The sequence below is a fragment of the uncultured Salinibacterium sp. genome (genome assembly GCF_963974405.1).
Lineage (GTDB): Bacteria > Actinomycetota > Actinomycetes > Actinomycetales > Microbacteriaceae > Rhodoglobus.
Genome location: NZ_CAXBBH010000001.1, coordinates 1 through 57,671 on the forward strand (window position 1 = coordinate 1; position 57,671 = coordinate 57,671).

The following is a 57,671-nucleotide window of genomic DNA, read 5'->3' on the forward strand; positions in this document are numbered from 1 at the left end:
TGACATTGTGCACGCTGTTGAGTTCTCAAGGATCGGACGCTCCTGACCTCCACCGAAAACGGCTTCACCCCAGGGCTTACAAAACCTGTGTTGGCAACCTTCACATAACTGCGAAAGGCAACCTGTCTAACTTACCAGCTTCAGCCTGCTTGTCAAACCAGCAATCCCGGACTGAAACAGCCCGAAACAACCAACCGACACACGCATGAAGCGGATACTCATCCTAAGATCTGAAGTCGGATCCTAATGAAAGGAATTCCGCTGTTTGACTCGACCACAACTCGAAAGTTGTGGAGGATGGTGGCCCCCACTTGAGGCCGGAAACCTAGCAGCAGAACTGCCCGGGACTTCCGCACCTTTGGGGTGACAAGAGGAAACACTACGTGCATTCCTGCCCCCTCACCAACACCAACCACATCCCGGGCGTGTCGCGCTAAGGAACACCAAGAAGAGCCTCCCGCGGGCAGAGGAAAGGGAGCGAAACTCGCGTAGACGGGTCCGCTCCGCTCCACTAGATCGGTCGCTATGGGCGGGGCGCTCCGCCGCCCATTCCGCCAGGGCCGCTCATGCTGCCCACGGCTTCGACTCCGGCCGTTGCGGTTCCCGTTGTTTGACCACCCACGGTGACCGTGTAGGTGGAGCCCTCTGTGACATCCGCCGAGGAAAGAACCACCGACTGGAAGGTTTTGACCGAAGTGAACTCGGCGATGACCGCTCCGCTCTCGTCGAGCAGCTGCACGCTCTCGCCCACACCGTAGGACTGATCGAGAGCTGCGCTCAACCACCCCTGCACGGAGTCCGCGTCAGGCGACGTGGCCATTCCGGTCATGCCGACGGCAAGCACGGTTCCGCCGTTGACGACAACGGAACCATTAGCGTCGAGCGCTCCCTCGCGGTCTTCAGGTGAACCGAACACCGTGCTGATTCCGCCAGTGATCATGATCGAACCGTTGGAGTCCATCCCGTCCCCCTCGGAGTTGACAGTGATTTCGCCACCGGTAACCGCAATCATCGCGCCATCGTCTGCTTCTTCGATGCCACCGACGTCTGTCGTCGTGCTCGTACCAGTCGTGGCGTTGATGCCGTCATCGCTTGCGGCAACGTTGAGCGTGCCGCCCTCAACGGTGATGTAGTACGCCTCGATGCCCTCATACGAATTGCTGACCGTCGTTGTCCCTTCAGCAACCACAATGTGAACTTCGGCCTTGAGCCCATCGTCGGTTGCACTGAGCGTCGTCTCGCCACCCGTCATGACAATGTCGGTCTGTGCCTGCACACCGTCGTCACCGGCAACGAGATCGATCGTGCCGCCGGCAATGTGAACGTAGCCACTGGTTTCGTCTTCGTCTTCGTCCGACTTCACGGCATCGCCACCGGCATCAACCGACACCGTGCCGTCCTTGATCGTGAGAGAGTCTTTGCCGCGAAGGCCATCGTCAGCCGCAATCACAGTGATATCACCCGACAGGATCGTCAGGTCATCGTGGCTCGTGATCCCATCGTTTTGGGTGCTCGTCACAGTGAGGGATCCATCCCCAGAAATCGTGAAATCCGCATCACTGAAGAGAGCTGCATTCGCCTCTTCATCGGCACCCGTCGACGAGACACTATTGCTGCCGCTGAGCGACACCACAACATCCTCGGCGTTGAGTACAGCGATCGCAGCGCTCGACGAGTTGGAAATGTTGGCGCCGTCAAGGACGAGAGCAACGACATCCTCATCAGCGGTATCGACAACTACCTGGCCGTCGAGCTCACCGGAGAGCACATAGGTGCCCCCCGCCGTGATCGTCACAGTGTTTCCGGTGACCGAGACGCCCTCACCAGCTGCCGAAGCGGAGGACCCGGTGAGCGTGACGGCGACGGCGCCATCCAAACTCCACTCGTCATCGTTTACCGTGGTCGCGTTTGCGTTAGCCGCGAGAACCTCAGCGGCTACAACGCCAGTGGTGAGTTCGATGCTCGAGGTGGTGCTGCTTTCACTTTCAACGCTCGGGGTCGAGACAGTCGTCGAGCATCCGGCAAGAAGAAGCCCCCCAATGACAATCGTGCTTGCAAGGGCGGTGAGGGTGAATTTTCTGCTCTTCATGGTCAAACTCCTTGGGGATGTCGGCGCAACGTTCGCGCCCCTTTCTTTGGTGATATGGACATCCCACCGGTGTTCTCTATGACCTTTCTATGAACGGATCGTGAGCGAACCGTGGATCTGACTCCGGATAGCCAGCGCTCACCCTCCGGCGAGGGCATCTTGGCCCTCGCCGGATTCGCTCACCCCGCGAAAGAACGAGCTAAACAGTCGACCAACCACCATCAGACATCAGTACGGCTCCGTTCACGTTCGCAGAATCTTCACTGAGGAGCCAGCATATGGATGCCGCGAGCTCTTCTGGCTTGGCTGGTGCGGGAACAGTGGTCTGCATGATCGGGCCGAGGCGCTCTCCAGCCCATGCGGACTGGAACGGAGCTTCAATGTTGGTCATCACAGCGCCCGGTGCGACGGCATTGCAACGGACACCCTTCGGACCATAGAAAAGGGCCGTGCTCTTGGTGAGCCCGATTACGCCGTGCTTACTGACGGAGTACGTCGTTCCTGACGCTCCCGACTTAATGCCCGCTTCGCTCGCAAGGTTGACGATGCGCCCGAATTCGGCGTCGATCATTGTGGGCAGCACGGCGCGGATCAATCGCATCTGTGCGGTGAGATTGATGCCCATAACCCGGTCCCACATTTCGTCAGTGATCTCGGCCGTCGGAAGAAAGGCATCCATTATTCCGGCGTTGTTGACGAGACCGTCTACCCGATCTCCTGCCGCCGCAACAATTTTGTCGACATCTGCCTGCGCGCTGACGTCGCCGGAGACAGTAACGAGCCGGTCGGTCGCGGACTCGGTTGCTAGCTCGTCGAGTCGCGGCTGGGAGATGTCACTCGCGATCACGCGAGCATCCTCCCTCAGCAGTCGGACCGCTGTTGCCTTACCGATTCCGCTTCCGGCGCCGGTGACGATTATCGTGCGTCCATCAAAACGTCCTGCATCAACTGAATTGGTCATGCCCAGCACTCCTTTGTGTGAAATATCCGCAGTCGCGGCCTAAAAGAATATTACACTAAGTGCCATAAATAAGCCTGTGGGTTATCCTGAGCGAATGACCGCCGTCGAAAGTGAGCATCCGCGTCGCGGGAGACCGCCCCGCGCAGACCCCACCGAAATTGGGTTGGTTGCTCTGCATCTCTTTACAGACAGGGGCCTCGACAGCGTCACAATGGACGAAGTCGCAGTCGCCGCTGGCATCAGCCGTCGAACACTTTTTCGCGTGTTCCCCACTAAGGCATCGATAGTCTGGGGCGGCATGACCGAATTCACCCGCGAGCTTCAAGCGCGCGTCAAAGCGGCGAGCGGAGACAATGCAGTGGCGATCCTCCACCGCGCGTGGGTCGAGGCTCTTCATATGCTCGACTCAAGTGTCGAGATCACACGACTGCGGATGGTATTGATTGCGTCATCGGAGGATGTGCGCGGCTGGGGCTACGCTCAGCTCGCCGAAGCAAACGAAGTGCTTGAACGGCAGGTCGCCCGCATAGAAGGAATCGAGGAGGGCACCCTCCGTGCTCGGCTTATCTCGACGGCCCTCGTTGCCGCCGGATTTTCCGCCCTCGCTTGGTGGGCGCAGACTAACGACCCGCGCACCCCCGCCGAGGTCATCGATGAGAGCTTTAGCGAACTCGACACCATCTTCGGCACCTCAGACTGAGGTAGGTCAACTGAGGCAGGTCAACTGATCGCTGCGCGAATCCGAGCAGCTTCCCGTCGGCCCTGTTCCCTGCCCGCGACAGCGACAGCAGGAACCACTGAATTGTCGAGACTATTACGCCCCTGCGCCGCCTTCGCTTCAGGAGACATCTCAACGACCTCGACCTTTCGCGGAGCCAACGCCTTCACCTGCTCGGCAATTCGATTGGCTCGACGGAACGCGATCGTGAGAGGAACCAACGCAATCACGGGGCCATCACCTGGCGCCAGATCGAGGTTCGCCGGTGATCGAACTCCGCCGTCGATGTAGACACGGCCATCCAGCTCGACCGCTGGCCACACCATCGGCACAGCACAACTTGCCTCCACGGCATCGACGAGGGCGATTCCGTCAGCTTGCGTGATGATGCGCTCGACCCCGGTCAGGGCATCCACAACCACAATGTGAAGATCGGCATCAGGCCAGGAATGGCTGGGCAGGCGTTTCTCAATGACCGCGTGACGTTTCGCCTCCAGACCGACAGCGGCATGCAGCGCGAATTTGCCCACTCGCCGTGACGATTGGTGTTGATTACCCGGTAGCAGCTGCGCCAGCACAAACTTCACTGTGCTGCCAACGGAAAGCGAATTCGAGATCTCAAATGGCACTCCGGCCAGCTGATTCTCATACAGCCTCTCGATAGGGACGCCGCTTGTGACTTGGGCCGCAACTGCCGCGCCCGCACTCGTTCCGAACGACGCTCGAGCGGCGGTAACGTCGACCCCTTCATCGGCAAGCCCGGCGATTACGCCGGTCTCCCAAGCGATGCCTGCAACCCCGCCGCCGCCAAGCACGAGAGTGAATCGGGCAGTACTTTTAGTCATCGTCGTTCCTTAACCTAGGAAAGAAGCGCGAGTCGCAGCGCCCGGGCTTGTTCTTGCCAAAACTTAACCGAGACATCCTTCTTCGAGTAGAGGGCATCGAACCCATGAAATGCTCCCTCGACGACCTGCAGCTCGCACGGGACGCCCACTTCTCGCAGCCGTCGAGCGTATTCCACATCTTCGTCCTGAAAAAGGTCAAGACTGCCGACACCGATCCAAGTTGGCGGGAGCCCCGCGAGGTCCTCGCGTCTAGCCGGAGCGGCGTAGGGCGATACACCAGAACTGCCAGGCTCCTGCCCTAGGTATGTTGTCCATCCGTAGCGATTGCTCTTCACCGTCCACACCCGCACTTTGCTCGTGTCGTGGTCCGTTCTCACCACGGTACGGTCATCCAACATCGGGTACACCAGCAACTGGAAGGCTGGTTGAACTTCGCCCCGATCATGGGCAAGCAGGGCGAGTCCCGCTGCGATGCCGCCCCCGGCGCTGGCTCCGCCAATAGCGATCTTTGCGGGATTGATCTGGAGTTCTTCTGCGCGAGCCACAAGCCCTTTCAATCCAGCGTAGGCATCCTCGACCGAGGCCGGAGCGGGCTGTTCAGCGCCGAGTCGGTACCTCACTGCCGCAACTACGATGCCTAGTTCTCTGACGAATGCGATGTTCGCTGCGTCATCCTGCTCTGGATTTCCGATGATGTGCCCGCCTCCGTGAATCCAAATCATTGCGGGCACGGCGCTCTCCAGGCGGTCTGGGCTGAAGACTCGCAGCGTCACTTCTGGAGCACCCTCTGGTCCCGGGACCGAAATCTCGCGCACGGTAACCCCCGGCTCGGGAGTAACAGGTTTGGGGCGGGCTCCGCGAAGGATGCGAGACGTTAGAGGGCCAAAAGAAATATTGGGGGTGAAGCGCGCTGCAGAGAGATCAGGGTGGATGCCGGACATATGGTTACTCCTCGTTGAGTCTGCGGGGCCGTCCCACTGGTTTGGTCACCGTTGGTCGCCTTTCGTGCACTCAGTGCCAAAACTAAGATAGGGCATGCTGTGCTGTCTGGCGAGAACCATCTACCTCTCGGCTAGCGATCACCCCAGCGGGGCGGGTGCCGCTAATCACTCTTATGCCCGCGTACCGACCTCTCCACCCTCGGGAAGATCTACGACCACGCGGAACAGGTTGAATGAAGCCCCTCTCGCTGATCATTGCTGAGTAGTCGTTGATACGCCCCCCTTTTAATCCGTCCGGGTCGTGACCATCGACTCAGAACGCGATGCGCTGCGAGATGATGGGTGTATGACAGCCGCTAGCGCTTTCTCCGCCCCGGTCGGCGACCTGAGCGGGTGGGTTCGCGCCCCCTTCACCGCCGCCGGCATGACCTATGACTGCTTCGAAAAGGGTTCGGGGCCAGGGGTGGTGCTCATACCGGAGATCCCCGGGATCACACCGGAGGTGCTTGGCCTGGCTGAGCACCTCGTCGTCGCCGGCTTCACCGTCGTCGTGCCCTCACCATTCGGCCAGCCTGGCAAGGCGAAGTCCGTGGGCTACATGACGCGGATCGTGCTGCGGCTGTGCGTGGCAGCAGAGTTCCGAGCCTTTGCGACGAATTCCTCCCGCCTCATCACTGACTACTTCCGGGCGGTTGCATCCGACCTAGCTGCCCGCACCCCCGGGCGAGGCGTTGGCGTCATCGGGCAGTGCTTTACCGGCGGCTTCGCGTTGGCCGCCGCAATCGACGACTCTGTGGCGGCATCCGTGCTCAGTCAGCCCGCAGTCCCTTTTCCCGTGGGCCGCGCTCGTCAGCTCGACGCCGGAGTCTCGCCCGATGAGTTCGATCGCATCGCTGCCCGAGCGGATGCCGGCGAAGTCTGCGCCCTCGGGCTACGTTTCAGCGAAGACAGCGCCGCCCCGCGCGCCCGCTTCGACACCATCAAAGCCCGTCTCGGCGACGCGTTCGAGATCATCCAGTTGGATTCATCGCCCGGAAACTCTGACGGCTACGCCGCTACAGCGCACTCAGTGCTGACAGGCGAAGTTCGGGAGAATCCGGCCAACTCCGCTGCGGTTGCGCGCGACCGAGTGGTCACGTTCTTGCGGGAGCGAATCGGCTGAGCGGCGTCTGCTGATCTGATCTAGCCGACGCTCGATCCCAGGGCACCAACGATGTACGGCACGAGCCAGATGCCCCACGCGATGATAGAGAACCGGTGAAAGCTGGTCTTCTCGGCTTCACGGTTGCGCACCAGCACGACGATCGCCCAAGCGAGGTGAACGGCCATGAGAACGATCGCGATGACTCCCGTGACGCCCATCAGCTGGTTCAACGCGCTCTGCTCGATGCCGGCTGCACGATTCTCGGTCGCGATCAAGTTCATCAGGAACGCGCCCGTGGCATCCGCCGCCAATCCCAGCCCGAAGAGCACGACGTGCCATGGCTTGAGCACCTTCTGCACTCGCTCGCTCCACACCCCGACGGCGTAAAACACGGGGGCAGAGTGATGAGGATGATCGCAGGCAGCAGGATCCCTCTAGCGTGGCCTGTTCACGGCTCGCGGGCGGAAGTGGTTCGGGTCACTCAGCCAGTCGCCTCGACCCGCTCGACCTCATCGAAGTGTTCGACGACCGGGAACGGTTCGTAAAACTCATGCAGCAGCGCTCGCCACTGCTGGTACTCGGGCGAACCCCTAAAGCCGATTTCGTGGTCGTCAACGGTGTCCCACCGCACGAGCAGCAGATACGTTTCGGGATGCTCGACCCCGCGTGAGAGCGCCAGCCCACGAGAGCCCGGCATCCCTGCAATGATGCTCTTCGCTTGGGCGAAAGCCGCTTCGAACTCGCCCGCACGGCCGGGCTTGACCGGAAGAAGTGCGTGCTCCAAGACGTGACCCTGCTGAGTGGATGCCATGGCGTCACTCTAACGAATTGCCTGCGGTGAACAGCGGCGGCCGTTAACGACGAAAGCCCCACACGAATGTGGGGCTTTCAGCTGGTGCGCCCGGAGGGATTTGAACCCCCGGCCTATTGATCCGTAGTCGAAAACCATTCCCGCAGAACTATGCGGAAGTGCTCGGGATCACTGCAAAACGCTGGTGACTGGGCGCGACTCCGATGCTGTGAGCTGACCACAATGCTCCCTAAGTGTGGGTGAAATGTGGGCACGGTTAATCTGATTGCTGCCCGACACAGTTCGAGGTTCCCAACGTACTAGTGAAATCGAGAAAACGACTTCAGATCTGGTTCCTGAAGTCGGGGCCCACTTTGTCGCTGGATCGGCTGCGCCCACAACAATCTGATCCAAGAATCTAGGCAGCGCAGCGAGCTGATCGTTGAAAGAGGCCGGGGTGACAATTGTCACCCATCCGTGAAGCAGTGCCGATCGCGCTTGAGGGCTTCAGCACTAAAGCCTCAAAGCGCCCCACAGTCTCGACAACGAAGCCAACGGGATGATCGGAATCTTTAACACAAACTGGCTGAAACGGTGTTTCGCTTGTCCTCGTCCGAGCCAGATTGCTTACAGCAGTCACAACTTGAATACTTTACTTTAGATACTATAGGGGGGTATGGTATCTGCATGAATGGATATGCCCAGAATAAAGATGATGTTCTCAAACGGCTCCGTCGCGTCGAGGGACAGGTTCGGGGCATAGAACGGATGGTGGAGTCCGACAAATATTGCATCGACGTGCTGACTCAGGTGTCTGCGGCCACGAAAGCGCTGGAGTCAGTCGCGCTGTCGTTGCTTGCAGACCATTTGAGCCACTGTGTTGCCGCAGCCGTCGGCGAAGGTGGATCTGTCGCCGCCCAGAAAATCCACGAAGCCAACGAAGCGATAGCTCGCCTCGTACGTTCCTGACAACAGATCAATAAGGAGAGAACATGACCTCGATCGACCGCGTAGACCTTGGCCTAACTGACGGATCTGGCTGCAGCTGCTGCGCCACCTCCACAGCTCCAGCGAGTGAACCCGCCTCCGGAGCATACGAAACAGAGGTCCAAGTGCAGGGAATGACCTGCTCGCATTGCGTGGCAAGCGTGACCGAGCAACTTGGTTCGCTCGATGGCGTACTCGCAGTGACGGTCGCTTTAGTCTCGGATGGGGTCTCGACGGCTACTGTTTCCAGCTCTATCGCCCTTGAGCCTGAGCAAGTTCGTTCCGCAGTCGAAGAAGCCGGTTACTCGCTAGCAACCACCCAAGCAGAACCTTCGCCGGCTCTCAAAAGCGAATCGAATTAGCTCGCCGAGTCTGAGTAAAACGACAACAGTTAGGGATTGGCCAATGAGCGCTCACAACCACAATGGCAGCACCGCGAACGCAGCACCCAACGACGCTCATTCGCAGCACAATGAACCGGGTGCTGCAGAAAGCGGGATGCCCGATTCACAGCAACCGCACGATGGGCACCCCCAGCAGGGTGGTGGAGGCCATGGCGATCACGTTGCCAGCTTCCGGCGGATGTTCTGGATCATGTTGGTCGTTGCGGTACCGGTGGTCGCGTTCTCGCCGATGTTCGCGATGCTGCTGGGTTATGAGCTGCCCGCTTCATGGATGGTCTGGATCTCTCCTGTGCTCGGCACCGTCATGTATGTGTGGGGCGGTGCTCCGTTCCTTACGGGCGCGGTGAGCGAGGTGCGCAGCAAGCAACCGGGAATGATGCTCCTGATCGGGTTGGCAATCACGGTGGCCTTTGTGGCGTCGTGGGGTGCCACATTGGGCGTGCTGGATCACGGGCTCGATTTCTGGTGGGAGCTGGCACTGCTGATCGTGATAATGCTGCTGGGCCACTGGATCGAGATGCGGTCGCTAGCGCAGACGACGTCAGCGTTGGATTCCCTCGCTGCGCTCATTCCTGATGAAGCCGAGCGTGTTGACGGCGATCAGACTGTGACGGTTTCGCCGTCAGAGTTGCGTGTGGGTGACGTTGTTGTGGTTCGACCTGGTGGTCGTGTTCCTGCTGACGGAAGGGTTGTTCAGGGCTCGGCAAGTATGGACGAGTCCATGATTACCGGAGAATCCCGGGCGGTCCGTCGCAGCGAAGGCGACTCCGTCGTTGCAGGCACTGTAGCGACCGATTCCGGGATGCGCGTCGAGATCACCGCGGTTGGTGACGACACCACGCTTGCCGGAATTCAGAAACTCGTCACCGAGGCGCAAAGCTCATCTTCGCGTGCGCAGCGTCTCGCCGATCGTGCTGCCGGATGGCTATTTTGGTTCGCACTCGGCGCGGGAGCGATTACTGCTCTGGTCTGGACTCTGCTCGGGATGCCGGATGCGGCGGTCGTTCGCACAATCACAGTGCTCGTCATCGCGTGCCCGCATGCTCTCGGTCTTGCTATCCCGTTGGTGGTGTCGATATCGACCGAACGAGCCGCCAAAGCCGGCGTGCTGATCAAGGATCGTCTGGCGCTGGAAAGCATGCGCACCGTTGATACTGTTCTCTTCGACAAGACCGGAACGCTCACCAAGGGAACCCCCGCTGTTACCGCTATCGAACCAACCGAAGGCTTCGAAGCGGACGAACTGCTCGCATTGGCGGCCGCCGCAGAAGCTGACTCCGAGCATCCTCTCGCCCGCGCAATCGTCGCGGCAGCACGCGAGCGTGAACTGTCAGTGCCGAAATCGAGCGATTTTGAGTCGTCGCCCGCAGTTGGTGTCCGGACTCGCGTCGCTGACCGCACAGTTCAGGTTGGCGGTCCGTACCTTCTCGAACAGGAGGGTGGCGCTGAGCTTCCAGCAACTGCGGAATGGGCAGAACAGGGCGCAATCATTCTCCACATCCTGATCGACGGCAGAGTGGCCGGCGCCTTAAAGCTTGCTGATGAAGTGCGGGCTGAATCCCGGGATGCGATTGCCGCACTCCACGACCGTGGCGTTCAGGTAGTGATGATCACCGGCGATGCGGAGGCTGTTGCCGCATCCGTCGCAGAAGAACTCGGAATTGACCGCTACTTCGCCGGGGTGCGCCCGGAAGATAAAGCCCTCAATGTCAAAGAGCTCCAGGCGGAGGGACGCAAAGTTGCGATGGTCGGAGATGGCGTCAACGATGCTCCCGCCCTTGCGCAGGCGGATGTGGGAATCGCGATCGGTGCGGGCACGGATGTTGCTATCGCTTCGGCGGGGGTAATCCTCGCCAGCGACGATCCGCGCTCGGTGGTGTCGGTCATTGAACTGTCTCGAGCGTCGTACCGAAAGATGAAACAGAATCTCTGGTGGGCCGCCGGCTACAACCTTCTTTCCGTCCCGCTTGCCGCCGGCGTACTGGCGCCGATCGGATTCGTGCTGCCCATGTCGGTCGGGGCTGTTCTCATGTCGATATCAACTATTGTTGTGGCATTGAACGCACAGTTGTTGCGCCGGTTGGACCTCAATCCCGAAAAGTTCACCGGCCGCTAGCGGCCGGCACAACGTCGGTCTAGACGAGGAAGCACTATGACACGGATCACAGCAACGCGATACTCTCGCGCTACTGCGTCTGCGTCTGTGCCTCGATCGTCTAGAGGCACTGCTGAGCCTCACCTTGCCGGCACGGTCTGGAAAGCGGCTGTTCTGGTTGTTCTCGCCGTGGCACTGATTGTCGGAATATTGGCGATGCACTCGTTCGCTTCGACGGCGTCTCACTCCGAGATGGGAATGCCAACCGAGAGCTCGACCGCGGCGGTTGGCTCGCCTCATGACACTGCGGGTGTGTTCGCCGCTTCGAGCCCGGATTGCGTTGGCTGTGGCGAAGATGCATCGATGACCATCATGTGGTGTGTTCTTGCGTTACTTACCGCGACGCTTCTGTTGGTCGCATCCAAACTGGCGAAGGGATGGGTAGGAGTTGCCTGGCGTCATCTCTTAACTGCCAGACCAATCCTGACGGTTGTCGGTTTCGTCCCGCTGCCCCCCTCTCTCACCGTTCTCTGTATTAGTCGCACCTGATTAGGGTTCTGTCGGCTCAGCCTCGACATGCCAGACGCATGCCCATTCCGGCCATGCGCTAATTACTGACCAATCAGGAGAAACACAACAATGAAGATCCGTTTTGCGGCGACAGCCGCTATGACCGTGACAACGCTACTCGCACTCGCCGGTTGCACGACTGCCATGACCGATTCGGCACAAAATCCCGAGTCGTCGGCCACAGAGTCGGTCACTATCGCCGACGCCAACAGCTCCGACGTTATGTTCACCACGATGATGATTCCGCACCATGAACAAGCCGTTGAGATGGCCGACATGGTGCTTATGAAGGAGGGAATCGACCAGCGAGTCCTCACCCTGGCACGGGACGTTAAGGCTGCTCAGGCTCCCGAGATTGCTCTCATGAAAGGTTGGCTTGACGACTGGGGTGTGAAGGTCGATTCCGGTATGGCTGGGATGGATCACGGCGATGGCATGATGTCCGATTCCGATATGTCTGATCTGGAATCTGCCAGCGGTGTCGAAGCATCGCGCCTGTTCCTTGAGCAAATGATCCTTCACCATGAAGGTGCAATCGATATGGCCCTGTTAGAAGTTGACGCTGGCCAAAACACGGCTGCGACAGCTCTGGCACAAGAGGTCATTGATGCGCAAACCGGCGAGATTACCGTCATGCGCGACATCCTCAGCTCCTTGTAATCACTGCGGGGCTCGCCGTTCACCGACGGCGAGCCCCGCCCCCACTTTCTCTCACGAAGGACTTTCTCAATGTTTTCCTATTCCCGTCGGCTGCTTGCTGGCACAATTCTCGGCGTCACCGTTTCCCTTGCTGTTGTAGCCTGCTCACCGGCACCTGGCAGCCCTTCCTCTGCGCCGCCAACCATCCAACACATTCATGACATCGTGTTCAGCAGCAACGGCGACCTATTGATCGGGTCACATGATGGCGTTTACGCCGTTGAGCTCGACACCGGCGACACTTCACTTGTGGGCGACGTCGCTTTTGACTCGATGGGGTTGGCCGCTCAGGGCGAGACCATTTTTGTCTCCGGTCATCCCGGAGCGGACAACCACGATTCTTTCGTCGCGCCCCACATCGGGCTCGTCAAGCACACCGTAGAGGTCGGCTGGGAGCAACTATCACTGGCTGGAACGACCGACTTTCACAACCTCGGTACCACGCCCGCTGACCCTGATTTCATCGTTGGGCTCCCCTCTGATCGACCCGTGCTCTTGCGAAGCAACGATGGCGGACGTACCTTCGCTGACGCATCCGAACTGTCTGCGCGCGACATCAGCATCGATAGCGACGACGCAAATGTACTGACCGCGACCACCGCCGACGGCCTCATGGTTAGCCGCGATGGGGGCGATACTTTCTCACCCCTAGCCGGGCCGACCCTCGTAGTGATTTCGCCGGACCCCACCCGGGAAGGTGGGATAGTTGGCGTCGCACCCGACGGCGAACTCTGGATTGGGTCCACTGCGCCTGACGCCGAGTGGACGTCGGCCGGCATCGTCGAGGGTGGCGCCGCAGCAATTGTGGTGAACGACGATGGGGCAATTGCGGTTGCAGGCGAAAGCAGCGTCGCCATCTCTAGAGACGGAGGGGAGACATGGACTACCGTCATTTGAGCAGAATAGTCGTCACCCTGCAGGTCCGGACCGAGCCGCTAATCGAAAAGACAACGCATGTCTGAGCGCACCAACAAAATCACTTTATTGGGCTCCGTATCGCTGGGCACCGGTGTGATGATCGGCGCAGGGATTTTCGCCCTTGTCGGCCAAGTTGCTGAGTTCGCAGGGGACTTTTTCCCCCTCGCTTTTCTTCTTGGCGCGATCGTGGCCGCCGTGAGTTCCTACTCCTACATTCGTTATTCCAGCGTGAATCCTTCGTCGGGCGGCATCGCAATGCTGCTGAAGGATGCGTACGGGCCGGGTGTTGCTGCCGGTTCGTTCTCCCTCTTCATGTATGTGTCGATGGTCGTAGCTGAAAGCCTGCTCGCGAGAACATTTGGCACCTACCTGTTGCGACCCTTCGGGCTGCAAGACTCGGTAATTCTTGTGCCAATGCTGGGGGTGGCGGCGATCGTCGCTGCCGCGATTGTGAACCTCATCGGCAACACCCTCGTGGAACGTTCGGCAACTGTCACCGCGGTGTTGAAGATTGTCGGAATTGCGGTGCTCGCGATAGCAGGGCTGATTGGGGTGGCGTCTGCCGGTGACGGTTTCTTGTCAAAGTCGTCTGGCGACTCGATCAATATCATGGGGATATTGGCGGGCACAACGCTGTGTGTGCTCGCCTATAAAGGGTTCACAACCATAACCAACCAGGGCGACGACATACGTAATCCCAAACGCAACATTGCGCGTTCAATTCTCATCTCCCTTGCTATCTGTACCGTTCTCTATCTGCTAATTACTGTCACGGTGAGTTCGAGCATCGGTGCGAGCGGCGCAGTAGATGCCCGTAACTATGCTTTGGCTCAAGCCGCCGAACCGTTCTTCGGCACATGGGGCGTTGGAATCACCGTTGTGATCGCGGTCGTCGCCACCCTGTCGGGGCTGCTCGCCAGCCTCTACTCAGTGTCGCGGCTCTATGCGATGCTGCAGAAAATTCGGCAGGCACCCTCGTTGCCGAAGTCAGTTCCGCAGCAACCGATGGTCATCACCGCCGGGCTCGCAATTCTGGTGACAGTGTTTCTTGATCTCAGCCAGATCGCATCAATGGGCGTCTTCCTTTACCTGACAATGGATATGGCAGTGCAGTGGGGCGTCATCCGTCACCTTCGTTCGAAAATCAAAGCCCGCATCTGGCTTCCGGCGCTGACTATCGTGCTCGATCTGGCCATTCTCGTGCCGTTTGCCATCCTCAAGATTCAAAGTGACCTTTTTACGGTGATGGTTGCGGCGGTTGTTGCGGCAGCGATCATTACTGCGCAGGTGATTGCGGTGCGCGCTCGATCGGCCCGGGAAAGCTGACACAGTTCGCCCGCTGACACCGGATCCCGATTATCGACGTGTCCCATCGATCGTTACCTGCGCCAGTGACTTTTCTTGTCGACCCCCTTCCGATGCGGATTCCCTCGCCAGCCATCAACGGACTCGAGTCAACACATTCCAGCCGTGCACTGCGAAACCAACGAGCGGGTTCACAGAGCGGACAACTGACGCGCCACGACTTGGAGAGCAGCTGAAGTCTTTACTCTTCGGCTGAGAGATGAAGGCAACGAGGGCAACTTCTGCAGGCTGCCAAAACTAGTAGAACGCTGGTACACCAGGAGAGATTTAAACTCCAGTTCGACTACCCCTTAGCCGAAAAGCATCCCCACAGAACTCAGCCGAAGTTCCCGATACACTGAGAAAATTGGGGACTGGCCGTGACCCGACCACGATGATCCCAGAGTGCGAGCTAAATTCGGCCGCGGCGGCTATCGAAAAAGCTGGCGGGACGACCTCGGCTGGATTTCCTCCCGGGCCCTCCATTTATCGCACGTACGAGAACACACCCATCATGCCGCGAGCTGCGTGGTAGGCGTTGTGACAGTGGGTGAGCCATTGGCCCGGGTTGTCGGCGTCGAATTCGAACGACACTATTTGCCCCGGACGCACAATCACGGTGTCTTTTCGGGCTCCGTCGTTGTCAAGTTGGAAGGTGTGGCCGTGAAGGTGCATGGGGTGCCACATGAGCGTCGTGTTGTTGATGTTGACGCGAACTCGTTCGTTCAGACGGATGTCAAAGGCACCGTCAAATGGTGCGGTCGCGTCGAATTGTCGACCGTTGATCCCCCAGTCGTACATCATCATCCCGCCAGTCAATTGCATGTCGATAACTCGGTCTACCTCCCTGGCAGGAAGCAGCACTGACTCGTGTGCTCGGAGCTTTCCACCGTCGGTGACTGTACCCTCGAGCTTGGCCGGCAAAGGTGGCGGGCCGCCGAAAGTGCCGTCGGCCGAGATGATCCCCAGAGCACCGCCGCCCTTGCCTTCAGCGAGGGCAAACAGTGCGGTCTGGTCTTGAGTAACAGTGATGAGGGCATCAATCCGTTCTCCCATCCCCACCACGACCGCGTCGACATCGACCTGCTGCACGGCAAATCCATCGGCGTGAGTGAGGGTGATTTGCTGACCTTGCAACCCAATTCGATACGCAGTGTCGCCCGCAGCGTTGATGATTCGCAAACGAATATGGTCGCCCCGCTTCGCCTCGAACTGATCGGGGGCATCAGCGGACTTTCCGTTGAAAAGGTGTACCGGAATTTTCACATCGCCTGCGTCGCCGCCGAGATATTCACTTGACGAGCCCATCAGCATCCCGCTGCCGTCACCCATGTTCATTCCAGACATGCCAGAGATCGAGGAAAGGAGTTCGTCTGGAGTGCCCGGCATTCCGTCGACCCAATCGTCCAGGATGACAACCCATTCTCGGTCATAGCTCAAGGGCTCCTTCGGGTCCTCGACGATCAGCGCTCCGTAAAGTGCGCGTTCACGCTGCATCTCGACATGGGAGTGGTACCAGTAGGTTCCCGGATCAGGAGCCAAGAATGAGTAGCCATAGTTCGCTCCCGCGGCTACAGCCTGCTGGGTGACGTCGGGAACACCGTCTGCGTTATTGCGAAGTGCAAGCCCGTGCCAGTGAATGCTTGTTGCTTCGCTGAGCGAATTTTTGAGCTGAACGGAAAGCAAGTCACCAGCCTGCGCACGAATCGTCGGCCCGGTGAGTGCACTGTTGTATGCCCAGGTTTGCACGGTGGTTCCGGCAATTTTCGTGCTGAACTTCTCCGCCGTGAGCGCCTGCGCAACAGTTCTTCCCGAGGTAGCTCGCTTTGCTTCGTATTGCGCGATTAGTGCATCCGTCGGCATGATCCTAGTGGCGGCGAATGGTCCGGTAGCGCAGCCTGCGAGTGCGGTCGTTGCCGCAACAACGCCTAGTCCGCCGAGGAAGGTGCGTCTGGTGAACGTTGAGGTCATAGTCATTTCTTTTCGAGTACGTAGTGTGTGCGTGAGAGTGGCTCTGATCGGTTGAAAGTCCAGCTGAGCGATAGCTCGCTTGCTGGCCGAACGCCGTTCACGATTGGATTGTTTAGTTGGAGGCATCGCATACTGCCCAATCGCAGCGCGCGACCGAGCTTTACATTCGAGTAGGCCAACTCCTTCCGGCTCTAACCAAGGCGGATACCTCGGTCGGCCATGAACTGCACCGGATCAGTAGTGTTCCAACCGCCGGGGCGAACCTCGAAATGAAGGTGGCATCCTGTTGAGCTTCCGGTAGTGCCGACGCGCGCAATCATAGATCCGGCCGCCACGTTCTGACCGGTCGAAACCAAGATTCCGCCAGCCTCGATGTGACCGTAAGCGGTTCGCAGACCATTAGCGTGCTCAATGATGATGTAGTTGCCGTAGCCGCCGTTCCATCCGTACGCCGCATAAACAACTGTTCCGCTCGCTGCGGCATACATGTTAGTTCCGCAGTTTGCACCGAGGTCGACTCCTTTGTGGAACCTCGCCCCATACTGTGAGCTGAAACCATAGACAGAAGTGATGTAGCCGCCTGAAGGTCTCGCCCAGCCGCTCGAGCTGATCGCACCGGCATTGAGGTTCGAGGCCGCAGCTGCTGCAGCTGCGGCGGCACGTTCTGCTTCACGTTGACGAACACCGGCTAAATAGCTCTCTTCAGTTATCTTGCGCTCTTCAGTAAGCGAGGCGAGCTGTGAGTCAAGTTCGACTTTCCGCTCTTCCTGTTCTTCGAGCGCTGCGGTCGAGGCCGCCGAGGCCGCCAGAGCCTCATCGAATGCCTTCTCTGCAGTGACCTTGAGCTGCTCGAGTTCAGTGCGAGCAACCTCGGCTGCATCGCTCAACGACTGAGCAGTGTTTCGCACCTGCACGGCACGATCAAAGAGTGCAGAAGTCTGCTGCGAGATCTTCGATGACATACCCAAGTTGTAGAGCAAAGAATCTGCAATCTGGGAGTTGATGAGTAGGTTCACAGTCATATCCCGCCCGCCAGCGCGAACAAGCCGCGCAGCAAGCTCAGCGATGCGTGTCTCAGCCTGATCGGCTTCGCTGCTGGCCGCATCCGCTTGCTCTTGAAGCGCTGCAGTTTGGGCGGCTTTGGCCTGGTATTCGTTATCTGCCTCTTGCCAGATGTTGCCCTTATCCTCAGCATCTTTTTGGGCTGCGGCAGCCTCCGCTGCCAATCGAACGAGGGCGCTTTCGAGGCGAGACACCAGCTTTTGGGTCGCGGCCTCACTACTGCGAGCCTCAGCGACATCACTCCACGTCGGATAGTCCTCAACGGCAGAAGCCTCGCCGATATCGTTGCGCAGCGCAGCCCCCAGCACGAACGTTAATACTGTGGCGAAGGCGACGACTCGAAAGGCTAGATAGCGCAGCGCGAGTTGTGAAGCGGTGCGTCCATCCGCATGCATAGCTTTCATGCTTGCCTACGACCAGCGAGCATCCCGCCGACGATAAGCAAGATGGCGCCCATCGGGTAGCCGGCGGCAAGATCCAGCCAGCCTGGCGGCTGACCCGGCCCGAACGCCTCGAGGTGAGCGAGCCAGTGCGAAGCTGCCACTATTACACCGGCGAGCATGACGGCTTGGCCTAAATGCACCATCCGTCAATGCTGATCCCAACTGTTCGCCACAGGGGACTCTTCGTTGCTCTTTTTGCTTCGTAAACTCATCTTTCGCCTCTACCTTTCATGCTTTGCGACCGGGGTAACCCTCGAATGTGTCTGCACTGGCCGCTAGTCGCGTGATTGTTGTTCAAGATTTTTTCCGTTGAAACTCTTGGGCACGCTGTCTTTGCGATTCAAGGAAGTCGCAATGATCCAGGCGCCAACGATCGCGGCCACTAACGCCGTGACGATATTGATCTTCACTCCGAAAAGTTCGAGTTCCGTCGGGTCTAGGCGGAATGACTCGAACCACGCTCTGCCAATTCCGTACCAGAGGAAATAGGTTCCGATCGCGACCCCCGCACGGCGTCGCGCGATCCGCTCTACCCCAAGAACGACGGCTATGCCCACGAGGTTCCAGAGCATCTCGTAGAGGAATAGTGGATGAAACAGTGTGCTCGAGGGAAGGCCCTCCGGAAAGGCGGGATTGTTCGCATCAATTTGGAGCCCCCACGGGAGGATAGTTGGGGCTCCAAATAGTTCTTGGTTGAAATAGTTGCCGATTCGCCCGATAACTTGGCCTAAGAGAAGTCCAGGAGCTAGCGCATCAGCAAACGCCCCAAAGGACACCCCCGCGCGTCGCGCCCCGATCCATGCGCCAAGAGCACCAAAGGTGATCGATCCGAAAATGGCGAGGCCCCCCTCCCACACGTACAAAACCCTGAACAGATCTGCACCTTCATAGAAGTAGTCGCTTGGGTGGGTGGCAACGTGGTAGAGCCGTCCGCCGAGTATTCCAATGGGAACTGCCCACGCAGCGATGTCCAATGCAACGCCACTGGCAATGTTCAGCCTCCGCATTCGCCGCCCTGCCACCAATATCGCCGCGGCGATAGCTGCGAGCATGAATAACGCGTAGAAGTAAATTCGAATCGGTCCAAGTTCAACGAAGCTGATATCAGGACTCGGAATAACCAGTGGCAACATCGGGTGTTCCTCTCTTTCTGTGAGTTACTTGCTTGTGATTCACCATTAGCTGCGTCCGTTTCACGAGCCGATCTTGGCTTTCATCCACGCGTACGGATCCGTAGGGGTTACGCCGTCGAGGAGTATCTCGAAGTGCAGATGTGCACCAGTGCTTAGGCCCGTGTTGCCTACTTGCCCCACGAGATCACCCACCGCAACGACGTCTCCGAGGCTGAGCGGCGATGACCCTTCGATCATGTGGGCGTACCGGCTGCTGATCGTCTGCCCGTCGATCTGGTGAGTGATGACCACATTCGTTCCGTAGTCCGCATCGTTGGCGCCCAACTCGGTGACAACTCCGTCGGCGATCGCCTGAATCGGAGTCCCTAGCCCTGGATTGATGTCGATGCCTTTGTGGAAGGTCGGACAACCGTCGCAGGCGCGGTACCCGAACCAACTACTAATGGGCACGCCCACCAAGAACGGCCACTGGATCGGGGATTTCGCGACGTTCGTGAAGGTGTCGGCAATGCGAGAGTAAGACGCAGATTCCGGCACGACTTGAATGACGCTGACGCTATCGCGCGCGACAATCGCCGTGGAACTCGCTAGCACCTGATCGGAGACGCTCAAGGATTGAACAGATGGTGACGTGGCGGGTTCGGCAGCGAGTACCGTTCTCGCGGGTTCCGCATACGCTGGCAGCAGGAAAGTACCGAATAGCAAAGCCACCACAGCGATGGCCGTCCCCGCTCTGGCACGAACACGAAGGGCTTTCGCCGCCGCGTACTGGCCTGAGCCGCGTTGTTTCATCCTCTTCGTGGATGATTCGACTTCAACGTGCTGGTGCCGCGAATGTCTTGCTCTGTTCTCGATCGCGAGGGATTCGCGGCGCGAAAGAGCTTTCGGAGCATCCGATTTGAGGTCGTTCATTTTTTCCCAACTAGGCGTAGAGGCTGCCTTGTTTACTAAGCGAGGGAAACCGTTGCGGAGACATGCAAGTCGTCGCGGCTTCAATGTGATCGTGGCCGAGTCTCAATAGATTCAGGGCGTGTTTAACGTGGCGGATCTCCGCTGACCGATCGTCAATAGACTCCCGCGCGAAGGCAACAGCATCCGTGCTCCGACCACTCATAGGTCCGAATTCGGCCACCGTGATGGACCGCTCGTAATCGACAATCGTCTGCTGGAGAAATAGCGTGCCCACGCACAGCGCCGAAGCAGAATCCGAAACGGCCTTGAGTCCGTTCCGGTAGAGGTCTGCTCAGCGCTTAACTGATCGCGAGCTCATCGGAGAAGCACGACTGTTTATTCGTCGATAAACGGGAGTCACTCTTCCGCGTGCGGAATCCGCCGGATTGCACGGGAAGAAAAACAAGTCAGGTTCGGCTGATAGAAAGCATATGAAGCGAAGGCCGATGGGCCGACACCGCACCAAAAACGTGGTGGTAGAAAAGTCGCACCGCCGCACTCCGTGCGCGGACCTCAAAGCGCGAACAATAGAAGAGTATGAGGAACGCGGAGCCCAAAAGGGCTAGCACGCAGGCCATCACCCGTTCGTCATGCGGGGGGCTGCATGGGTCGACACAATTCTCTTGCGCCGTTGCGTCGCCCTGAAATACCGGAACGAGCGGCGACTCCGCAGCCGCGGATCCGAACAGGGAATCTGACGCAGTCGCTGCGTGAGCGTCTGGAGTCGGAGACCCCGAAAGCAGTAGATGCATGGCAAGCAGCGCAACAATAACTGCGGGTATCGCGATCAGCACGACAAGCATGCGTTTCCAGCTCAAACCGGCGCGAGAAGAAAGAGACAGTGCCATAAAAGCCTGACCGCCCTTCCTCCTAATGATGTACCAGCATATCGGACCTCGTGTGCAGCGAAGCTGACAATCGACCCAGCGCGTTAGTCACCATACAGATTCAGATATTGACCAACTGCCCATAGACGCATGCCGGCGCCAAGAGAGTCCCGACTCGTCAGAATGGCTGGGGACAACTGAAAAAGCCTCGCTCGAACATTGTTCTGAACCGCGGACGGTAGCCCTACGAGCGACGCGTAAACATCGTAAAACCCTGAACGCCTGGCCTCTCGATCAAAGGTCAATAGGTCACTCCCATATGGAGGGCCAAAGCTCAAGCAAACACTGGGTCAGGAAAGCTTGCGAGGGCCGCATTTCGGCCCCATTTCAACCCAGAACCTTGTGAAGTGTGGGCAAAATGTGGGCAAACAAAAAACAGGTCCGACCACACTCCACGAGAAAGTGCTGGTCAGACCTGTTTTAGCTGGTGCGCCCGGAGGGATTTGAACCCCCGGCCTATTGATCCGTAGTCGAAAACCATTCCCGCAGAACTCTGCGGAAGTCGCCAAAATCACTGCAAAACACTGGTGACTGGGCGCGACTCGGATGCCACGAGTTGACCGGGGTGCTCCCCAAGTGTGGGTGAAATGTGGGCACGGCTAATCTGATTATTACTCGGTAAAAACCGGTGTTTCCGATGTATCGGTGAAATCGCGAAAGGGAGAAAGCGGCTTCAGATCCAGGCTTGTGAAGTTGGGTCCCACGCGGCTGCGGGATCGACTGTGTTCAGGAAAATTGGGTCGAGGAATGTCGAGACTTCAGTGAGCTGATTCTTGAGGATGGCCAGGGTCATGTCCTCAACGTCGGACTTCGTGCGCCACGCGGCCCACTTCCTCGATCGACTTACGTAATGTGGTCGCCTCGAAGCTCCGGCTGCGGGCGAGCGACCGCAGGCCCATGTAGTCACGCCAGCCCGTGCTTGTCACTCCACGTTGCAAGATAGTGACCGCCTTCTCCGCAATAACGGTTTCGAGCGCATATCCCATCAGTGTGAACTCGCCGCCGAGGATGCGTGGCATCGTCACCCGCTGCGCTTGGGGAAACATCGGGTCGCCTGTGCTGATGTCGAGCTTCACCGCTATCCGCGCACTGTGAGGTTGGGCTCGGATATGCACCCTGATCCCCGAATAGTCTTCTTCACGAACGTTGCGCAGGCGAGAGTGGCACGAAGTTCAGAGAACATAAAGTGATCTCCTTTAGTTGTCGATAGGTGATGGCGAAGGTGAACGCGCTGATTCTTCCCAGTAGCTGTCGCCAGCTTGCGCACGTCGGCGAACGCCGAACGCCGTGATCGAGGCCAAGATCGCCACAAGAGTAAGCGTCGCAGTGGCGACAGGAAGACTCGCTGCGCCGATCCATCCCGCCACGGGGTAAGTCACGAGGAAGCACGCGTGCGAGAGCGCAAACTGCGCGGTGTAGACAAGATTGCGGTTCTCAGGGTTGGAAGCCTCCGCCAGCAAACGCGATGAGGGCGTGTTGATTAGGGAGGTACCCATGCCGAGAATCAGCCAAGTTCCCAAAAGCGCCCACCAACCGGTTGATGTGGTGACGGCGACAATCGTGACAGCGTTCGCAGCGAGAAGCCCACCAACGACAACGGATAACCCGATGAGCATTGTGCGCGTAACGCCGATTCGATCAACGAGCCGCGGGACGCTCACCGCCACAAGTAGTGAACCAATCCCGTAGGCGCCAAGAGTGACCGCCAACGCAGCGTCATCAAGGGCGTAAACCCCTTTGGCATAAACGACTGAGTTCACGAGAACGATCGCAGTGCCCGCCGCGACAACCACATTCGTAATCATCAGAAACCGCAAACTCGGGGTTCGAATGAACACCAGTACGCCGGTGGGGAGTCGCTGCCAGAATGTGCCATCATCTCGATTTTTCGCGAGTGCAGGCAGCGTCGCGCCCAGCACGAGAACTGCGGAGCCGGCGAAACCGATCGCTGTGCCGACGAATAAGTTGTTGTAGCTGATTACAGTGAGCAGTACAGCAGCGATGGTGGGGCTTAACAACGCTTCAAGATCGTAGGCCAACCTCGATAGAGCCAGAGCTCGCGTGTAGTCGCGGGCTTGAGGCAACACGGCGGGGATCAACGATTGGAATGCGGGGGTGAATGTTGCTGATGCCGACTGCAACACGAATACCAAGAGGTAGATCTGCCATGTTTCCGTGACGAACGGCAACATCAACGCGATTGCAAGCCGGACCGCATCGGCACCGACCAACACTGCCTTCTTCGGCAGCCGATGCACCAACGCCGCAACCAAAGGTGCGACGCCGACGTAAGCGACCATCTTGATCGTCAGAGCAGTGCCCAAAACCAAGCCGGCAGCATCCCCTGCAAGATCGAAAGCCAATAGGCCCAAGGCGACCGTGAGCATCCCGGTGCCGAGCAACGCAATTACCTGCGCGCTGAACAACGCGCGGTAGGTCCTGTTGCGAAGCACCTCGATCATGCGTGGTGTGCCGGTGACTCGTCAATGGTGTGCTCCGCCTGCAGTATCGCCTCGATCACTAACCGTTTCGCATGCTCATCAGTCAATCGATAAAACATGCGATTGGCATCCTTGCGCACCAGCACCAGTTTGCCCCAGCGCAATTTTGCCAAGTGCTGAGACACTGCGGCAGGACTGCGATCGACGATGTCGGCAAGATGATTCACCGACAACTCGCCATCCTGTAAAGCGAGCACAATCCGAATCCGGGTGGCGTCGGCAAGCAGCTGAAATACCTCCACTGCGATCTCGACATACTCGCTATCCGGCTGAACTCTATCTACCTCTGTATCTTCATGCATGCATAGATACTAAGTGTGTTCGCAACTCTTGTCTAACCTAAAGTGGCACTTCGACCCATAATTCGGGTCCGCTGCGCCGGACCCAAGCTGTTGAAATTGGGGGCCACCCCCGCCGCGGGACCGACCACGCCGATAAAAATCGGATCCAGGAATTACGAAACCTCAGTGGCCAGATCCCTAAGGACGGCCTCGGTGATCTCTTCGACGTCGAACTTTTGTGCGCCAAGCTGGACACTTCTCGGCGCCATTTCACCATGACCATGTACTGGGAAATGTGAACTTTCCCTCTATTCCTGATCCTCCCTCATGAAACTCTTTCCGGGTCCGATTCCGGGTATCGCCTGAGAAGATCCCGCACTGCGGCGTCGAGTGTTGGATCATCGCCGCGTGCCAGTGCGGCGCACTCGACGCGCTCGTGGCCTGGCCCAGTCGCCGTGAATCGGAACCACACTCGTCGACGGGGCACGAATAGGGCCAGGCCGAGTCCAAGAATTGCCAAAGAACTGAATACCAAGACCGGAAGCTTTGTGGGGTCATAAGCGACATCAAAGGCGGCGAATCTTTTCACCTCACTGAGTTGAACACTGCCGAGCCCAGACGGTAATTGGACGGTTTCGCCCGGGCGCAACTCGAGTGAGTCGATGCCGGTCGAGCCACCAGTGAGCTGGGTCATGTCTGACGTGTCCATCTTGTAGACGGATTGGGGGATACCGTCGTCCAAGCCGAGATCTCCGGTGAATACGTTGAGTGTCATCACCGGATTTTGCACGTCTGGATAGATCGACGTGTAGGCGCCGGAAGCAGTCGCAGTTTGAGTGGGGTAGAAGAATCCGACGACTCCGACCTGCTCTGTCAGACCATCGGGAATTTTTAGAGTTCCAAGGCTGGTGAGATTAGCGTCCTGCGGCAAAAATGGGATCGCTTCGTCGAGGATCACTGTACCTTCAGGGTCCCGCACGGTGATTTGTGGCGCATAGCCATTGCCGAGTAGGTATAGTTCCGCCCCTGATACCGACAGTGGTTCGTTGACTCGCACGATCTCCGAGGTCGTCGCGCCATCGGAAGACTCACGAACCTGAACGTCTGCAACGTAGTCAGTGATGAAACCGAGGTTGGCGGGATTGTCCTCGACGTACTTGACCGTGAAGTCGGTCAGAGAAACCGAGAATGGGGGCAAGTTTTCATCAGAGAACCACAGACCGTTGGAGAATGTGTCGTAAGCGGAGCGCGCGTTAACGAAGCCTTCGCCTTCGACAACTACTCGTTGACCTTGATAACGGAACCCGCCTCCGATACCGACAGCCAGGAGCACACCTACAAGCGCAACGTGAAATAGAAGGTTGCCACTCTCCCGCAAATAGCCACGTTCCGCTGCCACTGATACTCGGCCGCCCACGTCAGGGTAGGTAACCACACGGTAACCGGCGCGACGAAGCAGCGCCTGTGCCGCGTCGGCTAACGCGGCGGGTGACCGCCGCTCTTTGTTCAACGTCCGGGTGTGGTGCACACTCATACGATCAAGGCGTCGTGGCGTACGAGGCGGGGCCTGAACCATCGCAGCTGCGTGATGGCGAGTACGCGGAATTACGCAACCAATCAGCGACACGAAAAGCAGCAAGTAGATGGCCGAGAACCATGGAGACGAGTAAACGCCGAAAAGTCCGAGCGCGTCGACGGTCGGTGCTAAATCGGGACTGTTAGAGAAGTACTGCACGACCCCATTCGGGTCTGAAGTGCGCTGTGGAAACAGCGAACCCGGTATCGCCGCTATTGCTAAGAGAAGCAGCAAATACAATGCGATTCGCATGCTGGTCAGTTGACGCCAAATCCACCGGGACCAACCCCTCACGCCTAGCCGGGGCGACTTCACAGGGTCCGGCTGCACTTGGTCGAAATGCTCGTCGGGCCGTGTGCCAAATTCATTCGCAGATGATGCCGACATTTGTTGTTGCCTCATGATCAGATAACGGTCGTGAAGGAGCCGATAAGTCCTTGGATCTGTCGGGCGATCGCGCTCCAGATACCGGAAATCATCAGCACTCCAAGGAGGATGAGAGTGCCGCCTCCGAGAATATTGATGAGGCGGATATGTCGCTTTATCGCGACCAGTGCGCGAGTGGCCCAGCTCACGCCGATCGCGGAGAGCAAGAACGGAATCCCGAGCCCGAGACAGTATGCCAAGCCGAGAGTTGCACCGCGCCACGGGCTTCCACCCGTCAGACTGAGAGCGATAACAGCACTAAGCGTTGGACCAATGCACGGCGTCCAACCCAGGCCGAATACCACACCGAGCAACGGCGCGCCCGCGAGGCCGGGCGAAGGAACCCAAGATGGCTTCATCGTGCGCTGCAGGCTGGCGAACGCACCAACCATCACCAACCCCATTATGACTACCAGCACTCCTAAGACGCGAATGAGGACATCCTGCCAGCGGACTAGCCACGAACCGAGCGCACCGAACGCAGTGCCGTAGGCGATGAAAACGGCGGAGAAGCCGAGGATAAACAGCACGGTGCCTATCACAACGCGACGCCGACCTTGGCTCGTGCTTGGGTCAGCGAGGCCCGAAACGTACCCAACGAATCCCGGTACCAGCGGCAGCACACACGGAGAGAGGAACGACACGATTCCGGCGAGCATCGCGAACGGGATAGCCATCAGCAATGCGCCGGAGTAGACCGTCTGTGCAAAGAACTCGCCGATTCCGCCCATCAACCTCCACCGCCATCCGAGGGTTCCTCAAGGGCGGAAGCGATTAGTTCTTCCAGAATGCTCTTGTCGATAAGCCCGACGATGCGCGAGGCCGGCCGTCCTTGCCGGTCGAGGACGACGGTTGTGGGCACAGCGGTTGGGGACGCAACGCCCGCGAACCCGAGAGCGGCAGCCCCATCAGTGTCAACGATCGAGGGGTAGGTGATCCCAAACTCGCGCGCGAATGTCTGTGCCGTCGCGGTGCTATCGCGAACATTGACTCCAACGAATTGAACGTTCTCGGTTTCGAATTGCTGCCACAATTCCTCTAGCCAGGGAGCTTCCAATCGGCACGGGGGACATGCGGCATACCAAAAGTTGACCACAGTCACCTGCCCCCGGAATTGTTCGGCGCTAAGGTTCTCACCGGCCTCAGTTATTCCGCTGAAGTTGATCTTTTCGCCACGGGTGTCGATTGCGAACTCGCTTATGGTTCCGTCACCTGACGCATAGTTGCTGCCAGCCTGCCCGAGAGCGCCCTCGCCAGAAGAACACCCTGCTAGCACCAACGTTGCGGCAGCGACGAAGAGAGCCGCGGTCACTCGAAACGACGAGTTGACCCGAGTCATCGCTGTTGTCCGACTACACGCGCTGAATGCTTCGACTCGAGACTTTCGTTGACCGATATCAACGCGACAACTCGGCGTCGATCGCGGTTCGTAGGTCGCCAAAAGATCGGAGTTCCACAATCTGGTCGTTCACGAAGAAGGTAGGGGTGGAGTTGACCCCAAGCGCGACCCCGTCCTTGAAGTCCGACTCGACCCGCGCTGTTGTTGCCGGGTCAGCCACGGCCGCATCGTACTGTGCCAAGTCAAGACCTAGATCTTCGGCAAACTTGCGAAACAGAGGCGCCTGCGACTGCTGCGCTTCTCCCCATTCGGATTGCGTCGCAAACATTTGCTTGTACATGGCCTCAAGCTCGCCTTGCTGAGCGGCCGCCTCGACGGCGACGGCTGCGTTCGTCGAATTGAAGTGGCCGGGAAGAGGGAAGTAGCGCAAGACGAACGTCACCTGACCCGAGAACTCCTGCCGAAGTTCCTCCACCACCGGATAGGCGGCAGCACAAGCTTCGCATTCGAAATCGAGGAACTCGACGACGGTGACCGCACCGTCGCCGGCGTTATCCAAGATGTGACTGTCACCCCTAGTGGCGGATGCGATCCCCGTCATGGGATCAGATTCGGCTGTGGGGCGAGACTGCTGAGCTTGAGCGAGGAGGACAACGATCACCGCGATTACCACAAGAATCAGCCCACCAGTGGTTGCGAGTGCGACTTTAGTATTGGTCTTCAATTTTATACTCTCCAGGATTAGGGGAAACGCAAGCGGTCAAGCACAACGCAAGATTGGTCATTGTACTCAAAACGGCACCAGCTGGGAAGCGCAACGCGCCGCGAGCTATCGTGCCGACAACGGCTTATGTGCGACTAATGGAGAGCGCGACCAAGCTGGGGCGGGCCGCCGTTGATGGACCAGCTGGAGTCCAGCCGAGAATTCGGGTATCGCGTCGGAGAGGTATTGCGTTAGGCATTCTCGGCAGTTTGCCATGCCAGACACGGGCAGCAATCAAAGCGAGACCGATAGTGCAGCAGGCGATCAAAAAAAGGCAACCGACTGCTAGCCCGCCAACTATCTGTGTGCTTGAAAGAGCCGCGGAGGTGGAGGCCTCACCGGCGGGAGTCAAGGCTTGGAAAACCACCCCTAGTTCCGCCACAGTTGACTGCGCAACCCGATCTTCAGTTACTTGGGCGTGGTGGCTAGCGAGTATCCCCATGCTCACGAGCACAAGAGAGAAGACCATGATGAAAAGCTGCATGGCTCTAACTGATGCGATCGACGCACTAGTTCCGCACACTGGTTGGGAATTCATCAATTCGATCTTATCTTGTTGTCGTGCCGGCGGGGCAGTTGCTCAGACAGACACTTAAGCCGAAACAACCGACTGTACCTACGCAGACATCAACGGCTGGGTGAGATCGCTCACTACTTAACCCATTCCGATTTGTATTCTGCACTAGAAGCACGGTTTCCCGGCAGGTTTTAGCCAACACTGATCGGAAGGTGCGCGAAAACTGAGTTCAGTCCGCCCATCATATGCAAGACTGTTCAGATATAAGTTCAAGGGGATGACGTGGGTACAGAACATTCGCATATTTCAGCGACAAGTGCTGCCGGCCGGCACCGCAAGCCACTCGTAATCGCGCTGATCCTCACTGCGACATATATGGTAGTTGAGTTCATTGTGGGATTTTCAGTGAACTCGCTGGCCCTAATCTCGGACGCAGCTCACATGGGCACCGATGTTCTGGGCTTGAGCATGGCCTTGGCGGCCATTACGTTGGCCTCTAGGAAAGCCGCGACTCAACGCACTTATGGGCTATATCGCCTTGAAGTTCTTGCCGCGCTCGCAAACGGTCTTCTGCTGTTTGGCGTGGCTGGATACGTACTTTACGAAGCGATTCAACGGTTCAGCGACCCGCCTGAGGTACCGGGTTTACCGCTGTTTTTGGTTGCGTCCGTCGGCTTGGTTGTGAATCTCATCAGCTTCCGGCTTCTCATGGCGGGGTCGAAGGAGAGCCTGAATCTCAAAGGTGCATATCTGGAGGTGTTGGCAGATCTGCTCGGATCGGTCGGCGTAATTATCGCAGCCATCATTCTCTACACCACCGGGTGGCAGTATGCGGATCCGATCATCGGTGTCGGGATTGGTCTTTTTATCCTCCCGCGGACCTGGAAACTCACCCAGCAGGCACTTCGCATCCTCATGGAGGTTGCTCCGCCTAACATCGACATTGATCAAGTTCAGGTTGAGATACTTCGCCTGCCAGGTGTCTCTAAAGTTCATGACCTTCATGTCTGGACAATTACATCCGGGATAGAAAGCGCCAGCGGTCACATCGTCATTGAAGACGACAGCGACTACCGAACGGTTTTGAAGACAGTACTTGCGCTGCTCCACGAGAAGTACGGGATCTCTCATGCCACAATTCAGTGCGAACCCCGGGGATTCAATGAAACAACAAATCTCGTGTAGCGCTAACCGAACGAAGGGTGACTAATGAAATGGTCAGTTTGCGAAGCACCGTTTGTGAGATGCAAACGATCAGCTGTCGAGATCGACAATTCCCTACGCTGCTGGGAGTATGGCCGAAGAAGAAGGGTCGCGAATGCGTTATGAAGAACGCCCGTCAAACGAACTCCTCGCTCAAAGTGAGGGTTAGTCTTACCGATGCGCCGAGGGCAGTGTGAGCCAGTTGATTCCTGACAAGGCTCACCGCAGGCAGAATTTGCCTACCATCAATGCCGCCCAAGTGGCATCGGTAAGAGCATCCATGCCCCCCGACGCCGATGTAATCGATCTGGCCGATGTATTTGGCCTACTCGGGGAACCAAACCGTGTCCGACTACTGATCGCGCTGCTTAATGGTCCGATGTGCGTTCGTGACCTCGCAGCCACGATCGAGATGAGTGAGTCAGCAGTCTCGCATGCGCTCCGCCTTTTACGTGCGCATCGTGTCGTCGATGTGCATAGGAAGGGACGAGTAGCTTCCTACGAGTTAGCCGATCTCCATGTTCTTACTCTTCTAAAGCTTGGCCTCGAGCACGTCGGTCACACAGAACTCATCCATCCGGAACGATCTAATGTGAGTCTGGTAGAAGAACTCACGAATATAAGTTCGGTGAAGCGGCCGTGAGCCCGATGCCCCCCTCGACAAACGGTCCCAGTGGAGAACCACTTCTAGCTCCCAGCTTTGAAGAGTTCCTGACATGGGACACGCTGGCTTTTCCCGTGATGCCAGCTCTCGCCGCTTTTCTTGCGGCCGCATACATAGTGGGTGCGACTCGACTTTGGGCTCAGGGTCGTCGATGGTCGGTGATTCGCACAGTCTGTTTCCTATTAGGTTGCGCTCTACTGTTGATCGTCACAGGAACACGTATCGACGCCTACGGACTCCGGATGTTGTCAGTCTTCATATTTCAACAACTTACGTTGATGATGGTAATTCCCCCGCTCTTCATACTCGGCTCCCCGGGAACGCTACTCCTGCGGGCAACCCCCCACCGATTTGGTGGCAAAATTGTTCTCAGAGCCGCACTTTTCGGCCTCCGATCACGAGTAGGCAGGGCCGCTCTCCATCCGGCACTTGTAGTTCCGTTGATGATTCTGAGCCTCTTCGGACTCTACTTGGGCGGCGTAGCAAATATTTTCTTGGCCAGCTGGCTCGGACACATCGCGCTGGAGGTGGGTTTCCTAATCGTCGGGGTTGTGGTTGCCACACCTCTGGTGTCAGGCGATCCTCTTCCGCGACGGACATCGTTTGTGGCGCGCATATTTGACGCTGTCGTGGAAATGCAACTGCACGCCGCATTCGCGCTCGTGCTGATCTTCGCCTCCACTGCGCTGATCCCGTTCTTCAACTCGCCCCCTCCAGGGTTGGGCGTAGATCCGCTGCAGGACCAAAGGCTAGCGGGAACGCTCGTGTGGACATACGGCGAGCTACCAGTGGTCCTTATCTTGATCATTACCCTCGTGCGCTGGCAGCGACAGGACACAGTGAGAGCAGCCAGGGCCTCGAAACGCGCGGACGCCGAAGGAGATCCGGATTTGGACGGGTACAACGACTACTTACAGTCGCTGCAGAGTCGTCGTTGACTCGCTTTCAGAACCGTACGTGCCATAACGTGTAGTGCACCACTCCACGAGCACGTAGCTCTCATTCTTAATGAACTATTCAGGTTCCGAAGCGCCGTAAGAGGAAAGGCAATGTCCATCTCGCCACCATCTGAGGATGCATGGAAGTGCGCGTGTTGAACGGATCAAATCAGATAGCGAACATGTTGAGATCGCAATGGATTTATTTCAGCTGCTTGTTGACGCCACCTGCATTCAAACTGTGCTCGCTTTGCAGGATGGCGAGTTGTCGGTGAATTATCTCGCTGACATGGTCGAGCGCAATCTCGCCGCGGTGTCTCACACATTTAGCGAAGCTGCGCCAGGGCAAACTCGTCTTTATGTACAAAGGCGGCAATCGCTTGTTTTGCCGGCTGACCGATGAGCATACGAAACGGTCGGTCGCGGAGGGAAGCTACACCCAGAAGCAGCACGCGGACCACATCGCCTGACCGGCGACGTTCAGCGCTTTACTCCCGGCGAGGGATCAGGCGGGGAATGAGGCGGACGAAGACGATCATGCCCACCAGCTCGACCAGTGTTTGGGTGACGACCGCCAGCGGGGCCAGGCTCAGCGATGCCGGCAGTGACAGCGCAAGTGGGAGGACGACGAGGGAGTTCCTCGTCGACCCGGTGAACACCAGGGCCCTGATGGCGGGGACGTCGAGCTTAGCGATTCGCCCGGCGGCAAGTCCGACGATGGGCATCACGATTAGAAACGCCACATACAGCGGCACCACGAACAGCAGCTGCCCGATGCGAGACCCGACGGCGCTGATCTGCGAGCCGATGACGACCGCGAGGGTCGCCATCATCAGCGGGACCATAAGGGCCTGCATCACGTTCTCGACCAGCACACCAGCACGGTGGTTTCGGGCCAGGGCTTGGATCAGGGCGGCAGCGATGAGCGGGATCACGATGAGGAACAGGAACGCTTCCGCGAACGGGCCCACCTCGATCAGCGACACTGCACCGGACCCCGCGAAGAGGAAGAGAAACACGGGCAGCAGGACGATCTGCAGCAGCATCAGGAGCGGGGCTGCGACTAGAAGGCGTTCTTTCGCGCCACCCGCAATGCCGGTGAATACGATGACGTAGTCCACGCACGGCGTCAGCAACACCAGAAGCACCCCGATCAGGAGAGCCCGATCCCCTGCCACGAAACGAGACAACCCCCACACGACCAACGGCACGATGACGAAGTTGACGATCAGCACGACGCTCAGAAAACGGACATCTTTGAAGGCCTTACCGACCTCGATAAGGGGCACCCCGAGGAACGTCGCGAATAGGAGCAAACCCAGGATCGGGTTGATCGACACCGTCAAGCCCGGAGCGATCGACGGGGCAACGCTTCCGATGATGGCGCCGAGGACGATCGCAGCGATATAGAGGGGAACTTGCTGCCGCTCCACCCAGCCCACGACAGCACCCATACTCAAACCCTACGGGCACGTCCTGACCAGATACGACCACGAGCCCGAGGTGGGTCCCGCTTGAACTGGCCTAATGGGTCCGAATTACCTTGACATACTCGGTCCCTGCTGCTGATCGGCTTGCTGGTCCCGCTGGCCCTGTTCGGCGTGCTCGGGCTCACCTCCGTCGTGCTCACGCACGAGCTCGCAAAGATCGCCGTCATCGCCAACGGGGTGCGCGCTGGACGTCTGTCCCGCGACAGCATCCGCACCGCGGTGCAACTCGCCCCGGCACTAGACGTGGCATGAACGCCGAAACCCTTGACCGTACCCGATCGGTACCCCGAGTGGAAACCAAACTGTAGGTCAGGTCACATGACGACATCGACTAAGCCCCCAGCCACTCGATCGAAGGTCAATAGGTCAACTTCGCCGGCTCGGCCAGAACCCAGACAAACACTGGGCTCCTATGCCCCGCAGAAGCCGGATCTCGGCGTAAAATAGGCCCGAAACTTATTGAAGCGCGGGCAGGATGTGGGCAGAAACCACAACAGGTCCGACCGCATTCAAGACAAAATGCTGGTCAGACCCATTATTTTTGGTGCGCCCGGAGGGATTTGAACCCCCGGCCTATTGATCCGTAGTCAATTGCTCTATCCGCTGAGCTACGGGCGCATCTCATTGACTTTCGCCAACCAGAAAACTATACCAGCGGTTTTGACCTCCCACTGCCACTTTTGCGACACAGATGCCGCGAGCGCCTATTTTCTGACGCGAAGGTGCGCAACACCGCCATCAACTTCGAGCGCTGTGCCCGTGGTTGAGCCGGAGAGGGGGCTTGCGAGGTAGGCAATCGCGCCGGCCACTTCCTCCGGCGTCACCATGCGTCCGGTGGCTTGGCGCGCATCCAGAGCAGCACGCTCGGCGACGGGATCGTCGAAGCCCTGCAGCATCCGCTCCACAAACGGGGTCGAGACAGTTCCGGGGCTAACGGCATTCACGCGCACCCCATCGGCGACATGATCTGTAGCCATAGCGTAGGTCAGCGCGAGAACAGCGCCCTTGGATGCGCCGTAGAGCGCACGCTGCGGAAGACCATTGAGGGCTGCGATCGAGCAGAGATTCACAATCGCCGCATGCTGGGATTTGCGCAACCAGGGCAGTGCGGCTGCCGACACTCGAGCCATACCGGTGACGTTGATATTGAGCACTCGCGCCCAATCGGCATCATCGTTCTCTTCGACGGTTCCCACTGCGCTGATGCCAGCGTTGTTGACGACGATATCGATAGCGCCGAGCTTGTGCCCGACCGCCTCAATCGCCGCGTTAACCGAAGCACGATCAGACACGTCGGCGGTGAAACCGTGCAGGCGAGCATCCAACCCCTCGCTACTGAGGTCGAGCACGGCAACAGTCGCACCCCGCTCAGCCAGCGTCAACGCCGTTGCTAGCCCAATGCCCGAAGCGCCGCCCGTGACGACCGCGACGAGTCCGTCGAATTCGGCGCTCATGCTTGCACCATCGTCTGGCGCGCGCGGCCGAGACCATCAATCTCGAGCTCGACAACGTCGCCCTCGCGCAGGTATGGCTGCCCCTCAATGCCCATCGCGACACCAGCTGGGGTTCCCGTGTTGATGACATCACCCGGCTGCAAGACCATGAACTGGCTCAAGTACCAAATGATGTGGTGGACACCGAACGCCATATTTGCGGTCGTGCCATTTTGGTGCGCAACGCCATTCACCCACAGCCGCAAGCCCAAGGCTTGAGGGTCGGATACTTCATCGGCGCTCACGAGCTCAGGCCCAAACGGATTGAACGTTTCGCAGCTCTTGCCCTTGTCCCAGGTTCCGCCGCGTTCGAGTTGGAATTCGCGCTCGGACACATCGTGCGAGACGGCGTAACCGGCAATGACGGCAGCCGCGTCATCCGGGGAATCAAGGTAGCGGGCAGTGGCGCCAATAACGACGCCAAGCTCGACTTCCCAGTCAGTCTTGACACTCTTGCGCGGGATCAGCACGTCATCGAACGGACCGACCATGGTGCTGGGGTCTTTCATGAAAATGACCGGCTCATCCGGAAGCGTCGCGCCGGTTTCTTCAGCGTGATCGCTGTAGTTGAGACCGACGCACACGATCTTGCCTGGACGCGCGATCGGCGCACCGACGCGCACGCCATCAGTTGCGACCGCGGGAAGCGAACCGGAGTTCACCGCGACCCGAGCAGCCTCGACACCGCCGGCCGCAAAGAATGCGCCATCAATGTCGGCTGCGATCGAGCGCAGATCAAAGGCTTTCCCGTCGTGAAGCACTACCGGAATTTCTGAGCCAACCGGGCCGAGTCGTGCAAATCTCACTGAGTGTTCTCCTTAGTTGCCAACGCGACACCTTCGCGTTCTTGGGATTCATAGCCGGCATCGACAACCGCCATGGTGTGCATGACATCGTCAACCGATGTCGGAAGTTCAGAAATCGAGCCCTCGACGTACCGCTGGAGGGCAGCCATCGAGCCGATGAAGGCATCCGGGAACCAACTTCCCTGAAATTCCACGGGCTGCCAGCCGAGCTCGGGCTTGTCGGTATACGCGATAGCGAGAGTATCCGGACCGCCGCGAGGGTAGTCGAGCATGAGCCCCAGTTGCGCGCGAATTGCGCCTTTGGTGCCCTCCCACTTCACAAAGGCCTCTTCAAAGTCACTGCCGAATCCGTGGTCATGGTTCGTGCTGATCGTGACCCGCAAGGGACGATCGCGATAGCGCATGATGATCGTCGATCGTGTGTTCGCGACCTGGGGCTTAGCCGGATGCCGCACCGTCGCCACGCTCACCCCGTCAGGGTTGCCCAGAAAGGAGCGAACCAAATCCATGTAGTGCACACTGTGCATGTTGAGTTCGAGGTGGTCCATCCCGAGCACGTGCGGGAAGATTTCCCAGGGTGTCTCGGTGGCCACACGGATCTCCATGTCATAGAGCTCCCCAATCGCGCCCTCGGCGATGAGCGTGCGCGCGGCCGCGATATACGGCGCAAATCGCAGCTGGGTATTGACCGCAGCGACGAGCCCCTTGCGGTGGCAGATTTCAAGCAGCACTCGTGCTTCGGCCAGATTCTGCCCGAACGGTTTCTGGATGAGCACGGCAGCGCCATCCGGCAGTTGGTCAAGCACGGCCGGGTACTGCTCCGGCATGAGGGCGAGATCGTAGACGGCATCGGCAGGGGCGGCGGCTACGGCATCCGATAACGACGTGTACACGTTCGGGATTCCGAACTCATCGGCGAGCGTCTGGGCTTTGGCCGCCGTGCGGTTCACAATCCCCCACACGGCAAACCCGGCTTTGCGATACGCGGGAAGGTGGGCGTCTTTGACGATCCCTCCAGCGCCGATGATCACGATAGGTTGTGGCCGATTGGGCATCACAACGGTGTAGGCCTCGGCAGGCTCACGCTCTGGATAGTGCGACACAGGTCACCCCGGCTTTCATTGGCGGTTGCGGCAATGATCAAACGATATACCATTCGGCCAACTACGGCCAGATGGGCCAATGCTGCGGGCGGGCGGGGCTGCAGTTGTCGGAAACTCAGGAGATTCGCGCCCGAAAGTGCTGCGCGAGGACGCCAGCGCGCCAGAATGCCCAGATTTCCTGAATTTCCGAAAATGCGGCGGGGCGGGCGCGAGTGGACGCGGGGCGCCGGGGCGGGCGCGAGTCGTCGAGGGCGAACGCGAGGGCGAACGCGAACGCGAACGCGAACGCGAACGCGAACGCGAACGCGTCAGGCTAGTTCGGTGACAAAACCAATCGTGTTTCCATCGAGATCCGTCAACGCGAAGAACTCGACAACTCCCTCGAATCGTTGCAGGTCGCTGACGACAAGACCCTTCTCGATCAAATTCTGTCGCTCAGCACCGGCGTCTTTGACGCTGATGTTCAGCGAGATTCCCTCGCGGCCCGCTAGCTCGGGAGCAACAACAAGTTGCAGCCAAAACGCCCCTAGATCGAACTCTGCAAGGTCATCCATCGGCATCACATCGGGCACGCCCAGATCGAATGCCGATCGATACCACGCAACTGCCTGTTCAAGATCACGAATAGGCACACCGACGGTGACGGTTTCTACGTTCATGACAAGAAGGTAGCAGCCCCAATGGCAGTCAGAACAGACAGTTGTAGAGCAGCGCCCTAGATCGCACCCCGCGGGCCCTGAATCAGATCATCATGGTGGATCTGGGCAACGTTGGGGTGCGCCCGCATTCGGTAGCGCAGAGCATTGTCTCCGTACGTCTCGAGGATGGGGCTGTTCGTCGGGTCGAGCGAAAGTCCGCGCGCTTGAGCCGCGAGCTCGGGCGGCAACTGCAACTGGGGCATCACCGTGTCGAGGGCGGGGTTGAAGAAGAACGGGATCGAAATGCGGTCGTCACCGATGAGGGGAGAAATCACGCGGTGCAGGGTCGCCTTGAGGTACCCCTCCGTGGCGAGCTCCAACATCTCTCCGATGTTGACGACGAAAGCGCCCGGCTTGGGCGGGACATCCACCCACTCGCCTTGGAAATCAACCTGCAGACCACCCTTGCCCGGCTCAACCATCAGCAAGGTCAGCACACCGCCGTCGCGGTGAGCGCCAACGCCCTGCTTCGGCTCCGGGTTGGACTCGCCCGGGTACCGCACAATCTTCAACTGCGGAAACGGCTTCTCAGCAAAGGCGTGGTCGAACACGTCTTCCGGGGCTCCGAGAGCCTGAGCCCAGGCGCGCAGCAACCGCAGCGAGACCGCGCTGAGTTTGTCATTCCACTCGTTGACTAAATCCCGAAGCTGGGGCACCGCATCCGGCCACTGATTGGGGCCTTCGAGCCGCCAATAGTCGGCGAGGCCCGCAGCATTATCGACGACAGGGCGCTCCGGCCCGACATCGATCTGCTCGCGCCAATCAGTCTTGCCCTCGGTCAGCTCGCCACCCACTCGCGTGTAGCCGCGGAACTGCGGGCTCTTCACATTCTCAACGGCAAACTTCTGCTCTTCCGACAGGGCGAAGAACTCACGGGATGCCGCAAGCAGGTCATCCATCAAAGTTTCGTCAACACCGTGCCCCACAAGGTAAAAGAACCCAACGTCGTGGGTCGCACGCAGCAAATCATCCCGGAATTGTGCGGCCGACTCTGGGCCGCCGTCGAGGAGCGAGAGGTCAATTACAGGGAGCGCGGAATCGTTCATTTACTGATCGTCACATGCAGACCCTGAGAGTTTTACTTTGTTACGCCCACAGCGTGAGGCCAAGGCGTAACACGATCACAGTTCGGAAAATCATGCGCCGACGGCGGCGCGTTCGGGAATAACTTGAGGGTGGGTTTGCGCCATATGTTCGATAACCCGCACCACCTGGCTCGTGTACCCGAATTCGTTGTCGTACCAGACGTAAAGCACCAAGTGCTTGCCCGAACTAATGGTGGCAAGCCCGTCGACGATGCCCGCGCGGTGCGACCCGATGAAGTCACTCGAGACGACCTCGGGCGAGTCGATGAAGTCGATCTGCTGCTGCAGGGTCGAATCCAGCGAGAGATCGCGCAAGTATCGGTTCACTTCTTCTCGCGTTGTTTCGGTCGCGAGATTGAGGTTGAGGATCGCCATTGACACGTTGGGAGTGGGAACCCGGATGGCGCTGCCCGTGAGTAATCCGGCAAGCTCAGGAACCGCCTTCGCAACAGCCTTCGCAGCGCCAGTCTCGGTGATGACCATGTTCATGGGGGCCGACCGGCCTCGGCGGTCGCCCGAGTGGAAGTTGTCAGTGAGGTTTTGGTCGTTCGTGTAGGAGTGCACGGTTTCGACGTGGCCATGCTCGATGCCGTAACTGTCATTGATGGCTTTCAGCACCGGCGAGATTGCGTTCGTCGTGCACGAGGCAGCAGACAGAATTGTGTCGCCGTCTTCGATCGTGTCGTGGTTGAGGCCGTAGACAATGTTCTTAATCTCGCCCTTGCCGGGAGCGGTGAGCAGAACACACTTCACACCCTGAGCGGCGAGGTGCTGGCCCAGCCCCTCCTGGTCACGCCAGCGACCGGTGTTGTCGACGACGATGGCATCCGATATTCCGTACTCGGTGTAGTCAACCGTCGCAGGGTCGTTCGAGTAGATGACCTGGATGAGAGTGCCGTTGGCGAGGATCGTATTGGCCTCGGTGTCGACCGAGATTGTTCCCTCAAAAGGACCATGGATGCTGTCCCGACGCAGCAAGCTCGCCCGCTTCACGAGGTCGTTGTCTGAACCGCGGCGCACGACGATCGCGCGCAGGCGTAGTCCGTCGCCGTTGCCGGCGTGCGCGATGAGGATGCGGGCGAGCAGTCGACCGATGCGTCCAAAACCGTAGAGCACGACATCCACTGCCGCTGGTGTGTCTTCGGCACCGTTCTTGAGCACGGGCGCGAGCTCGGCTGTCAGGAACTCAGTGAGGTCGCCGCCGACTTCGCGGTAGCGATTGACGAGTTTGGCGAGGTCGATGGAGGCCGAATTAAGGGCAAGCGCGGACAGCGCAACCATGAGCGGCATGGTTTCTTCGATCGGAAGTTCTGCCTCATTGAGCTGGCGGGCAAAGCGATGCGCCTTGAGCACTTCGACGGGCGACTGATTGATGAGGCGCCGACCGTGGATCGAGGTGACGACGCCGTGGTTGCGATACAGCCCACCGATGAGAGGAATCATTGCCTCGGCCAATTCTTGGCGGGCATTCCATCGGTCAAATTCGTCGCTGTGTTCGCGCTGCATCAGGTTCCTTCCGACTGCACTGTCGCGGGGCTTATGGGCGCGTTCGTGGCGCGCGGCCTCGCATCTATTCTCCCAGAGAGAGCGGGCGGGCACGACAGCCCGTCGGAGCAAAACGACCCAGTGTTGAGCCAGCGCTAAAGGGCGCGGTTTTTAACGCCGCGAACAGGCAAGGGCGGCGGTCGTCTCGGCTGGGCGCTGAATGCGAGACACATCTCGGCCACAGGGGCGAATAGTACGATAATAAGACTTACTATCCGGGAGGCACTGTGAAGATCGCACGTATCGAAACCTTTCTCGTGCCACCGCGGTGGCTCTTCGTGCGTATCGAAACCGACAACGGAATCGTCGGTTGGGGAGAGCCTGTCGTCGAAGGCCAAGCCGACATCGTGCGCGCCGCTGTCGAACAGCACGCCGAATACCTCGTCGGGCTTGACGCCACTCGCATCGAAGACCACTGGCAAGTGCTCACCCGCGGCGGCTTCTATCGCGGCGGCCCCGTCGCTTCCAGCGCTATCGCCGGCATCGACCAAGCCCTGTGGGACATTGCGGGCAAAGCCCACGGTGTGCCAGTTCATGACTTGCTCGGTGGCCCCGTTCGCGACCGCATCCGCATGTACGGCTGGGTTGGCGGCGACGAGCCCTCCGAGCTGCGCGACAACATCGCTCAGCAGATCGAGTCGGGCCTCACCGCGATCAAGATGAATGCGAGCGGACGGATGTCGCCCCTGGGTACCGTGAGCGCCGTCACCGAAGTCGTCGACCGGGCTGCGCTCGCACGCGATGTTCTTGGCCCCGATCGTGATTTCGCGATCGACTTTCACGGACGAATGACCGCAGCGAACAGCCGCCGCATCCTCCCCCTTCTCGAGCCCCACGCTCCCCTCTTTGTCGAAGAACCTGTTGTGCCCGAGAAGTCGCACCTGCTCGACGGCATCGTTGCTTCAACGTCGATTCCCATCGCGACCGGCGAGCGCCTCTTCTCCCGCAATGAGTTCCTCGGACCGCTGCAGGCCGGCATCGCCGTCGTGCAGCCCGATCTCTCGCACGCGGGCGGTATATCCGAGGTACGCCGCATCGCGGCCCTCGCCGACATGTTCGACGCTCAACTCGCGCCGCACTGCCCGCTCGGACCGATCGCGTTGGCGTCGAGTTTGCAGGTCGGGTTCAACACACCGAACTTTCTGATTCAGGAACAGAGCATCGGCATCCACTACAACGTCGGATCGGACGTGCTCGAGTACCTCATGGATACGAGCGTCTTCAACTTCACGAGTGGCTACATCGAGCGCCTGACGAAGCCGGGGCTCGGCATCGACATCGACGAAGCTGCCGTGCGCGCCGCCGACAAGGTGGGGCACGAGTGGCGCTCCCCCGTGTGGCGGCACGAGGATGGCTCGCTCGCCGAGTGGTAGCGGGCGGTAGCCCAACACCAGCGAACGAACGCTAAGCGCCGAGGGTGGTTGTCATTCCGCCATCGACGACGAGCGAGGTGCCCGTAATATACGAGGCACCGTCGCCGGCCAGAAACCGGATGACCGACGCAACTTCTTCCGGAGAACCCAGTCTCTGCAGCGTCGCTTGGCGTCGCGCGAGCTCTTGCGCTTCGGGGCCCTGATGATCCCATTGCCGGGTCTCGATTGCGCCAGGCAACACCACATTCACGCGCACGTGCGGGGCGTAGTCGAGGGAGAGTTGGCGAGTCAACGAAATCAACCCACCCTTGGCTGCGGCATAGGCAGGTTGTGCGGCCCAGGCAAGCACTCCGTGAACACTCGACACATTCACCATGCTGCCGCGGGCAGCGGTGAGGGTGTCGTGAAAGGTGTGCATCGCGCGGTAGACGGATGACAGCGTCACCGATAATTGTGCGCTCCAGTCGGCTTCGGACTGTTCGTGCGCGACTCCCCCGACTTGAAAGAAGGCGTTGTTCACGATGACCGCGGGAGAACGATTCGCAGCGCGGAGTTCACGCGAGAGCGCCTGCCAGGCTTCCGGGTCGGCGACATCGAGCGGGTGCGCAGTAGCAAGCCCGCCGGTCGCCCGGATCTCCTCGGCAACGACTTGTGCGGCATCCGTGTCGATGTCGGTGACGACAACGTCATCGCCGGTCGCCGCAAACATTCGGGCACTTGCCGCCCCAATACCGTGCCCCGCCCCGGTAATCACGACAGTGCGCTTCGAACCGCTCTCGCCGCCCACTAGAGAGCCCTCGTGCGTTTCGCTACGAGAGCAGCACCGTCATCATCGCTGCTCACAATGGCATCAGAATCGGCAGCAGACTGGGTCATCAACGTCGTCATCGCTGCGTGGGCACGGTCAGCATCCTGAGCAACAATGGCATCGACGACGGCGCGGTGCGAATCCAAGAACTGGGTCGTCGTTTCGTTCTTGAACGCGATCTGATTACGCGCCTGCAACGCTGGCTCGAGCACCACTTCAAACCGTGCCAAGAGTTCATTGCCGGATGCCGCAAGCACCGCCCGATGGAACACCAGGTCGGCAGCCGCATGCGACTCCGCCTCGGTGCTCACGAATGTCGCCGCGAGCGCCGTCATCGCTGTCTCAATCGCGGCGCACTGTTCTTTAGTGCGTCGCACTGCTGCCAGTCGTGCTGCCGCTGGTTCGAGAACCTGACGCACCTCGCTCAACTCAAGCACGAGGAGAGGTTCGGGCACTCCCTCCGAACGCCACGTCATCACGTCGCCGTCGAGCAACTGCCAACGCTCCCGCTCAGTGACATAGGTGCCGAGACGCGGTCGCGCGTCTACTAGCCCCTTGGTCGTGAGTACCTTGATGGCCTCGCGCATGACCGTACGGCTCACCTGAAATTCGGTGAGCAGCGCATCCGGGTCGATGATGTCTCCAGACACCAGCTCTCCGCGCATGATGCGGCGGCCGAGCACATCAACAACGTGCCCGTGCAAGCCTCGCCGAGAAAAAGTAGTCACCTCGGTGATAATACTGTGCTCATGGACGCGCGAGATAACTGCGAATCGCGGCTATGAGATCTCGTGCTCGTGGAGTGCGGTGCTGAGGTTGGTGCCGTTGAGGTCAAGGTAGAGCTGCCCATCGATAAGTGACACCGTCGCTGCGTTCCGACGTTCTAGAGCAGCGGCAGCGTCACCGATGAAACCGACGTCGAAGCTGCGGAAGACGATCGCCTCCGAACGATGGATCTTCTTCCCTGCCCACGCAGCCGAAACCTTCGCCGGATCTCGGTGCGTGTAAATCGCTACGCGCTCAGCCAGCTTGCTCCCGTAGTGCAATCGGGCGGCATCCGGGGCACCAACCTCGATCCACGCAGTGATGGTTCCGGTGAGATCTCGCACGAGAACCGCGGGCTCGTCGGTGGACGAAACACCCTCGCTGAAGGCGATTCCCTCCACATACTCGAGGCAGTAAGCCAGCAGGCGCGTCACCATATAGAGGTCAGTCTCCGAAGGATGGCGTGCCACTCGAAGCGTGAAATCGTCGTAGACGCCACGATCGACGTCCGCGAGTTGCACCGCAAAAGTGTGCATGGTTGAGCCAGTTGCCATAAGGCTCGAGCCTAGTCTGTGACTGGCTCGTGACTAACCAACAGTCACCTGGCCGCAACCACCGCGTCAGCCCGACTGCGGGTGGCGCGGATGAGGACAGCGTTCGGTTCGTCGACTTCTGCAATCCAGCGGGCGGCGTCATCCGCAGATCGGCCGTGCTGCTGGTGCCGAGCGAGGAGCCTGCTGCGCCGAAGGTCATCGTCGATATCCAGATACCACACCTCATCGAGCATCGGGCGCACGCGTTCCCATCCATCACGGTCGTGGAGAAGATAGTTTCCTTCGGTCACGATCAGTGGGGCGTTGCCAGCCAGCGGAAGCGCCCCAGCGATTGCCGCATCGATATCTCGATCGAATCGTGGGGCAACAACGCTCTCGCCCGCGCGCAGCCGAGTGAGCGTCGACGCGAAGCCGGCGGCATCGAATGTCTCCGGCGCACCCTTCTTGGAGCGAAGCCCGAGACGGTCGAGGTGTTCATTAGCGAAGTGGTAGCCATCCATCGGCAGCACCGGAGTGGCGTACAGCTCGGCGAGCGTCGACTTTCCGGCGCCGGGTGGCCCGACGATACCGAGAAGAAACGGACGGTCGGTGCTGACGTGCGCGAGCGAGGCGATTCGTTCGACCGCCTGACGAGCGGTGTAGGTCTTCACGTGGTTCCTCCGCGATCGAGAGAGGTTGAACGTCGTTAAGACAAGAAAACCCCCGACTGATCGGGGGCTTTCTTCAAGAGCGGAGACGAGGGGATTTGAACCCCTGGTACCCGTTAGGGTACTCCACCTTAGCAGGGTGGTGCACTAGGCCGGACTATGCGACGTCTCCAGACGTACTCAGCAATCATAACCGCTCACGAGCGTAACGACGAACCACGCCGTGAATCGAGAAGCGATTAGTAGTTGTTAGTGACCGAGCACGTGTAGTCAGCAGCGTTCTGACCGCGGATGTCGAGCACGGGAAGATCTTCCTCAACAGGTGCTGCCGTCGCGCCGTCGGTCGCCTCGGGGGCGGGAGCCGGAGCAGGAGCGTTCGGGTCAAGGATCGCGCCGACCCCATCGCCAGCCTCTTCGAGCGTAAACGGCTGATCCGCTGCGATAAGTTCCATCATCTGGTTACCCAAGTATTCGTTGGGCTGAACCTTGCCAGAGTAGACGCCGGTGCCACCGGTGCCACCGGGGTACTGCACGAACTGCACGCGCTCGAGGGGGATGTCTTTGAGCGCCAGAGCGATCGAAACCATGGTGGGAACATCTGCAAGATTGTTCGACAGCTGCATGTTCGAGATTGCGGCATCCGCGAGGTTATAAAGCTTCTTGTAATCGCTGAGAGTGTCTGAGCTCTTGAGTGTGCGCACGAGCGACGATAGGTACACCTGCTGCGAGCTGATGCGCGTCAAGTCACTTCCGTCACCAACGCCATGACGCGAGCGCAAGAACGCGAGCGCTTTCCAGCCCTGGAGGTTGTACGTTCCCGCCTCCGGCAGGTCAATACCGGTATAGGGGTCATACATCGGGCCGTCGACACATACATCGACGCCACCGATTGCGTTCGTCATTTCGATCACACCATCGAACGTGATGATGCCGGCGAATTGGATGTCGAGCCCGGTGAACTCCGACAAGGTCAACGCAACGCAGGGAAGTCCGCCATAGGAGAGAGCCGTATTGAGTGCCTCAGTCGAGTAGTACTTGCTGTAGTCGCCGTCAAGACTGGGGCATTCGGGGATTCCCATGACCATGTCACGCGGGAAGCTGATAGCTACGGCGGACTGACGGTCGGCTGCGACGTGCAAAATCATGTTGACGTCGTTGAGTTCACCCGACGCATCTTCAACGGTGCCGCCGATGCCGCCCTGACCGGCACGAGTATCGCTACCCGCAATAAGGATGTTGAAGCCGCCCTCAAAACTGCCGATCTGCGGCGGCGGCCCTTCGGTTTCGCCAATGAGAGAAACAGTGTCGCGCTGCCCATAGATACTGTCGAAAGCGACAGCCCCCACAGCGGCGCCACTCACCAAAAGAACCGCGAGACTAGCCGCAACGATCTTGGCAATCGAACCCCAAGGACCCGGCTTCTTCAATCGACCGTGACGTGCCAGACCTTTTACTTCTTTGTTTTTCTTAGGGGTGACGCGTTCGAGATCGCCAGAACGCGCCTCTGAGCGCGGACGGAGTTCACTCATCACACTCCCCTTCCTGTTGCCGAAAAAAGTCGTGACACGCAGAGCGGAGGGCGTGGGATTCGAACCCACGAGACATTTCTGCCCACCAGTTTTCAAGACTGGCTCCATCGGCCGCTCGGACAGCCCTCCTTGCGTGACGCAAGTTCAGAGTGTATCGGATGCTCGCAGGGTGTACCTGAAAGGCAGGCTAGAAGGCTCGAAATGGGGGTAAATAGCCTAAACCCACAGTCGCAGCGCCGCCCACAGCTCAAGGCGGCCCTCGAAAGAATCGAGATCGAGGTTGAGGATGCCTGCTGCCTGATCGACGCGCGACCGCACAGTGTGACGGTGCACCCCGAGACTCGCGGCGGTCGCACCCCACGAGCAATCGTGCGCGAACCAGGAGCGCAGCGTATCCACGAGGGCTGCCGAATGCTCGGCGTCGAACTCGGTGAGCGGCGTGAGCACTCGGTGCGCCACTCGCTCAGCACCCGCGGAATGCAGCACCCCGAGCATCCCCGAATCAGCAATGTCAGCGAACGCTGTCACTCCCGGACGTTCACCACGCGCGTACAAGGCGCTCGACGCGTGACCTACAGCGACCGCAAGTTCGGTGTAGTCGGCGGCGAGGGCGCTGCCCGCCACAAGGTGTTGGTCGGCAATGAGCCGCTTGAGCGCGGAAAGAGCTGACGCTTCCACCACCTCGGCTTCCGCTTCGACGAGCACCACGATGACGTCTCCCCGAACCGCGAAGAACACACGACCGTCTGCCTCGAGAGCCAAGGCATCAAGAGCATCAAGAACGAAATGGCTCTGAGTGTGCCGTGCCAGGGCGAACACGCTCAAAGGTTCGGCGGGAAGTGCCCCCCACACGTGCGCGGCGATCGAGCGCGCAACGCGCACCTTGCCCTCCAGCAACAGTTCGAGCAGCGATGACCTCAAGTAGCCTCGCGTCGCGTCGAGCGCCCGGTTCTGTTCAAGGGCCAGCGTAGCCATGGCAATAACGCTCGTCACGAGCTCGTTCTCCGCACGATCGAGCGGCACACCGCGCCCCAGAGCGAGGGCCCCCCGCAACGCACCACTCTGGCCAAGGGTCTGAATCGTGACTTGTCCTGCATCAAGAGTGAGAGCCGTGGATGACCGACTGCCCTTACGCAACGCTCTCGCCACCTCATCCCGCACCGGTTCGGCGAACCGGTCGCCCGATCGTTGCTGTCCCGGAACCTGGACGGGATGCCCTGTTGCATCGAAGAGCCCCACCCAACAGGAAAGCTGGCGTTCGAGCTCGATCAGCGTCGACCTCAAACCCGTAGGTTTGAGCGCCGCGTAGGAGAGCGCTTTGTGGGCAGCGATCGACCATTCCATTCTTCGGCTTCGCTCAGCTGCGATCTGATCGGCGACCTGACGGATGACGGCGATAAAGGGGACACGGTCGGGCACGTCAATAAGGGGCAATCCCACGCGCTCACACGCCGCCGCGAGCCCGGCTGGCATGCCCTGGTGAAGAAAGTGGGTCGCAAAGCCGAGCCCCACAATGTCGGCATCAACAAGTCGGGCCACGTAGGCGTTGTAGTCATAGTGCTCGGTCGCCGCGTCGAAGCCGAACTGCGAACCGTCAGTGAGCAGAACGTTTCCCGCACTCAGGAAGGGGGTGGGGTCGTCAAGGTCTGAACTGTGCACCCACGAAATCGGAGCCGCCATTCTGGCTGCGAGCGCGGTGTTCTCGTGGCTCGGGACAGAAGCGTCGGCCTCCGCGACAGCGGCGAGCAAACTCAGCCGAAGGTTTCGCTGCGCGAGGAGCCATTCGATTGTCGGAAGCATTCAGATTTCCCCTCGTCGTCGCCCACCCACATTATGTCGAATAAATAGCTAAATACTGTACAAATTGGCAACAACTGAGGATGCCGTGCAGACGATAGTGGAAACATCCGTTCCACCTCGAAAGGTGCCTCATGAACTCTGCGCCCGCCACGCCTCACCCCAGCAACGCCGACACCGTCGCGCTTGACCGCGCGCACGTGTTCCACTCATGGTCGGCGCAGGGCGCACTCAAGCCAATGGTTCTCGAAGGCGGCCTCGGCAGCACCGTGTGGGACAACGAAGGAAACGAATACCTCGACTTCTCGAGCCAACTCGTCAACGTCAACATCGGCCACCAGCACCCCGCTGTCATCGCCGGCATCAAAGCCCAGGCCGACATCATGGCGACGATCGCCCCTGCGCACGCCATCAACATCCGCGCGGAAGCAGCCCGCAAGATCACCGAGCATGCGCCAGAAGGCATGAACAAGGTGTTCTTCACCAACGGTGGAGCGGATGCCAACGAAAACGCCATCCGCATGGCTCGTCTTCACACCGGGCGCGACAAGATCATCTCGCGCTACCGCTCGTACCACGGCAACACCGGATCCGCGATCGTCGCCACTGGCGACTGGCGGCGCATCCCCAACGAATATGCGCGCGCCCACGTGCACGTGTTCGGACCCTACGAGTACCGCTCCGAGTTCTGGGCGGACTCCCCCGAACAAGAATCCGAGCGGGCACTGCACCACTTGGAACGAACAATTCAAGCGGAAGGCGCCGAATCAATCGCGGCGATTCTTCTCGAGACAATTCCCGGCACCGCCGGCATCCTCATGCCGCCACCCGGCTACCTCGCCGGCGTTCGAACGATCGCCGACAAGTACGGCATCCTCGTGATCTTGGATGAAGTGATGGCCGGATTCGGTCGCACCGGCGACTGGTTTGCCTTCGACGCCTTCGACATCACCCCCGATCTCATCACTTTCGCCAAGGGTGTGAACTCGGGCTACGTACCCGTCGGTGGAGTCATCATCTCCGACGCGATCGCTGCCACCTTTGACGAGCGCGTCTTTCCCGGTGGGCTCACCTACTCCGGCCACCCACTCGCTGCCGCCTCCATCGTTGCCTCCATCACCGCGATGGAAGACGAAGGCATCATCGAAAACGCGGCAGCAATCGGGCGCGACCACATCGCCCCGGGCCTCGCCGCCCTCGCCGCCAAACACGACTGCATCGGCGAAGTGCGAGGCCGTGGTGTCTTCTGGGCGATGGAACTCGTCGCCAACCGCGACACCCGCGAGCCCCTAAGCGCCGCCGACATGGGACGCATCAAGGGCGCGTTGGTGAAGCGCGGGCTGCTGCCGTTCATCGCCGACAACCGCATCCACGTGGTTCCGCCCGCCGTTGTCACCGCCGACGAAGTTGCTCGCGCGATGGCAATCTACGATGAAGCACTCAGCGAACTCTAGGAAATCTGATTTGTCCTTCGTCGTGCCTTACGGCCCAACGAATTGGGGCGGTCAATTACGCGCACCAGCGCGCGACTGACCGCCCACTAATTCTCCAGATCGGACTTAGCCGATCCAGGACATGCCGTTCCAGCCCTGCCCGATCTGCGCGCCGCCGCTCCAGCCGCCGCGACCGTCACCGGGGTACAGCCACAGCCCTCCGGCAGCGGTACGCGCTAGTACATCTGTCTTTCCGTCTCCGGTGAAATCTCCGGGACTGAATATCCCCGTGAATCCGTTCCAGCCGTAGCCAACCTGGCGTGCCGGGAACCAGCCGCCGGCCCCCGTACCGGAATACAACCACAGCTCTCCGCCGGAGCCACGCGCGATGAGGTCTTGATAGCCATCGCCGTCAAAGTCGCCTGCCGCGAAAATGGCCGTCATCGACTGCCATCCAGAGCCCACCTTCTTTGTCTCAAGCCAGCCCCCTTCACCATCACCGGGGTAGAGCCACAATCCTCCAGCGTTATCGCGCGCGAGAACATCAGGATTTCCATCGCTATCGATGTCCCTCGCGCCAATCAGCAAGTTCATTCCGCCCCAGCCAAAGCCAACCTGAGTCGGATCTAAGAACTTACCCGCGCGGTCGCTTCCATAAAGCCACAGCCTTCCCTCGCCATCCCGGGCAAGGACATCGGAACGGCGATCACCGTTGAAGTCACCCACACCGAGAGTCAGGTTCATCTGCGACCAGTCCGAGGACACAATGCTCGGAGCCTTCCAACCGCCCGCCCCGCTGCCTGGGTACAAAACAAGACTTCCCGAGGTCGTCTTGGCCAGCACGTCTCTCGTGTTGTCACCGTTCAAGTCCCCGCTTCCCGGCTGATCGGCCCGAGGCTGCGTGACTGGAGCTCCGGGACCGGAGAGCATCGACAGACCTGCCCACCCGTTTCCGATGAGAGATCCCCCAAGCAGGCTCCCCCAACCATTTCCTGGGTAGAGATAGATTAGTCCGCCACTCGTGCGGGCGATAGTGTCGTTGCGGCCGTCACCGGTGAAGTCACCAGGGCTCACAATCGAGGTCATCCCGCCCCAGCCGTTTCCGATTTGCCACGATCCCAACCAACCCCCGAGACCGTTCCCGGTATAGAGGAAGAGTCGGCCAGACGCATCACGCGCCATGACATCTGGTTTACCGTCCGAAGTGAAGTCTCCAACACCCGTAATGACGGTCATTCCTTGCCAGCCCCAACCGACCCGAACCGCAGGGTCGAGTTGACCCTCGCCGTCGCTGCTGTGAAGCCAAAGCCCGCCGCTTGCGTCTCGCGACATCAAGTCTTGCGTGCCGTCACCGTTGAAGTCACCGGCCGAGAATACGAGGTTCTGATCGCTCCACCCCGTTGACACTTGCTTCGGGGCCAGGAAACCGCGGTTGCCGTCCATCGGATAGTTCCAGAGCACTCCAGCGGCATCGATCGCCAGCACGTCACGGTGTCCATCGCCGTCAAAGTCTCCTGCGCCGAAGACGGACGTCATACCGCTCCAGCCACTACCGAGCTTCTTGCGGTCCGCCCAACCACCTCGGTCATCCGAGGGGTAGGCCCACAAATCACCAGCAGAGTCACGGGCGTACACACTCGCGCCGAAATCCGGAGACGAGGCCGGCGCGCCACCGGTTGACCCAAACCAGTTGTTGTAATACGCGAAGAAATTGCGATTGCCGTAAGAAGAACACGAGTTGCCTACGCCACCGAAGTTTGCCAGCGAGGCGGCATTCGGCTGGTACGGAGTGTAGTTATAGAGCGCAGCCGTGGCGTAATTGGTGATGTTGATCACCGCACCGCCGCACGACGTATCGGGGTGATAGCCGATGAACTGCACTCCCGGCTGCTTCGCAAAGTTGCCCGCTTTATAAAAGTGGAGTTGCTTCGCGCCCTCATAGATTTGATTACCGAATCCAAGGGCGTACTCAGCACATGGCGCGGTATCGGGGCAGGCCATTCCCATCGCCCGAGCAAGAGTCGAATCCGAGGGAGCTCGATCCGTGACTAAGCTCTGTTCTTTCTGCAGGGTAACGAGAATCACTTTTGCACTGATGTTGCACGCCACCTGTGCTCGATAAATAATTGCCGCCGCCGAAAGGGTCCCCCCTGCGAATGCAGAGCAGACTTGATTTCCCGTAGTCATCGACGAGACAGCTGCCCTGCTAGCAACCGTCGTCGTTAGCACATTGAGGCATTTGCCGTTCGAGCAACTGCCGATCCTTGCATTGAGGAATGACTGAATCTCGGCTTGAGTCATTGCCGCATTGTCATAGAAGAGTGCGTCGCTGATGATTGCGCCAGGATTGAAGTCGCTCCCGCTCACCGCCGCGGCCGATGTCCCGGGTTGAATAGCGACCAGAGATGTTCCGAGCAAGGCAATAGCCGCCGCGACGGAGACCGCTCGTGCGATAAACCGTGAAGTTCTAGACAATTGTGGCCCCCACCCCGCGCGACTCCACTGGACAGAACCGTGCTAGACAATCATACGCGACGCACCCGCATCGCTGAGGGATTGAGCGGAACCCACTACGATAGGACTGTTTTTGCTTGACTGCGCGCCGCCTCCAGACGCTTACTGCTGCCCCAACCAGTTGTGTTGCTAATACCGTGGTCCGTTCAGTCATAAACAAGGACCGATCGGTAGACTAAATCCGCCCGGTAACTGACGAGCGCCACCGCGAGGTGACACCAACCCAATTGATTGAGGTACACGGAGCATGATTTCCGCAGCAAAGCCTGAGGTAGGCGACGAAGAACGCGCAGCAGTCGACCGGGTCATGCGATCTGGCATGCTCGCGCAAGGTCCTGAGGTTGCAGCCTTTGAATCTGAGTTCTCAGCTTTCGTGAACAACTTCAAGTCTGTTGCGCTGAACTCAGGCACATCCGCACTGCACATGTCGCTTCTGGCAATCGGCATCGGGCCCGGCGACGAAGTCATCGTGCCGTCGTTCAGCTTTGCTGCGACCGCAAATGCCGTGGGATTGACCGGAGCGACCCCCGTGTTCGTGGACATCGAGCTCGACTACTTCGCCACAGACCCCGCAGCGATTGAAGCTGCCATCACACCACGCACTAAGGCGATCATGCCAGTGCATCTGTACGGGCATCCCGCCAACATGCCCGCAATCTCCGCCATCGCCGAGAAGCACGGTCTGCTTCTCGTTGAGGACGCCGCCCAAGCCCACGCAGCCGCGATCGACGGTGTGCCCGTGGGCGCGTGGGGAATCGCAGCCTCCTTCTCCTTCTATCCGACGAAGAACATGACCTCGGGAGAAGGCGGAATGGTTACCACTCCGTCCGAGGAAGTTGCTCGCGCGATTCGCGTGCTGCGCAACCAAGGCATGGAAAAGCGCTACGAGAATGAAGTCGTAGGCTTCAACACGCGGATGACCGATATTCACGCGGCTATCGGCAGGGTTCAACTCACAAAGCTTCGCGGCTGGACGGCTCAGCGCCAAGCGAACGCAGCCTTCCTTTCTGAGAACATCTCCGGGGTGATCACTCCTCCGACAGCGCCCAATGCGGAGCACGTATTCCATCAATACACTGTTCGCGTTGTTGATCAGGATCGCGATGCGTTTGCCGCCGAGCTTGCTGAACGCGGCGTCGGTAGCGGCGTCTATTACCCGACCCCCATCCACCGACTTCCCTCGTTTGGCATTGAGCTTGATTTGCCGCAGACCGAACTTGCGGCTCAGCAAGTGCTGTCGCTGCCGATCTATCCGTCGCTAACGCAAGACGAGCTCTCGACAATTGTCGAAGCAGTTAACTCCGTCGCAAAGGCGGGAAGCTAATGGCGCTGCGTGCCGGTGTGCTCGGCCTCGGAGTCATGGGTCGCCACCACAGCCGCGTCCTCAACAATCTCGAGGGAGTCGACTTTCTCGGTGTTTACGACCCTGCGGATGCGGTTGGGTCAACTATCGAGGGCAAGCCAATCGTCAAGAACCTCGAGAAGTTTCTCGATATGGGCTTCGACTACTGCGTCGTTGCCGCACCTACGATCTATCACCTCGATATCGGTAAGGCACTTGCCGAACGAGGCATTCACGCACTCATTGAGAAACCGGTCGCCTCGACCACAGAAGCGGCCACGGAACTCCGTGACCTGTTTGCTGCCTCAAACCTCATTGGCGGGGTGGGGCATATCGAGCGATACAACCCCGCGCTTCAATCTGCTCGGGTGCGAATCGAAGATGGTCTCATTGGGGAGATTTACCAGATTGCGACTCGTCGTCAGGGCCCATTCCCAGGGCGCATCGCTGACGTGGGCGTCATCAAGGATCTCGCATCGCACGATATCGATCTCACAGCGTGGGTGAGCCAGCAGAAATACGTCAGCGTCAATGCGCGGACCGCTCATCAGAGTGGGCGTGAGTTCGAAGACATGCTCATCGCTGTCGGAACGCTCAGCAACGGCACGATCGCGTCGCACACCGTCAACTGGCTCACGCCATTCAAGGAGCGCACGACAGTCATCACCGGCGAAAAGGGTGCACTCGTCGTCGACACTCTCACTGCAGACCTCACCCATTTCAAGAACGGGGTTGCCGGCGATTCGAGTGCGTGGTCGGGCGTCGCAACCTTCCGTGGCGTTTCTGAAGGCGATGTCACTCGATTTGCTCTTGACAAGAAAGAGCCGCTGCTCGCCGAACACGAAGCGTTCCGAGACGCCGTGCTCACCGGAGATGTCACCGCTATCGTCACTCTTGACGAAGGAACTAACGTTGTGCGCATCGCCGAAGAACTCGCGCTCGACGGGCTGGAGCACCGCCTCAGCTGAGGCCACGACGCCCTATTAGCTCGTTCCTAGACGAGATAACCTGCCGCGTATGTACGCAGCGGTGCTTGCCTATGGAGGGCCAATAGGAGGTTCCGAGGCAGGAGGACCTTGAGTGATGTGTAGTTCCAGCGCTGGCGGATGAGATCCAACATCCCGTCGACCGACGATTCTGGGTCGAGAATGCTGGCCAAAATCTCCTGATCGAGTCTCGACAATAGTCGTTGCGTGCTTGGTGCCCACTCCAGCAAGTTTCGGGCGACCTCTGCCAGTGCGGCGCGCTCTCCCTCCGGCCAGACTTGTGTGTCGGCGCGATTGACCAACGCATCAAAGAGGTGAGACCGCACTATTTTCACGCCAAAAGCCTCCCGCTGAGAGCGGTTCAAACGCGCCGTCCACGGCCGCTCAAAGATGATGTCAAGGAACTCAAAATCATCTCGAACTGGACGAGGATCTGAGGTCACCCGATCCTCCGCATCGGAGTGCACAAGGTAGGCGGGACCCTTACGATCAAAGGCAATCCCCGCGCCAGAGAACCACAATTCAGCAACAAAAGGCAAGTCCTCGCCCGAAGCGAGGCCTTCTGAGAAACGCAAGTCAGGGAAAACTCGGCGAGAGTAAATTCCCAGTGGCGCACTACGGTATGAGAGCCTGTCTTTCACCGGATCCAGATCATGTGTGCGGAAGGGACGCGCCGGCGGTGCGGGCACAACCCCACCACCCACATTCTGAATTCTCGCCATAACCATGCCCGCTCCCGTGGATCGTTGCAAAGCAAGCCAGGAATCAATTGCGCCCGGAGCGAGTTCGTCGTCTGAGCCCATGACACCGAGAAACTGGGCGGAGCTCTCATCGATTCCGTAGTTCATTGGCCCGGCTGGGCTCGGAATCCCGTCGCGAAGAGCAAGCAACCGCACTTGTGGGTGATCAAGATAAACCCCTAGGTTTGCGGCGATGACATTGTGATCAATATTGTGCGCCACAACGGAGACTCGAATGTTCGCGTCCGTGTGATCGACGACAGAGGCAACTGCTCGCGAGATGGGGCGGGTCGACGTATGCACCGCAATAACGAGATCAACCAGCGGTGCTTCCATAATTCGCCCACTATACCGCGCTCGCTGGGCCGAACCTTGGCACACCCGCTATGAGATACTTGGTCAACCGGGTCTCAATCCAGAAAGTCAACCGTTGACGACATCTTCTATTCTCAGTCAGCGCATGCCCCGCGTCGATGCGCTGACGGGCCTGCGCTGGTATGCAGCCTTCTTCGTTTTTGGCTACCACATGCTGGTGTTTGCACCGCTACCGGGCCCGGTAACCTCGTTTCTCCATCAAGGCTTCTTCGGGGTGACTTTCTTCTTCGTCTTGTCAGGCTTCGTGCTCACCTGGTCTGCGTCAGACAGAGTTTCCCAGTCCACCTTCTACTGGCGACGATTTGCCCGAGTGTGGCCAGCAAGCATCGTTGCGCTGGTGTTTGCAATACCTGTCTTTTACAGCTTTAGCCCTGACCCTGCTGACACCTGGGTAAAGCCCGTCAGCGTAGGGATCTTGGCACTTTCCATAGTTCTACTGCAGGGATGGTCGCTGAACCCCACAATTCTCTTCTCCGGAAACCCTGCGGCGTGGACACTGACGTGTGAGGCCTTCTTTTACGCTTTGCACCCCTACATTTCGAAGATTCTCAACCCGCTCAAGGTACGAGGTTCGCTGATCTTTGTGGGATCGATAGTTGTAGTCATGTTCGGCTACCGGCTGCTTGCTGCAACGTTCCCTGACTCTTTGTTCTCGGCCGTTCCCTTCCCGGCCGTGCGCGCGACAGAGTTTGCCATCGGCATGGGAGTCGCGTGGGCCTTCCGCAGAGGATGGCGACCACGCGTTCCCGTAACGGTAGGAATGGGATCGATCGTGCTCGCTCTCGGGGCTATCGTCCTTATTCCGCATTACGGCCCGGGCTCGAAAGCTGCGTGGTTCGTCAGCTCATTCGCCAACGAGCTAGTGACGGTGGCGTGCGCATTGAGCATCCTTGCTATTGCCTCAGCAAGCATCGCGGGGCGCCCGTCGCTGCTCGCGGCCAAAGTGCACGTCAGGCTTGGAGAGTGGTCATACGCTTTCTACCTTGTGCATGCCACTTTCATATACATTGCTCTTGATGTGTTCGGGCTCCAACCAGCAAGTTGGCGCAACTTAGCGTGGTACGCCCTGCTTCTCGCTGCTGGACTTGCCGGCGCCGCCGCGTTGCATCATTTCGTCGAAAAGCCTGTTGAGAAGCGCCTTCGGGCGTGGAAGGATTCTCGCGACTTACGCCTAGTCGCTAACAGCTAGAGCGTGCCGCCACCGATAACACGGTAGACAACATCCAACCAGTGAGCTGGGTCTGTTATACGTCGACCGTCGACCAACGCGGAGATTCCCGGAAGATCGGCCGATCGCAGTTCACGATATGCAGCATGATCGGCTTGAATAATCGCCAGATTCACCGGATCTCCTAGGTGGTACGGTTCGAATCCCATCGCGACTAGTTCTTCATCGTCGAACAAGGGATCGTGCACGAGCACTGTAGCGCCGCGTGCCAGAAGCGCTTCTACGGTCGGGAAAACACCGGAGAAAGCCGACTCCTTAACGCCTCCCCGATAGGCCGCACCGAGAACAGCCACGCGGGCATCCTTGAGATTACCGTAGGCACCCTCTGCCACCCCCACCGCATAGCTCGGCATCGACGCGTTGGCTTCGCGTGCGGCACGCACGATGCTCGCGTCAGGATCGTTCCACAAATAGAGACGCGGATAGACCGGAATACAGTGGCCTCCGACCGCAATTCCGGGACGGTGGATATGACTGTACGGCTGAGAGTTCGACGCATCGATGACCTTGGCGATGTCGATGCCGTTATTGTCGGCGAAGCGCGCGAACTGATTTGCTAGACCGATGTTTACATCGCGATAGGTGGTCTCTGCGAGCTTGGCGAACTCTGCGGCCTCCACCGAGTCGAGGTTCCATACACCGTTAGCGCGTGGCAGGTCCGGACGGTCGTCAAAATCCAAAACTGCATTGTAGAAGTCAGTGGCCTTCTGTGCACCAGCGGCCGAAAAGCCTCCGATGAGTTTGGGATACTTGCGGAGGTCCGCAAATACACGACCCGTGAGAACTCGCTCCGGGGAAAATACGAGATCGAAGTCAGTGCCCTCGGTCAGCCCCGAGCCTTTTTCGAGCAGTGGCTTCCATCGGGTACGGGTGGTTCCGACTGGCAGCGTTGTCTCGTAGGCGACGAGAGTGTGTGCGGACAGATGAGCCGCGATGGATCTGGTGGCCGAATCAAGCGCAGCGAATTCCGGACGCGCCTCGTTGTCCACGAGAAGTGGCACAACAATGACAACTGCATCAGCTGTGGGCACCGCGTCTTCGTAACGACTGGTAGCGGTGAGGCGGCCGTCGGCGACGACTTCGGCGAGCAGCGCGTCGAGATTTGTCTCGCCGGGGAACGGCGCAACGCCCTGGTTGACCAACGAGACAGTGCGTTCGCTGATGTCGACCCCGACTACTGAGTGCCCTTTAGAGGCGAACTGCACAGCAAGCGGAAGACCGATTTTACCCAGTGCGATTACGGCGATTTTCATTCGTGCCCTTCCGGATCGACAGTTGCGGCAACCTTCTCATAGTAGTCGCCGTGCCGGCGGTCGTAGTGCTGGCCTCGAGGCAGCAGCGACTGCAGAAGCTACCGGGCTAGAATCCGATCAATTGCGCGACCCCATACTGCGACCTGCACATCGGCGCTCAAGGGAACGGATGCAGCGTCAGATCGCTGTTTCCACTCCGCAACAGTTTCCTCGTCAAGTGCGTCAATCGCGGCACGGATCGACACAATTGAGAAGTCAGTCGTTACGGCCCCGATGCCGTACTCATTCAGAATTTTGGCCATCTCCGGTGTGGGGCCGATGAGCAGTCCCAACCTTGCCTGCACAAAGTCGAAAAACTTGTTTGGGAGCGCGTTTGCGTTGTTGAAGCTCGTTGGCGGCAGTACGAATATGCCAACGTCATATGAGTTCAGCCCAGTCACTAGCTCAGACTGTGGGAGCGGATCGTGGATCGTGACTCTGGGCCCGATCCGCTTCGCCAGCTTCACTAGTTCGGCTAAATACACGACATCGTTGGGCATGAGGTAGAGGTCGAGCGTTACATCGGCAGAGGAAGCGGCTACGGCCTCCATGGTGAGCTCAAGCTGCCTGCTAGGTTGGGCTACCCCGCTGTGGACAAGCTTTATTGGACGCCGAACACTCTGAGGAGAGAGTTCGAATCGTGGGGTTGCGTTGGTGACCACCTCGCACTCGATGCGGTAGTCGCGGTAAGCCTCCGCAAGCCCGGCGGCGACGGTGGTCGCAGAGATGGCTCGACTTGCGTATCGCTTCACTAACCACGTCAGGTAAGCAGTCTGCTTTCGGCCTGCGGAAGTCGCGGAATCGTAGATCCCTGGAAAGAACTCGTGAAGATCAGCGTGGACGCCCTTGCTTTCGAGTTCAAGAGCGATGGGGATTGTATCGACGTCGTTGGCGAGTACGGCGTCAAA

Annotated in this window: 53 protein-coding genes and 3 tRNA genes (1 of these 56 running past the window's edge); 18 read left to right on the forward strand and 38 right to left on the reverse strand. The window is 59.2% G+C overall.

Annotated elements, in window-relative coordinates; all coding sequences use genetic code 11:
* Window positions 1–523: 523 nt before the first annotated feature.
* Window positions 524–2,089, reverse strand: coding sequence for a carbohydrate-binding domain-containing protein (locus AACZ26_RS00005; RefSeq protein WP_339618233.1), 1,566 nt, complete (start codon window positions 2,087–2,089; stop codon window positions 524–526).
* Window positions 2,090–2,288: 199 nt separating this feature from the next.
* Window positions 2,289–3,050 carry an SDR family oxidoreductase gene (locus tag AACZ26_RS00010; RefSeq protein WP_339618234.1) on the reverse strand — a complete coding sequence of 254 codons (762 nt, stop codon included), beginning with the start codon at window positions 3,048–3,050 and terminating at the stop codon, window positions 2,289–2,291.
* Between the two features lie 94 nt (window positions 3,051–3,144).
* Between AACZ26_RS00010 and AACZ26_RS00015 the strand changes: the two genes are divergently transcribed.
* Window positions 3,145–3,750, forward strand: coding sequence for a TetR family transcriptional regulator (locus tag AACZ26_RS00015; protein ID WP_339618235.1), 606 nt, complete (start codon window positions 3,145–3,147; stop codon window positions 3,748–3,750).
* A 20-nt stretch (window positions 3,751–3,770) separates the two neighbouring features.
* Here the strand turns inward: AACZ26_RS00015 and AACZ26_RS00020 are convergent, their stop codons facing one another.
* Together AACZ26_RS00020 and AACZ26_RS00025 are read right to left on the reverse strand one after the other, a co-directional pair.
* Window positions 3,771–4,613, reverse strand: a complete 843-nt coding sequence (locus tag AACZ26_RS00020; protein WP_339618236.1) for a patatin-like phospholipase family protein — start codon at window positions 4,611–4,613, stop codon at window positions 3,771–3,773.
* 14 nt (window positions 4,614–4,627) lie between these two features.
* Window positions 4,628–5,554 (reverse strand): alpha/beta hydrolase, encoded by a 927-nt coding sequence (locus AACZ26_RS00025; RefSeq protein ID WP_339618237.1) that lies wholly within the window; start codon window positions 5,552–5,554, stop codon window positions 4,628–4,630.
* Between the two features lie 346 nt (window positions 5,555–5,900).
* On the opposite strand from AACZ26_RS00025, the gene AACZ26_RS00030 reads away from it, so the two are divergent.
* Entirely contained in the window at window positions 5,901–6,716 is an 816-nt protein-coding gene (locus tag AACZ26_RS00030) for a dienelactone hydrolase family protein (RefSeq protein WP_339618238.1), read from the forward strand.
* 20 nt (window positions 6,717–6,736) lie between these two features.
* On the opposite strand, the gene AACZ26_RS00035 is transcribed toward AACZ26_RS00030, so the two are convergent.
* Both AACZ26_RS00035 and AACZ26_RS00040 read right to left on the reverse strand, forming a co-directional pair.
* Complete coding sequence (locus AACZ26_RS00035) at window positions 6,737–7,090, reverse strand: HsmA family protein (RefSeq protein WP_339618239.1); 354 nt, start codon at window positions 7,088–7,090, stop codon at window positions 6,737–6,739.
* Between the two features lie 89 nt (window positions 7,091–7,179).
* The gene (locus AACZ26_RS00040; protein ID WP_339618240.1) at window positions 7,180–7,509 is read right to left on the reverse strand and encodes an antibiotic biosynthesis monooxygenase; all 330 of its coding nucleotides are present in this window, start codon (window positions 7,507–7,509) and stop codon (window positions 7,180–7,182) included.
* A 666-nt stretch (window positions 7,510–8,175) separates the two neighbouring features.
* On the opposite strand from AACZ26_RS00040, the gene AACZ26_RS00045 reads away from it, so the two are divergent.
* From AACZ26_RS00045 to AACZ26_RS00070, 6 genes are all read left to right on the forward strand, one after another.
* A complete protein-coding gene (locus AACZ26_RS00045) occupies window positions 8,176–8,457 on the forward strand; it encodes a metal-sensitive transcriptional regulator (protein ID WP_339618241.1) in 282 nt (93 codons plus the stop codon).
* A gap of 23 nt (window positions 8,458–8,480) precedes the next feature.
* Window positions 8,481–8,837 carry a heavy metal-associated domain-containing protein gene (locus AACZ26_RS00050; RefSeq protein WP_339618242.1) on the forward strand — a complete coding sequence of 119 codons (357 nt, stop codon included), beginning with the start codon at window positions 8,481–8,483 and terminating at the stop codon, window positions 8,835–8,837.
* A 43-nt stretch (window positions 8,838–8,880) separates the two neighbouring features.
* The gene (locus tag AACZ26_RS00055) at window positions 8,881–10,995 is read left to right on the forward strand and encodes a heavy metal translocating P-type ATPase (protein ID WP_339618243.1); all 2,115 of its coding nucleotides are present in this window, start codon (window positions 8,881–8,883) and stop codon (window positions 10,993–10,995) included.
* Window positions 10,996–11,613: 618 nt separating this feature from the next.
* Window positions 11,614–12,204, forward strand: coding sequence for a DUF305 domain-containing protein (locus AACZ26_RS00060; protein ID WP_339618244.1), 591 nt, complete (start codon window positions 11,614–11,616; stop codon window positions 12,202–12,204).
* Window positions 12,205–12,273: 69 nt separating this feature from the next.
* On the forward strand, window positions 12,274–13,140 hold the full coding sequence (locus AACZ26_RS00065; RefSeq protein ID WP_339618245.1) for a hypothetical protein: 867 nt from the start codon (window positions 12,274–12,276) through the stop codon (window positions 13,138–13,140).
* Between the two features lie 57 nt (window positions 13,141–13,197).
* Window positions 13,198–14,487: an APC family permease gene (locus AACZ26_RS00070; RefSeq protein WP_339618247.1), complete on the forward strand. Its 1,290-nt coding sequence runs from the start codon at window positions 13,198–13,200 to the stop codon at window positions 14,485–14,487.
* 504 nt (window positions 14,488–14,991) lie between these two features.
* Here AACZ26_RS00070 and AACZ26_RS00075 read toward each other — a convergent pair.
* The 12 genes from AACZ26_RS00075 to AACZ26_RS00130 all read right to left on the reverse strand — a co-directional run bounded on the left by AACZ26_RS00075 (window position 14,992) and on the right by AACZ26_RS00130 (window position 27,799).
* Window positions 14,992–16,476, reverse strand: coding sequence for a multicopper oxidase family protein (locus tag AACZ26_RS00075; RefSeq protein WP_339618248.1), 1,485 nt, complete (start codon window positions 16,474–16,476; stop codon window positions 14,992–14,994).
* A 191-nt stretch (window positions 16,477–16,667) separates the two neighbouring features.
* A complete protein-coding gene (locus AACZ26_RS00080; protein WP_339618249.1) occupies window positions 16,668–17,942 on the reverse strand; it encodes a peptidoglycan DD-metalloendopeptidase family protein in 1,275 nt (424 codons plus the stop codon).
* The gene (locus tag AACZ26_RS00085) at window positions 17,939–18,124 is read right to left on the reverse strand and encodes a hypothetical protein (RefSeq protein WP_339618250.1); all 186 of its coding nucleotides are present in this window, start codon (window positions 18,122–18,124) and stop codon (window positions 17,939–17,941) included. Before AACZ26_RS00085 ends, AACZ26_RS00080 begins: the two co-directional genes overlap by 4 nt.
* Before the next feature lie 132 nt (window positions 18,125–18,256).
* Window positions 18,257–19,114 carry a prolipoprotein diacylglyceryl transferase gene (gene lgt, locus AACZ26_RS00090; RefSeq protein ID WP_339618251.1) on the reverse strand — a complete coding sequence of 286 codons (858 nt, stop codon included), beginning with the start codon at window positions 19,112–19,114 and terminating at the stop codon, window positions 18,257–18,259.
* A 60-nt stretch (window positions 19,115–19,174) separates the two neighbouring features.
* A complete protein-coding gene (locus tag AACZ26_RS00095) occupies window positions 19,175–20,026 on the reverse strand; it encodes a M23 family metallopeptidase (protein ID WP_339618252.1) in 852 nt (283 codons plus the stop codon).
* 1,723 nt (window positions 20,027–21,749) lie between these two features.
* The gene (locus AACZ26_RS00100; RefSeq protein WP_339620603.1) at window positions 21,750–22,106 is read right to left on the reverse strand and encodes a nucleotidyl transferase AbiEii/AbiGii toxin family protein; all 357 of its coding nucleotides are present in this window, start codon (window positions 22,104–22,106) and stop codon (window positions 21,750–21,752) included.
* A 42-nt stretch (window positions 22,107–22,148) separates the two neighbouring features.
* Complete coding sequence (locus AACZ26_RS00105; protein ID WP_339618253.1) at window positions 22,149–23,414, reverse strand: MFS transporter; 1,266 nt, start codon at window positions 23,412–23,414, stop codon at window positions 22,149–22,151.
* Entirely contained in the window at window positions 23,411–23,755 is a 345-nt protein-coding gene (locus AACZ26_RS00110; RefSeq protein ID WP_339618254.1) for a metalloregulator ArsR/SmtB family transcription factor, read from the reverse strand. Before AACZ26_RS00110 ends, AACZ26_RS00105 begins: the two co-directional genes overlap by 4 nt.
* A 304-nt stretch (window positions 23,756–24,059) precedes the next feature.
* Window positions 24,060–25,712 (reverse strand): cytochrome c biogenesis protein ResB, encoded by a 1,653-nt coding sequence (locus tag AACZ26_RS00115; RefSeq protein ID WP_339618255.1) that lies wholly within the window; start codon window positions 25,710–25,712, stop codon window positions 24,060–24,062.
* A 2-nt stretch (window positions 25,713–25,714) separates the two neighbouring features.
* Window positions 25,715–26,467, reverse strand: a complete 753-nt coding sequence (locus AACZ26_RS00120; RefSeq protein ID WP_009773804.1) for a cytochrome c biogenesis CcdA family protein — start codon at window positions 26,465–26,467, stop codon at window positions 25,715–25,717.
* Entirely contained in the window at window positions 26,467–27,075 is a 609-nt protein-coding gene (locus tag AACZ26_RS00125; protein ID WP_339618256.1) for a redoxin domain-containing protein, read from the reverse strand. The genes AACZ26_RS00120 and AACZ26_RS00125 overlap by 1 nt, the downstream gene beginning before the upstream one ends.
* Before the next feature lie 58 nt (window positions 27,076–27,133).
* Entirely contained in the window at window positions 27,134–27,799 is a 666-nt protein-coding gene (locus AACZ26_RS00130; RefSeq protein ID WP_009773802.1) for a thioredoxin domain-containing protein, read from the reverse strand.
* An 838-nt stretch (window positions 27,800–28,637) separates the two neighbouring features.
* On the opposite strand from AACZ26_RS00130, the gene AACZ26_RS00135 reads away from it, so the two are divergent.
* The 4 genes from AACZ26_RS00135 to AACZ26_RS00150 all read left to right on the forward strand — a co-directional run bounded on the left by AACZ26_RS00135 (window position 28,638) and on the right by AACZ26_RS00150 (window position 31,563).
* A complete protein-coding gene (locus AACZ26_RS00135; protein WP_009773800.1) occupies window positions 28,638–29,540 on the forward strand; it encodes a cation diffusion facilitator family transporter in 903 nt (300 codons plus the stop codon).
* A gap of 298 nt (window positions 29,541–29,838) precedes the next feature.
* The gene (locus AACZ26_RS00140; RefSeq protein ID WP_339620604.1) at window positions 29,839–30,201 is read left to right on the forward strand and encodes a metalloregulator ArsR/SmtB family transcription factor; all 363 of its coding nucleotides are present in this window, start codon (window positions 29,839–29,841) and stop codon (window positions 30,199–30,201) included.
* Window positions 30,202–30,299: 98 nt separating this feature from the next.
* On the forward strand, window positions 30,300–31,160 hold the full coding sequence (locus tag AACZ26_RS00145; RefSeq protein ID WP_339620606.1) for a cytochrome c oxidase assembly protein: 861 nt from the start codon (window positions 30,300–30,302) through the stop codon (window positions 31,158–31,160).
* A 136-nt stretch (window positions 31,161–31,296) separates the two neighbouring features.
* A complete protein-coding gene (locus tag AACZ26_RS00150) occupies window positions 31,297–31,563 on the forward strand; it encodes a hypothetical protein (protein WP_339618258.1) in 267 nt (88 codons plus the stop codon).
* An 85-nt stretch (window positions 31,564–31,648) separates the two neighbouring features.
* Here AACZ26_RS00150 and AACZ26_RS00155 read toward each other — a convergent pair whose 3' ends face one another.
* On the reverse strand, window positions 31,649–32,614 hold the full coding sequence (locus tag AACZ26_RS00155) for a bile acid:sodium symporter (RefSeq protein WP_339618259.1): 966 nt from the start codon (window positions 32,612–32,614) through the stop codon (window positions 31,649–31,651).
* A 120-nt stretch (window positions 32,615–32,734) separates the two neighbouring features.
* Between AACZ26_RS00155 and AACZ26_RS00160 the strand changes: the two genes are divergently transcribed.
* Window positions 32,735–32,902: a hypothetical protein gene (locus AACZ26_RS00160; RefSeq protein ID WP_339618260.1), complete on the forward strand. Its 168-nt coding sequence runs from the start codon at window positions 32,735–32,737 to the stop codon at window positions 32,900–32,902.
* Between the two features lie 290 nt (window positions 32,903–33,192).
* Here the strand turns inward: AACZ26_RS00160 and AACZ26_RS00165 are convergent.
* The 7 genes from AACZ26_RS00165 to AACZ26_RS00195 form a co-directional block, all read right to left on the reverse strand.
* Window positions 33,193–33,268, reverse strand: a tRNA-Arg gene (locus AACZ26_RS00165).
* 86 nt (window positions 33,269–33,354) lie between these two features.
* Window positions 33,355–34,104 (reverse strand): SDR family oxidoreductase, encoded by a 750-nt coding sequence (locus AACZ26_RS00170; protein WP_339618261.1) that lies wholly within the window; start codon window positions 34,102–34,104, stop codon window positions 33,355–33,357.
* Complete coding sequence (locus AACZ26_RS00175) at window positions 34,101–34,949, reverse strand: fumarylacetoacetate hydrolase family protein (RefSeq protein ID WP_339618262.1); 849 nt, start codon at window positions 34,947–34,949, stop codon at window positions 34,101–34,103. The genes AACZ26_RS00170 and AACZ26_RS00175 overlap by 4 nt, the downstream gene beginning before the upstream one ends.
* Window positions 34,946–36,052, reverse strand: coding sequence for a Gfo/Idh/MocA family oxidoreductase (locus AACZ26_RS00180; protein WP_339618263.1), 1,107 nt, complete (start codon window positions 36,050–36,052; stop codon window positions 34,946–34,948). Before AACZ26_RS00180 ends, AACZ26_RS00175 begins: the two co-directional genes overlap by 4 nt.
* Window positions 36,053–36,360: 308 nt before the next feature.
* The gene (locus AACZ26_RS00185; RefSeq protein WP_339618265.1) at window positions 36,361–36,711 is read right to left on the reverse strand and encodes a VOC family protein; all 351 of its coding nucleotides are present in this window, start codon (window positions 36,709–36,711) and stop codon (window positions 36,361–36,363) included.
* Between the two features lie 56 nt (window positions 36,712–36,767).
* On the reverse strand, window positions 36,768–37,796 hold the full coding sequence (locus tag AACZ26_RS00190) for a 2-oxoglutarate and iron-dependent oxygenase domain-containing protein (RefSeq protein ID WP_339618266.1): 1,029 nt from the start codon (window positions 37,794–37,796) through the stop codon (window positions 36,768–36,770).
* Between the two features lie 90 nt (window positions 37,797–37,886).
* Window positions 37,887–39,341: a glyceraldehyde-3-phosphate dehydrogenase gene (locus tag AACZ26_RS00195; protein ID WP_339618268.1), complete on the reverse strand. Its 1,455-nt coding sequence runs from the start codon at window positions 39,339–39,341 to the stop codon at window positions 37,887–37,889.
* Window positions 39,342–39,607: 266 nt separating this feature from the next.
* On the opposite strand from AACZ26_RS00195, the gene dgoD reads away from it, so the two are divergent.
* Complete coding sequence (gene dgoD / locus AACZ26_RS00200; protein WP_339618269.1) at window positions 39,608–40,753, forward strand: galactonate dehydratase; 1,146 nt, start codon at window positions 39,608–39,610, stop codon at window positions 40,751–40,753.
* A 31-nt stretch (window positions 40,754–40,784) separates the two neighbouring features.
* On the opposite strand, the gene AACZ26_RS00205 is transcribed toward dgoD, so the two are convergent.
* The 8 genes from AACZ26_RS00205 to AACZ26_RS00240 all read right to left on the reverse strand — a co-directional run bounded on the left by AACZ26_RS00205 (window position 40,785) and on the right by AACZ26_RS00240 (window position 46,856).
* Window positions 40,785–41,540, reverse strand: a complete 756-nt coding sequence (locus tag AACZ26_RS00205) for an SDR family NAD(P)-dependent oxidoreductase (RefSeq protein ID WP_339618270.1) — start codon at window positions 41,538–41,540, stop codon at window positions 40,785–40,787.
* On the reverse strand, window positions 41,540–42,289 hold the full coding sequence (locus tag AACZ26_RS00210; protein WP_339618271.1) for a FadR/GntR family transcriptional regulator: 750 nt from the start codon (window positions 42,287–42,289) through the stop codon (window positions 41,540–41,542). The genes AACZ26_RS00205 and AACZ26_RS00210 overlap by 1 nt, the downstream gene beginning before the upstream one ends.
* A 51-nt stretch (window positions 42,290–42,340) precedes the next feature.
* Window positions 42,341–42,880, reverse strand: a complete 540-nt coding sequence (locus AACZ26_RS00215) for a YaeQ family protein (protein WP_339618272.1) — start codon at window positions 42,878–42,880, stop codon at window positions 42,341–42,343.
* 44 nt (window positions 42,881–42,924) lie between these two features.
* Window positions 42,925–43,530, reverse strand: coding sequence for a nucleoside/nucleotide kinase family protein (locus tag AACZ26_RS00220; RefSeq protein WP_339618273.1), 606 nt, complete (start codon window positions 43,528–43,530; stop codon window positions 42,925–42,927).
* Between the two features lie 80 nt (window positions 43,531–43,610).
* Window positions 43,611–43,699 (reverse strand) — tRNA-Ser (locus AACZ26_RS00225).
* A 67-nt stretch (window positions 43,700–43,766) separates the two neighbouring features.
* On the reverse strand, window positions 43,767–45,056 hold the full coding sequence (locus AACZ26_RS00230) for an LCP family protein (protein ID WP_339618274.1): 1,290 nt from the start codon (window positions 45,054–45,056) through the stop codon (window positions 43,767–43,769).
* 44 nt (window positions 45,057–45,100) lie between these two features.
* A tRNA-Ser gene (locus tag AACZ26_RS00235) sits at window positions 45,101–45,185 on the reverse strand.
* Window positions 45,186–45,272: 87 nt separating this feature from the next.
* Window positions 45,273–46,856 (reverse strand): PucR family transcriptional regulator, encoded by a 1,584-nt coding sequence (locus AACZ26_RS00240; protein WP_339618275.1) that lies wholly within the window; start codon window positions 46,854–46,856, stop codon window positions 45,273–45,275.
* Between the two features lie 131 nt (window positions 46,857–46,987).
* Between AACZ26_RS00240 and AACZ26_RS00245 the strand changes: the two genes are divergently transcribed.
* Entirely contained in the window at window positions 46,988–48,307 is a 1,320-nt protein-coding gene (locus tag AACZ26_RS00245; RefSeq protein ID WP_339618276.1) for an aspartate aminotransferase family protein, read from the forward strand.
* A 105-nt stretch (window positions 48,308–48,412) separates the two neighbouring features.
* On the opposite strand, the gene AACZ26_RS00250 is transcribed toward AACZ26_RS00245, so the two are convergent.
* Window positions 48,413–50,371 carry a VCBS repeat-containing protein gene (locus AACZ26_RS00250; RefSeq protein WP_339618277.1) on the reverse strand — a complete coding sequence of 653 codons (1,959 nt, stop codon included), beginning with the start codon at window positions 50,369–50,371 and terminating at the stop codon, window positions 48,413–48,415.
* A gap of 676 nt (window positions 50,372–51,047) precedes the next feature.
* On the opposite strand from AACZ26_RS00250, the gene AACZ26_RS00255 reads away from it, so the two are divergent.
* Window positions 51,048–52,124: a DegT/DnrJ/EryC1/StrS family aminotransferase gene (locus tag AACZ26_RS00255; RefSeq protein ID WP_339618278.1), complete on the forward strand. Its 1,077-nt coding sequence runs from the start codon at window positions 51,048–51,050 to the stop codon at window positions 52,122–52,124.
* A complete protein-coding gene (locus AACZ26_RS00260; RefSeq protein WP_339618279.1) occupies window positions 52,124–53,110 on the forward strand; it encodes a Gfo/Idh/MocA family oxidoreductase in 987 nt (328 codons plus the stop codon). The genes AACZ26_RS00255 and AACZ26_RS00260 overlap by 1 nt, the downstream gene beginning before the upstream one ends.
* A 26-nt stretch (window positions 53,111–53,136) precedes the next feature.
* On the opposite strand, the gene AACZ26_RS00265 is transcribed toward AACZ26_RS00260, so the two are convergent.
* Entirely contained in the window at window positions 53,137–54,204 is a 1,068-nt protein-coding gene (locus tag AACZ26_RS00265) for a glycosyltransferase family A protein (protein ID WP_339618280.1), read from the reverse strand.
* A gap of 94 nt (window positions 54,205–54,298) precedes the next feature.
* On the opposite strand from AACZ26_RS00265, the gene AACZ26_RS00270 reads away from it, so the two are divergent.
* Window positions 54,299–55,432, forward strand: coding sequence for an acyltransferase (locus tag AACZ26_RS00270; RefSeq protein WP_339618281.1), 1,134 nt, complete (start codon window positions 54,299–54,301; stop codon window positions 55,430–55,432).
* Here AACZ26_RS00270 and AACZ26_RS00275 read toward each other — a convergent pair.
* Together AACZ26_RS00275 and AACZ26_RS00280 are read right to left on the reverse strand one after the other, a co-directional pair.
* Window positions 55,429–56,724: a nucleotide sugar dehydrogenase gene (locus AACZ26_RS00275; RefSeq protein WP_339618282.1), complete on the reverse strand. Its 1,296-nt coding sequence runs from the start codon at window positions 56,722–56,724 to the stop codon at window positions 55,429–55,431. The two genes, AACZ26_RS00270 and AACZ26_RS00275, sit on opposite strands and share 4 nt — an antisense overlap.
* 98 nt (window positions 56,725–56,822) lie before the next feature.
* Window positions 56,823–57,671 carry the 3' portion of a glycosyltransferase family 1 protein gene (locus tag AACZ26_RS00280; protein ID WP_339618283.1) on the reverse strand. Its footprint extends 303 nt past the window's final position, so only the last 849 of its 1,152 coding nucleotides appear in the window; its start codon lies off the right edge, out of view — the gene reads right to left on this strand; its stop codon occupies window positions 56,823–56,825.

Coding starts and splice junctions, on each gene's coding strand:
- AACZ26_RS00030 (WP_339618238.1), top strand. CDS start 5,901: ATGACAGCCGCTAGCGCTTTCTCCGCCCCGGTCGGCGACCTGAGCGGG.
- AACZ26_RS00110 (WP_339618254.1), bottom strand. CDS start 23,755: ATGCATGAAGATACAGAGGTAGATAGAGTTCAGCCGGATAGCGAGTAT.
- AACZ26_RS00150 (WP_339618258.1), top strand. CDS start 31,297: ATGCATGGAAGTGCGCGTGTTGAACGGATCAAATCAGATAGCGAACAT.
- AACZ26_RS00145 (WP_339620606.1), top strand. CDS start 30,300: ATGCCAGCTCTCGCCGCTTTTCTTGCGGCCGCATACATAGTGGGTGCG.
- AACZ26_RS00185 (WP_339618265.1), bottom strand. CDS start 36,711: ATGAACGTAGAAACCGTCACCGTCGGTGTGCCTATTCGTGATCTTGAA.
- AACZ26_RS00115 (WP_339618255.1), bottom strand. CDS start 25,712: ATGAGGCAACAACAAATGTCGGCATCATCTGCGAATGAATTTGGCACA.
- AACZ26_RS00125 (WP_339618256.1), bottom strand. CDS start 27,075: ATGACTCGGGTCAACTCGTCGTTTCGAGTGACCGCGGCTCTCTTCGTC.
- AACZ26_RS00050 (WP_339618242.1), top strand. CDS start 8,481: ATGACCTCGATCGACCGCGTAGACCTTGGCCTAACTGACGGATCTGGC.
- AACZ26_RS00260 (WP_339618279.1), top strand. CDS start 52,124: ATGGCGCTGCGTGCCGGTGTGCTCGGCCTCGGAGTCATGGGTCGCCAC.
- AACZ26_RS00195 (WP_339618268.1), bottom strand. CDS start 39,341: ATGCAGCGCGAACACAGCGACGAATTTGACCGATGGAATGCCCGCCAA.
- AACZ26_RS00055 (WP_339618243.1), top strand. CDS start 8,881: ATGAGCGCTCACAACCACAATGGCAGCACCGCGAACGCAGCACCCAAC.
- AACZ26_RS00085 (WP_339618250.1), bottom strand. CDS start 18,124: ATGGTGCATTTAGGCCAAGCCGTCATGCTCGCCGGTGTAATAGTGGCA.
- AACZ26_RS00015 (WP_339618235.1), top strand. CDS start 3,145: ATGACCGCCGTCGAAAGTGAGCATCCGCGTCGCGGGAGACCGCCCCGC.
- AACZ26_RS00065 (WP_339618245.1), top strand. CDS start 12,274: ATGTTTTCCTATTCCCGTCGGCTGCTTGCTGGCACAATTCTCGGCGTC.
- AACZ26_RS00140 (WP_339620604.1), top strand. CDS start 29,839: ATGCCCCCCGACGCCGATGTAATCGATCTGGCCGATGTATTTGGCCTA.
- AACZ26_RS00120 (WP_009773804.1), bottom strand. CDS start 26,467: ATGGGCGGAATCGGCGAGTTCTTTGCACAGACGGTCTACTCCGGCGCA.
- AACZ26_RS00215 (WP_339618272.1), bottom strand. CDS start 42,880: ATGGCAACTGGCTCAACCATGCACACTTTTGCGGTGCAACTCGCGGAC.
- AACZ26_RS00005 (WP_339618233.1), bottom strand. CDS start 2,089: ATGAAGAGCAGAAAATTCACCCTCACCGCCCTTGCAAGCACGATTGTC.
- AACZ26_RS00170 (WP_339618261.1), bottom strand. CDS start 34,104: ATGAGCGCCGAATTCGACGGACTCGTCGCGGTCGTCACGGGCGGCGCT.
- AACZ26_RS00060 (WP_339618244.1), top strand. CDS start 11,614: ATGAAGATCCGTTTTGCGGCGACAGCCGCTATGACCGTGACAACGCTA.
- AACZ26_RS00155 (WP_339618259.1), bottom strand. CDS start 32,614: ATGGGTGCTGTCGTGGGCTGGGTGGAGCGGCAGCAAGTTCCCCTCTAT.
- AACZ26_RS00040 (WP_339618240.1), bottom strand. CDS start 7,509: ATGGCATCCACTCAGCAGGGTCACGTCTTGGAGCACGCACTTCTTCCG.
- AACZ26_RS00240 (WP_339618275.1), bottom strand. CDS start 46,856: ATGCTTCCGACAATCGAATGGCTCCTCGCGCAGCGAAACCTTCGGCTG.
- AACZ26_RS00245 (WP_339618276.1), top strand. CDS start 46,988: ATGAACTCTGCGCCCGCCACGCCTCACCCCAGCAACGCCGACACCGTC.
- lgt (WP_339618251.1), bottom strand. CDS start 19,114: ATGTTGCCACTGGTTATTCCGAGTCCTGATATCAGCTTCGTTGAACTT.
- AACZ26_RS00070 (WP_339618247.1), top strand. CDS start 13,198: ATGTCTGAGCGCACCAACAAAATCACTTTATTGGGCTCCGTATCGCTG.
- AACZ26_RS00265 (WP_339618280.1), bottom strand. CDS start 54,204: ATGGAAGCACCGCTGGTTGATCTCGTTATTGCGGTGCATACGTCGACC.
- AACZ26_RS00020 (WP_339618236.1), bottom strand. CDS start 4,613: ATGACTAAAAGTACTGCCCGATTCACTCTCGTGCTTGGCGGCGGCGGG.
- AACZ26_RS00105 (WP_339618253.1), bottom strand. CDS start 23,414: ATGATCGAGGTGCTTCGCAACAGGACCTACCGCGCGTTGTTCAGCGCG.
- AACZ26_RS00255 (WP_339618278.1), top strand. CDS start 51,048: ATGATTTCCGCAGCAAAGCCTGAGGTAGGCGACGAAGAACGCGCAGCA.
- AACZ26_RS00080 (WP_339618249.1), bottom strand. CDS start 17,942: ATGAAAGCTATGCATGCGGATGGACGCACCGCTTCACAACTCGCGCTG.
- AACZ26_RS00095 (WP_339618252.1), bottom strand. CDS start 20,026: ATGAACGACCTCAAATCGGATGCTCCGAAAGCTCTTTCGCGCCGCGAA.
- AACZ26_RS00275 (WP_339618282.1), bottom strand. CDS start 56,724: ATGAAAATCGCCGTAATCGCACTGGGTAAAATCGGTCTTCCGCTTGCT.
- AACZ26_RS00025 (WP_339618237.1), bottom strand. CDS start 5,554: ATGTCCGGCATCCACCCTGATCTCTCTGCAGCGCGCTTCACCCCCAAT.
- AACZ26_RS00075 (WP_339618248.1), bottom strand. CDS start 16,476: ATGACCTCAACGTTCACCAGACGCACCTTCCTCGGCGGACTAGGCGTT.
- AACZ26_RS00190 (WP_339618266.1), bottom strand. CDS start 37,796: ATGAACGATTCCGCGCTCCCTGTAATTGACCTCTCGCTCCTCGACGGC.
- AACZ26_RS00230 (WP_339618274.1), bottom strand. CDS start 45,056: ATGAGTGAACTCCGTCCGCGCTCAGAGGCGCGTTCTGGCGATCTCGAA.
- AACZ26_RS00045 (WP_339618241.1), top strand. CDS start 8,176: ATGAATGGATATGCCCAGAATAAAGATGATGTTCTCAAACGGCTCCGT.
- AACZ26_RS00010 (WP_339618234.1), bottom strand. CDS start 3,050: ATGACCAATTCAGTTGATGCAGGACGTTTTGATGGACGCACGATAATC.